This is a genomic window from Curtobacterium sp. LFS084 (assembly GCF_047977705.1).
Classification (GTDB): Bacteria; Actinomycetota; Actinomycetes; order Actinomycetales; family Microbacteriaceae; genus Curtobacterium.
In genome coordinates this window covers 111281-167474 of sequence record NZ_JBFPFM010000001.1, presented here as the reverse complement: position 1 = coordinate 167474, position 56194 = coordinate 111281, and the positions used below count along the sequence as shown (strand labels likewise).

Annotated in this window: 54 protein-coding genes and 3 tRNA genes (2 of these 57 cut by a window edge); 29 read left to right on the top strand and 28 right to left on the bottom strand. The window is 69.7% G+C overall.

The features are described from left to right. The 6 genes from ACNQOV_RS00835 to ACNQOV_RS00810 form a co-directional block, all read left to right on the top strand. A protein-coding gene (locus ACNQOV_RS00835) for a DUF6049 family protein (RefSeq protein WP_416392956.1) crosses the window boundary here: on the top strand, positions 1-1853 show its 3' portion. 2152 nt of this gene lie to the left of the window's left edge; the window shows 1853 of its 4005 coding nt (coding positions 2153-4005); its start codon lies off the left edge, out of view; it ends in the stop codon at positions 1851-1853. A 79-nt stretch (positions 1854-1932) separates the two neighbouring features. Beyond that, positions 1933-2931, top strand: coding sequence for a thioredoxin-disulfide reductase (gene trxB, locus ACNQOV_RS00830; RefSeq protein ID WP_416392955.1), 999 nt, complete (start codon positions 1933-1935; stop codon positions 2929-2931). 62 nt (positions 2932-2993) lie between these two features. Beyond that, a complete protein-coding gene (gene trxA / locus ACNQOV_RS00825; protein WP_017887828.1) occupies positions 2994-3320 on the top strand; it encodes a thioredoxin in 327 nt (108 codons plus the stop codon). A 171-nt stretch (positions 3321-3491) separates the two neighbouring features. Next, on the top strand, positions 3492-4796 hold the full coding sequence (locus tag ACNQOV_RS00820) for a PLP-dependent aminotransferase family protein (RefSeq protein WP_031262278.1): 1305 nt from the start codon (positions 3492-3494) through the stop codon (positions 4794-4796). 46 nt (positions 4797-4842) lie between these two features. Beyond that, complete coding sequence (locus ACNQOV_RS00815; protein WP_416392954.1) at positions 4843-5805, top strand: D-alanine--D-alanine ligase family protein; 963 nt, start codon at positions 4843-4845, stop codon at positions 5803-5805. Then, positions 5762-6451: an ElyC/SanA/YdcF family protein gene (locus ACNQOV_RS00810; RefSeq protein ID WP_416392953.1), complete on the top strand. Its 690-nt coding sequence runs from the start codon at positions 5762-5764 to the stop codon at positions 6449-6451. Before ACNQOV_RS00815 ends, ACNQOV_RS00810 begins: the two co-directional genes overlap by 44 nt. Positions 6452-7276: 825 nt before the next feature. Here ACNQOV_RS00810 and ACNQOV_RS00805 read toward each other — a convergent pair. The 8 genes from ACNQOV_RS00805 to rpmH form a co-directional block, all read right to left on the bottom strand. Further along, on the bottom strand, positions 7277-8257 hold the full coding sequence (locus ACNQOV_RS00805) for a ParB/RepB/Spo0J family partition protein (RefSeq protein WP_022907095.1): 981 nt from the start codon (positions 8255-8257) through the stop codon (positions 7277-7279). Continuing rightward, a complete protein-coding gene (locus tag ACNQOV_RS00800; protein ID WP_022907096.1) occupies positions 8257-9150 on the bottom strand; it encodes a ParA family protein in 894 nt (297 codons plus the stop codon). The genes ACNQOV_RS00805 and ACNQOV_RS00800 overlap by 1 nt, the downstream gene beginning before the upstream one ends. Positions 9151-9231: 81 nt before the next feature. Beyond that, positions 9232-9876 carry a 16S rRNA (guanine(527)-N(7))-methyltransferase RsmG gene (rsmG, locus tag ACNQOV_RS00795; protein WP_416392952.1) on the bottom strand — a complete coding sequence of 215 codons (645 nt, stop codon included), beginning with the start codon at positions 9874-9876 and terminating at the stop codon, positions 9232-9234. Continuing rightward, entirely contained in the window at positions 9873-10382 is a 510-nt protein-coding gene (locus ACNQOV_RS00790; protein ID WP_022907098.1) for a protein jag, read from the bottom strand. Before ACNQOV_RS00790 ends, rsmG begins: the two co-directional genes overlap by 4 nt. Next, the gene (gene yidC, locus ACNQOV_RS00785; protein WP_022907099.1) at positions 10383-11357 is read right to left on the bottom strand and encodes a membrane protein insertase YidC; all 975 of its coding nucleotides are present in this window, start codon (positions 11355-11357) and stop codon (positions 10383-10385) included. An 8-nt stretch (positions 11358-11365) separates the two neighbouring features. Then, complete coding sequence (yidD, locus tag ACNQOV_RS00780; protein WP_402266065.1) at positions 11366-11746, bottom strand: membrane protein insertion efficiency factor YidD; 381 nt, start codon at positions 11744-11746, stop codon at positions 11366-11368. After that, positions 11743-12105 (bottom strand): ribonuclease P protein component, encoded by a 363-nt coding sequence (gene rnpA, locus ACNQOV_RS00775; RefSeq protein WP_416392951.1) that lies wholly within the window; start codon positions 12103-12105, stop codon positions 11743-11745. Before rnpA ends, yidD begins: the two co-directional genes overlap by 4 nt. Positions 12106-12144: 39 nt before the next feature. Beyond that, on the bottom strand, positions 12145-12282 hold the full coding sequence (rpmH, locus tag ACNQOV_RS00770; RefSeq protein WP_019181680.1) for a 50S ribosomal protein L34: 138 nt from the start codon (positions 12280-12282) through the stop codon (positions 12145-12147). Between the two features lie 508 nt (positions 12283-12790). On the opposite strand from rpmH, the gene dnaA reads away from it, so the two are divergent. The 10 genes from dnaA (at position 12791) to ACNQOV_RS00720 (ending at position 24168) form a co-directional block, all read left to right on the top strand. Further along, positions 12791-14257 (top strand): chromosomal replication initiator protein DnaA, encoded by a 1467-nt coding sequence (dnaA, locus tag ACNQOV_RS00765; protein WP_402266061.1) that lies wholly within the window; start codon positions 12791-12793, stop codon positions 14255-14257. A 480-nt stretch (positions 14258-14737) separates the two neighbouring features. Further along, the gene (gene dnaN / locus ACNQOV_RS00760; RefSeq protein WP_022908035.1) at positions 14738-15883 is read left to right on the top strand and encodes a DNA polymerase III subunit beta; all 1146 of its coding nucleotides are present in this window, start codon (positions 14738-14740) and stop codon (positions 15881-15883) included. Positions 15884-15954: 71 nt separating this feature from the next. Continuing rightward, positions 15955-16842: a phosphogluconate dehydrogenase (NAD(+)-dependent, decarboxylating) gene (gene gnd, locus ACNQOV_RS00755; protein WP_022908034.1), complete on the top strand. Its 888-nt coding sequence runs from the start codon at positions 15955-15957 to the stop codon at positions 16840-16842. 33 nt (positions 16843-16875) lie between these two features. Then, entirely contained in the window at positions 16876-18111 is a 1236-nt protein-coding gene (gene recF, locus ACNQOV_RS00750) for a DNA replication/repair protein RecF (RefSeq protein ID WP_402266057.1), read from the top strand. Then, complete coding sequence (locus ACNQOV_RS00745; RefSeq protein WP_416392950.1) at positions 18111-18611, top strand: DUF721 domain-containing protein; 501 nt, start codon at positions 18111-18113, stop codon at positions 18609-18611. The genes recF and ACNQOV_RS00745 overlap by 1 nt, the downstream gene beginning before the upstream one ends. A gap of 132 nt (positions 18612-18743) precedes the next feature. Continuing rightward, a complete protein-coding gene (gene gyrB, locus ACNQOV_RS00740; RefSeq protein WP_402266054.1) occupies positions 18744-20747 on the top strand; it encodes a DNA topoisomerase (ATP-hydrolyzing) subunit B in 2004 nt (667 codons plus the stop codon). A 114-nt stretch (positions 20748-20861) separates the two neighbouring features. Beyond that, positions 20862-23510 carry a DNA gyrase subunit A gene (gene gyrA / locus ACNQOV_RS00735; protein WP_022907015.1) on the top strand — a complete coding sequence of 883 codons (2649 nt, stop codon included), beginning with the start codon at positions 20862-20864 and terminating at the stop codon, positions 23508-23510. Next, a complete protein-coding gene (locus tag ACNQOV_RS00730) occupies positions 23503-23910 on the top strand; it encodes a DUF3566 domain-containing protein (protein ID WP_022907014.1) in 408 nt (135 codons plus the stop codon). The genes gyrA and ACNQOV_RS00730 overlap by 8 nt, the downstream gene beginning before the upstream one ends. Before the next feature lie 76 nt (positions 23911-23986). Further along, a tRNA-Ile gene (locus tag ACNQOV_RS00725) sits at positions 23987-24063 on the top strand. 32 nt (positions 24064-24095) lie between these two features. After that, a tRNA-Ala gene (locus ACNQOV_RS00720) sits at positions 24096-24168 on the top strand. A 564-nt stretch (positions 24169-24732) separates the two neighbouring features. Here the strand turns inward: ACNQOV_RS00720 and ACNQOV_RS00715 are convergent. Continuing rightward, positions 24733-25305: a hypothetical protein gene (locus tag ACNQOV_RS00715; RefSeq protein WP_022907013.1), complete on the bottom strand. Its 573-nt coding sequence runs from the start codon at positions 25303-25305 to the stop codon at positions 24733-24735. Between the two features lie 117 nt (positions 25306-25422). Here ACNQOV_RS00715 and ACNQOV_RS00710 point away from each other — a divergent pair, with 117 nt between their 5' ends. Together ACNQOV_RS00710 and ACNQOV_RS00705 are read left to right on the top strand one after the other, a co-directional pair. Then, entirely contained in the window at positions 25423-25962 is a 540-nt protein-coding gene (locus ACNQOV_RS00710; protein ID WP_402266050.1) for a peptidylprolyl isomerase, read from the top strand. Between the two features lie 8 nt (positions 25963-25970). Next, positions 25971-26837, top strand: coding sequence for a rhomboid family intramembrane serine protease (locus ACNQOV_RS00705; RefSeq protein WP_402266047.1), 867 nt, complete (start codon positions 25971-25973; stop codon positions 26835-26837). 344 nt (positions 26838-27181) lie between these two features. Here ACNQOV_RS00705 and ACNQOV_RS00700 read toward each other — a convergent pair whose 3' ends face one another. Beyond that, positions 27182-27436, bottom strand: coding sequence for a cell division protein CrgA (locus ACNQOV_RS00700; RefSeq protein WP_022907010.1), 255 nt, complete (start codon positions 27434-27436; stop codon positions 27182-27184). Between the two features lie 81 nt (positions 27437-27517). Between ACNQOV_RS00700 and ACNQOV_RS00695 the strand changes: the two genes are divergently transcribed. Next, on the top strand, positions 27518-28162 hold the full coding sequence (locus ACNQOV_RS00695) for an anthranilate synthase component II (RefSeq protein ID WP_022907009.1): 645 nt from the start codon (positions 27518-27520) through the stop codon (positions 28160-28162). 178 nt (positions 28163-28340) lie between these two features. Here the strand turns inward: ACNQOV_RS00695 and pknB are convergent, their stop codons facing one another. The 7 genes from pknB to ACNQOV_RS00660 all read right to left on the bottom strand — a co-directional run bounded on the left by pknB (position 28341) and on the right by ACNQOV_RS00660 (position 37481). Continuing rightward, on the bottom strand, positions 28341-30137 hold the full coding sequence (pknB, locus tag ACNQOV_RS00690; RefSeq protein WP_416392949.1) for a Stk1 family PASTA domain-containing Ser/Thr kinase: 1797 nt from the start codon (positions 30135-30137) through the stop codon (positions 28341-28343). A 121-nt stretch (positions 30138-30258) separates the two neighbouring features. Next, complete coding sequence (locus tag ACNQOV_RS00685) at positions 30259-32010, bottom strand: protein kinase domain-containing protein (protein ID WP_416392948.1); 1752 nt, start codon at positions 32008-32010, stop codon at positions 30259-30261. Then, positions 32007-33464: a peptidoglycan D,D-transpeptidase FtsI family protein gene (locus ACNQOV_RS00680; protein WP_022906671.1), complete on the bottom strand. Its 1458-nt coding sequence runs from the start codon at positions 33462-33464 to the stop codon at positions 32007-32009. The genes ACNQOV_RS00685 and ACNQOV_RS00680 overlap by 4 nt, the downstream gene beginning before the upstream one ends. Next, positions 33461-34897: an FtsW/RodA/SpoVE family cell cycle protein gene (locus tag ACNQOV_RS00675; RefSeq protein WP_402266034.1), complete on the bottom strand. Its 1437-nt coding sequence runs from the start codon at positions 34895-34897 to the stop codon at positions 33461-33463. The genes ACNQOV_RS00680 and ACNQOV_RS00675 overlap by 4 nt, the downstream gene beginning before the upstream one ends. Then, positions 34894-36246, bottom strand: a complete 1353-nt coding sequence (locus tag ACNQOV_RS00670) for a Stp1/IreP family PP2C-type Ser/Thr phosphatase (RefSeq protein ID WP_022907893.1) — start codon at positions 36244-36246, stop codon at positions 34894-34896. Before ACNQOV_RS00670 ends, ACNQOV_RS00675 begins: the two co-directional genes overlap by 4 nt. A gap of 6 nt (positions 36247-36252) precedes the next feature. Further along, entirely contained in the window at positions 36253-36804 is a 552-nt protein-coding gene (locus ACNQOV_RS00665) for an FHA domain-containing protein FhaB/FipA (protein WP_022907894.1), read from the bottom strand. After that, positions 36801-37481 carry an FhaA domain-containing protein gene (locus tag ACNQOV_RS00660; protein WP_416392947.1) on the bottom strand — a complete coding sequence of 227 codons (681 nt, stop codon included), beginning with the start codon at positions 37479-37481 and terminating at the stop codon, positions 36801-36803. The genes ACNQOV_RS00665 and ACNQOV_RS00660 overlap by 4 nt, the downstream gene beginning before the upstream one ends. Positions 37482-37567: 86 nt before the next feature. Between ACNQOV_RS00660 and ACNQOV_RS00655 the strand changes: the two genes are divergently transcribed. Further along, positions 37568-37654 (top strand) — tRNA-Leu (locus ACNQOV_RS00655). A gap of 57 nt (positions 37655-37711) precedes the next feature. On the opposite strand, the gene ACNQOV_RS00650 is transcribed toward ACNQOV_RS00655, so the two are convergent. Next, positions 37712-38152: a hypothetical protein gene (locus ACNQOV_RS00650; RefSeq protein ID WP_402266029.1), complete on the bottom strand. Its 441-nt coding sequence runs from the start codon at positions 38150-38152 to the stop codon at positions 37712-37714. An 86-nt stretch (positions 38153-38238) separates the two neighbouring features. Here ACNQOV_RS00650 and ACNQOV_RS00645 point away from each other — a divergent pair, with 86 nt between their 5' ends. Then, positions 38239-38907: an NUDIX domain-containing protein gene (locus ACNQOV_RS00645; RefSeq protein WP_416392946.1), complete on the top strand. Its 669-nt coding sequence runs from the start codon at positions 38239-38241 to the stop codon at positions 38905-38907. On the opposite strand, the gene ACNQOV_RS00640 is transcribed toward ACNQOV_RS00645, so the two are convergent. Then, a complete protein-coding gene (locus ACNQOV_RS00640) occupies positions 38873-39514 on the bottom strand; it encodes a TetR family transcriptional regulator (RefSeq protein WP_416392945.1) in 642 nt (213 codons plus the stop codon). The genes ACNQOV_RS00645 and ACNQOV_RS00640 overlap by 35 nt on opposite strands. A 20-nt stretch (positions 39515-39534) precedes the next feature. Then, positions 39535-41067, bottom strand: a complete 1533-nt coding sequence (locus ACNQOV_RS00635; protein ID WP_416392944.1) for a PucR family transcriptional regulator — start codon at positions 41065-41067, stop codon at positions 39535-39537. Positions 41068-41159: 92 nt separating this feature from the next. On the opposite strand from ACNQOV_RS00635, the gene gabT reads away from it, so the two are divergent. From gabT to ACNQOV_RS00610, 5 genes are all read left to right on the top strand, one after another. Then, entirely contained in the window at positions 41160-42524 is a 1365-nt protein-coding gene (gene gabT, locus ACNQOV_RS00630; protein ID WP_416392943.1) for a 4-aminobutyrate--2-oxoglutarate transaminase, read from the top strand. Then, on the top strand, positions 42521-44065 hold the full coding sequence (locus tag ACNQOV_RS00625) for an NAD-dependent succinate-semialdehyde dehydrogenase (protein WP_416392942.1): 1545 nt from the start codon (positions 42521-42523) through the stop codon (positions 44063-44065). Before gabT ends, ACNQOV_RS00625 begins: the two co-directional genes overlap by 4 nt. Next, complete coding sequence (locus ACNQOV_RS00620) at positions 44062-45432, top strand: flavin monoamine oxidase family protein (protein ID WP_416392941.1); 1371 nt, start codon at positions 44062-44064, stop codon at positions 45430-45432. The genes ACNQOV_RS00625 and ACNQOV_RS00620 overlap by 4 nt, the downstream gene beginning before the upstream one ends. Positions 45433-45583: 151 nt before the next feature. After that, the gene (locus ACNQOV_RS00615; protein WP_416392940.1) at positions 45584-46132 is read left to right on the top strand and encodes a GNAT family N-acetyltransferase; all 549 of its coding nucleotides are present in this window, start codon (positions 45584-45586) and stop codon (positions 46130-46132) included. Further along, positions 46129-46281: a hypothetical protein gene (locus ACNQOV_RS00610; protein ID WP_416392939.1), complete on the top strand. Its 153-nt coding sequence runs from the start codon at positions 46129-46131 to the stop codon at positions 46279-46281. The genes ACNQOV_RS00615 and ACNQOV_RS00610 overlap by 4 nt, the downstream gene beginning before the upstream one ends. A 22-nt stretch (positions 46282-46303) precedes the next feature. On the opposite strand, the gene ACNQOV_RS00605 is transcribed toward ACNQOV_RS00610, so the two are convergent. Next, positions 46304-46756 carry a hypothetical protein gene (locus tag ACNQOV_RS00605; RefSeq protein ID WP_416392938.1) on the bottom strand — a complete coding sequence of 151 codons (453 nt, stop codon included), beginning with the start codon at positions 46754-46756 and terminating at the stop codon, positions 46304-46306. Between the two features lie 68 nt (positions 46757-46824). Further along, positions 46825-47403: a TetR/AcrR family transcriptional regulator gene (locus ACNQOV_RS00600; protein ID WP_416392937.1), complete on the bottom strand. Its 579-nt coding sequence runs from the start codon at positions 47401-47403 to the stop codon at positions 46825-46827. 77 nt (positions 47404-47480) lie between these two features. Between ACNQOV_RS00600 and ACNQOV_RS00595 the strand changes: the two genes are divergently transcribed. Further along, positions 47481-48215: an SDR family NAD(P)-dependent oxidoreductase gene (locus ACNQOV_RS00595; RefSeq protein WP_402266005.1), complete on the top strand. Its 735-nt coding sequence runs from the start codon at positions 47481-47483 to the stop codon at positions 48213-48215. Positions 48216-48363: 148 nt separating this feature from the next. Beyond that, complete coding sequence (glgX, locus tag ACNQOV_RS00590; protein ID WP_416392936.1) at positions 48364-50382, top strand: glycogen debranching protein GlgX; 2019 nt, start codon at positions 48364-48366, stop codon at positions 50380-50382. Positions 50383-50527: 145 nt separating this feature from the next. On the opposite strand, the gene ACNQOV_RS00585 is transcribed toward glgX, so the two are convergent. From ACNQOV_RS00585 to ACNQOV_RS00570, 4 genes are all read right to left on the bottom strand, one after another. Then, on the bottom strand, positions 50528-50932 hold the full coding sequence (locus tag ACNQOV_RS00585; RefSeq protein ID WP_416392935.1) for a PIN domain-containing protein: 405 nt from the start codon (positions 50930-50932) through the stop codon (positions 50528-50530). After that, on the bottom strand, positions 50929-51159 hold the full coding sequence (locus ACNQOV_RS00580; protein ID WP_402265997.1) for a type II toxin-antitoxin system VapB family antitoxin: 231 nt from the start codon (positions 51157-51159) through the stop codon (positions 50929-50931). Before ACNQOV_RS00580 ends, ACNQOV_RS00585 begins: the two co-directional genes overlap by 4 nt. Before the next feature lie 103 nt (positions 51160-51262). Further along, positions 51263-52648, bottom strand: coding sequence for an NAD-dependent succinate-semialdehyde dehydrogenase (locus ACNQOV_RS00575; protein ID WP_416392934.1), 1386 nt, complete (start codon positions 52646-52648; stop codon positions 51263-51265). A gap of 34 nt (positions 52649-52682) precedes the next feature. Next, positions 52683-54095: an APC family permease gene (locus ACNQOV_RS00570; protein ID WP_416392933.1), complete on the bottom strand. Its 1413-nt coding sequence runs from the start codon at positions 54093-54095 to the stop codon at positions 52683-52685. Positions 54096-54425: 330 nt separating this feature from the next. Here ACNQOV_RS00570 and ACNQOV_RS00565 point away from each other — a divergent pair, with 330 nt between their 5' ends. After that, complete coding sequence (locus tag ACNQOV_RS00565) at positions 54426-55556, top strand: alpha/beta hydrolase (RefSeq protein WP_416392932.1); 1131 nt, start codon at positions 54426-54428, stop codon at positions 55554-55556. 21 nt (positions 55557-55577) lie between these two features. Here the strand turns inward: ACNQOV_RS00565 and ACNQOV_RS00560 are convergent, their stop codons facing one another. Further along, entirely contained in the window at positions 55578-55895 is a 318-nt protein-coding gene (locus ACNQOV_RS00560) for a helix-turn-helix domain-containing protein (protein WP_022908430.1), read from the bottom strand. 48 nt (positions 55896-55943) lie between these two features. Further along, a protein-coding gene (locus ACNQOV_RS00555; protein WP_416392931.1) for an agmatine deiminase family protein crosses the window boundary here: on the bottom strand, positions 55944-56194 show its end. It continues 769 nt past the right edge of the window; only the last 251 of its 1020 coding nucleotides appear in the window; the start codon falls outside the window, past its right edge; the stop codon is at positions 55944-55946.

Sequence of the window (56194 nt, the reverse complement as noted above, 5' to 3'; positions counted from 1 at the left end):
GCCGGAACGGCGACGTGGACGCTGACGACGACGAGGACCCGAACCGTCCGCTCGAGGTCCAGCCGGTGGTCGGTGGCGAGGCCCTGCCGGCCGCGTCGTCGCGAGACGGACGTGCACCGTTCCTCCAGTCCGACACCGCGGTGCGCGACGCACCGTCAGCCGACCCCGAGGAGCCGATCATCAGCACCACCCAGCCCCAGCCCGCGGTCCACGCCGAGCCGGTGGCCGAGCGCAGTCTCGGCCGCGCGAGCGCGATGCTCGCGGCTGGAACCATGCTGTCGCGCGTCCTCGGCTTCGCGAAGACCTTCGTCCTCGCCTTCGCGATCGGCAACACCGGTTCCGACGCGGCGAACGCCTTCGGCATCTCGAACCAGCTGCCGAACAACATCTACGCGCTCATCGCGGGCGGCCTGCTGTCGGCCGTCCTGATCCCGCAGATCGTCCGATCGATGAAGCAGCACACGGACGGCGGGGTGGCCTACGTCAACAAGATCGTGACGCTCGGCGGGTCGGTGTTCGTCGTGATCACGATCGTCGCGACGCTCCTCGCACCGTTCCTCGTGTGGGTCTACAGCCAGCAGGCGTCGGGCGACAGCAAGGGCTTCACGCCCGCGCAGACGGACCTCGCCGTCGCCTTCGCGTTCTGGTGCCTGCCGCAGATCCTCTTCTACGCGATGTACTCGCTCCTCGGCGAGGTCCTGAACGCCAAGCAGGTGTTCGGACCCTTCACCTGGGCGCCGCTCATCAACAACGTCATCGCGATCGCGGGCCTGATCGTCTTCATCGCGCTGTTCGGCGGCCGCGACGTCAACTCCTCGACCGAGGGATGGACGGCCGTCAAGATCGCCGTCCTCGCCGGCAGCGCGTCGCTCGGCGTGTTCGCGCAGGCCGCGTTCCTGCCGTTCTTCTGGCGGCGTGCCGGACTGACCTTCCGACCGGACTTCCGCTGGCGCGGGGTGGGGCTCCGCTCCACCGGGACGGCCGCCGGGTGGCTCTTCGCGATGATCCTCGTGACGCAGCTCGCCGGCATCGTGCAGTCGCGCGTGGCATCGCTCGCCGGTGGTGCCGGCATCGCCACCCTCGGCACGACGTGGCTGCTGTTCATGCTCCCGCACTCGATCATCGCGGTCTCGATCGCGACGGCGTACTTCACGCGCATGAGCCACGACGCCGAGCGCGGCGACCTGGCAGCGGTGCGCCGGAACCTCTCGCTCTCGCTCCGGATCGTCGGGCTGTTCACCGTGTTCGCGAGCGTCGCGCTCATCGTCCTCGCGATGCCGTTCGCCCGGATCTGGGAGAACCGGTTCGACCACACGCAGGCGATGGCCGAGGTCCTGTGGGCCTACATGCCGGGTCTCGTGCTGTTCAGCATGCTCTTCATCATCCAGCGGGTGTTCTGGGCCCTGCACGACCACCGAACGCCGTTCCTGATGCAGTGCGTGCAGTCCGTGCTGTTCGTCATCGGGGCCCTCGCCGTCGCGACCTTCCCGGGCAACGTGATCGGTGTCTCGATCGCGGTGTGCACGACCGTCGCCGGGACCGTGCAGACGATCATCGCGCTCGTGCTCGTCCGGAAGCGCCTGGACGGCATCGAGGGGCCGATCGTGACCCGGTCGCACGTCCAGTTCGTCATCGCCGCCCTCATCGCCGGTGTCGTGGGGCTCGTCGTCGTGAACTTCTTCGGCGGCTTCTCGGCCGACGGGTTCGCGATGTCCGACGTCTCCGGCGCACTCATCACGATCGCCCTCACCGGCGCCGTGATGATGGCCGTGTACTTCGGCGGGCTCGTCGTCGCGAAGAACGGCGAGATCCGCGGCGCGGTCGACATCCTGCGCAAGCGCCTCGGTCGCTGACGTCTTCCCGGGTGGCACGGAATGCCACGCCGGTAGCATTGGTTGACCCGGTCAGACAACTACGGAAGGGCAGCGAGGCATGCGCCAGCTCATCATCATCGGTTCCGGCCCGGCCGGGTTCACCGCCGGCATCTACGCTGCACGCGCGGAGCTCAAGCCCCTGATCGTCGCCTCGAGCGTCGAGACCGGCGGCGAGCTCACGAAGACGACCGAGGTCGAGAACTTCCCGGGCTTCCCCGAGGGGATCCAGGGCCCGGACCTCATGATCAAGATGCAGGAACAGGCCGAGAAGTTCGGCGCCGAGGTCCTGTACGACGACGCCGTGTCGGTCGACCTCACGGGCGACGTGAAGAAGGTCACCGTCGGCTCCGGGACGACGTACGAGGCCCTCGCGGTCATCTACGCGACCGGTTCGGCGTACCGCCACCTCGGCCTCGCCGACGAAGAGCGCCTGTCCGGTCACGGCGTCAGCTGGTGCGCGACCTGCGACGGCTTCTTCTTCCGCCAGAAGAACATCGCCGTCGTCGGCGGAGGCGACTCCGCGATGGAAGAGGCGACGTTCCTCACCCGCTTCGCCGACAAGGTCACGGTCATCCACCGCAAGGACACCCTGCGCGCGTCGAAGATCATGCAGGACCGCGCGATGAACGACCCGAAGATCGAGTTCGCCTGGAACAAGGAGGTCATCGGCATCACGGGTGACTCCGCGGTGACCGGCGTCACGCTGCGCGACACGGTGGACGGTACCGAGAGCGAACTGGCCCTCGACGGCCTCTTCATCGCGATCGGCAACGACCCGCGCACGCACCTCATCCACGGCCAGATCGACATCGCCCCCGAGGGCACGATCGCGGTCCAGGGTCGCTCGTCGAAGACGAACCTGCCCGGTGTGTTCGCGGCCGGCGACGTCATCGACCCCACCTACCGCCAGGCCATCACCGCGGCTGGTTCGGGCACGGTCGCCGCGCTCGACGCCGAGAAGTACCTCGCCGAGCTCGACGACGCCCTGACCGACCCGGCCGAGGGCGTCACCCCGGAGTCGCCCGTCACGGTCGACGTCGAGGCCGCACGCGCCTGACCCCGGAATACCGCAGCGCCTCGGGCGTTGCACCCACTGATCGACTTCTCGAAGGAGCACACATGTCCAACGCCAAGGCAGTCACCGACGCCACCTTCTCGGACGAGGTCCTCAAGTCCGACAAGACGATCCTCGTCGACTTCTGGGCCGAGTGGTGCGGCCCGTGTCGCGCGGTCTCGCCGATCCTCGACCAGATCGCCGAGGAGCACGCCGGCAAGATCGAGATCGTGAAGCTCAACGTGGACGACAACCCCCAGTCGGCCATGAACTACCAGATCACCTCGATCCCCGCGATGAAGGTCTTCAAGGGCGGCGAGGTCGTCAAGACCGTCATCGGCGCGAAGCCGAAGCCGGCGCTCGAGGCCGACCTCGCGGAGTTCCTCGCGTAGTCGTCTGACCCACCGCGAACGGCCCTGCACCCCACCGGGTGCGGGGCCGTTCTGGCGTTCCGGGCCACTGCTTCAGGATCGGCCCCGTCGCGGGGCCCGGGTTCCCGGGGTCGATGTCGTAGTGTGGCGGGAATGTGAGTGGCGGGCTCGTCCCGCTGGAACGGAGCCAAGATGACGAACGGCAACAGCCTCGACCCCTGGTACGACTCCTACGCCCAGCGCACCGCCGGGCTGAGTGCCTCCGAGGTCCGAGCCCTGTTCGCCGTCGCCTCCCGCCCCGAGGTGGTCTCGCTGGCCGGCGGCATGCCGTACGTCTCCGCGCTGCCGAGAGAGCTCGTCACGGGCTCCCTGGACCGTGTGATGGCCGAGGACGCCGCCATGGCGCTGCAGTACGGCGGCGGGCAGGGGCTGCGGTCGCTGCGCGAGCACATCGTCGACGTGATGAGCCTCGAAGGCATCCGTGCCAGCGCCGAGGACGTCGTCGTGACCACGGGCTCGCAGCACGCGCTGGACCTCGTCACGCGGCTGTTCATCGACCCGGGTGACGTCGTGCTCGCCGAATCGCCGTCCTACGTCGGTGCGATCGGCGTCTTCCGCTCGTACCAGGCCGAGACGGTGCACGTCACCACCGACGAGAACGGCCTCGTGCCCGAGGCGCTGCGCGAGGCGATCGCGAACCTCCGCACCCAGGGCAAGCGGATCAAGTTCCTCTACACGATCCCGAACTTCCACAACCCGGCCGGCGTGACCCTCAGCCGCGAGCGTCGCATCGAGATCCTCGACATCTGCCGGTCGAACAACATCCTCGTGCTCGAGGACAACCCGTACGGGCTCCTCTGGTTCGACGAGCCGGCCCCGCAGGCGATCCGCTCGATCGACGAAGAGGGCGTGGTGTACCTCGGCTCCTTCTCGAAGACCCTCGCACCGGGCTTCCGCGTCGGGTGGGCCCTCGCTCCGCACGCGATCCGCGAGAAGCTCGTCCTCGCCAACGAGTCGGCCGTCCTCGCCCCGAACTCCTTCGGGCAGTACGTGGTCAACGCCTACCTCGACGCCGCCGACTGGAAGGGCCAGGTGGACACGTTCCGCGGGCTCTACGCCGAACGTCGTGACGCGATGCTGTCGGCCCTGGGGGAGTTCCTGCCGGACCTCTCGTGGACGAAGCCGAACGGCGGGTTCTTCGTCTGGCTCACCCTGCCGGAGTCGCTCGACTCGAAGGGCATGCTGCCGCGCGCGGTGAAAGAGCTCGTCGCCTACACCCCGGGGACCGCCTTCTACGCCGACGGCCGCGGCGGCGGACACATCCGTCTGTCGTTCTGCTACCCGACGCCGGAGCAGATCCGCGTCGGTGTGAAGCGCCTCGCCAACGTGGTGAACGACGAGCTGGAACTGATCGAGACCTTCGGGCCCGCGACGCGGCCGACCAGTGTCGTCCGGCCGACCTCCTCGGTGAGCGCTCCGCCGCCGAACATCTCCTGATCAGCACTTTTCCACGTTCCACCCGCAGTACCGGAGGTCCATCCGCATGGCCGAGCTCACCCGCCGTCACGTCGTCGTCGTCGCGGGAGGGATCTCGCACGAGCGTGACGTGTCCCTGCGCTCCGGCCGCCGCGTCGCGGATTCCCTCACCGGGTACGGCTGGCAGGTCGATCTGCGCGACGCCGATGCGTCGCTCCTCCCCACGTTGCGGGAGACCCGCCCGGACGTCGTCTGGCCGGCTCTGCACGGCGCTTCGGGTGAAGACGGTGCTCTGCGGGGCATCCTGGAGGCGCTCGACATCCCCTTCGTCGGCTCACGTTCGACGTCGGCCCGCCTGGCATGGGACAAGCCGACTGCGTCGGCACTGGTCGCCCGCGCGGGTGTCCGCACGCCGCGGTCCGTCACGCTGTCCCACGACGTCTTCCGGGAACTCGGTGCCGTCGGGGTGCTCGAGAGCATCGCCGGCGAGCATCCGGTGCCGCTCGCGGTAAAGCCCGCTCGGGGTGGCAGCGCGCAGGGCGTCACGCTCGTCGACGACGTCAACGACCTCCCGCGGGCCATGGTGACCGCGTACACCTACTGCGATGACGTCGTGGTCGAGCAGCTCATCCGGGGGACCGAGGTCGCGGTCGGCATCATCGACACCGGCGACGGCCCCGTGGCACTCTCCGCCGTCGAGATCGTCCCGCGTAGTGGCATCTACGGATTCGAGGCTCGCTACAACGCCGGCGAGACGACGTTCTACACCCCGGCTCGACTGTCCGATGAGTACGCCGCCGCAGTCTCGTCCGCAGCGATCGCCGCCCACGAGGCCCTTGGCCTCCGCCACATCTCGCGTGTCGACCTGATCATCGACGCGGCCGGGACCCCGTGGTTCCTCGAGGCCAACGTGCTCCCGGGTCTCACCGAGACGTCCCTGGTCCCGCAGGCCCTGTCGGCATCCGGCTTCGATCTGGGATGGACCTATGCCGAGCTGGCCGAGCAGGCGATCCGCGATCACCGGCCGTAGGCGTCTGTCGCACCGAAGAATCAATGTTCCACGTGGAACATCCGCGGTGGTGCTCGCTGCAGCGGTCGGACTCTCGGTCATCGCCGGCGGAGAGGTCGTCCATGCTCGCGCTGCCCGTCGAGCGGCGAAGCTCCCGCTGCCAGCACCGGGGTCGCGCCTCGTGGTGGTCGTCCTGGGGTTCGGGAACCGCGGGACCCGCATCAACATGGTCAACCGGTGGCGGGCCCGGATCGCCGTCCGAACGGCTGGTCGCGCTCGCGCGGCGGGGGCGTCCGCGAGCATCCTCTGCAGCGGGGGAGCGGTCCGAGGCCCCATCGCGGAGGCCACGCTCCTCCGGGATCACATCACCGCTGCCCTCGGGTGGGATGGCGATGTGTCGGTCGAGGCCGACAGTACGTCCACCTGGGAGAACGTGCCGAACGCCGGGCCATGGATCGATGCTGCGGATCAGGTCGCATTCGCCTCGAACGGGTTGCACGCCGAGAAGGCACGCACGTACTTCCGGCGCCAGTATCCGGACCGTGCTGCGGCGTTGGTGTCCGCCGAGGACCATCGGTTCGGGGAGATGGCCCTCGTGAAGCCGATCTTCGCGGCCGTCGGGTTGTGGAAGCTCCGCGCAGTGTTCCACGTGGAACACCGCCGCTAGGGCCTTGCGAGGAGCGTGCGTCTCGGCTTCCTTGCCACGCCATCAACGCAGCGGGCACAGTCCGAACCTCGACTGATGCGCCGACTCAGAGCAGACCTGTACTGCGCCCGGTCCAGACTGAACGTCCAGACCACGGCGCCAGCCCAGCATGGTCCTTCCAGGACCAAGCCAGCACATGCACTGTCGGCATCGGCCTACGACATCGCGCGCAGAGAACCTCCGGAGACGGAAGGAAGCACGACGTCCCACGCTACGGGCATCCAAGGATCACCGTGTCAGTCGGGGCGGTCCACTCGGTGCCCGAAACCGAGGGCGAACGTCGTTTGGTCGCGGTCGCACAGTCCATCTCGGTCCGCTCCACCCGCGCCGTCCAGCGATCAGCCGCCACGTGCGCATCCAGCGATCCACTTCCGGGCAACATGGTCGAAACTCTGTCTCGGTTCAGCCGCCCGGATCTGGGTCTACCGATGTGCGCCGCCCGCGATGACCCTCGGTTCGAGGCAGCCGCACCCGTACTCGCTTGCGCCAGCCACGAGCCCTCGCCGGCCATCCCGCCTTGCCAGTGACGCGTGACCCGACGACCGTCGTCGATGTTCCACGTGAAACGTCGGCGCTCACGCGCACGGCGCGCTGACAGCAGAGGTGCTCCAGTCTTCCCGTTCCGCGCCGCTGCAGCCCCGGAGCGGAGCCACACGCAGCCGTCTCCGCGAGGAACAGCACCCCACCTAGGCCCGGCACCGCGAGTGCCGCAGACTCCCGTTAAACAGCCGCACACGGCTTCCCAGAGTGAGTCAGCTCACCACCCGTGCCGTTGAGGGTGCGGGATCAGCCTGCGACGTCCTCGATGCCGAGCTCGGCCAGGATCCGGTTCAGATCCTCACCGTTCGCGAAGTCGATCGTCACCGAGCTCTTGCGCGCGCCCACGGCGATCTTCACCCGGGTGTTCAGCCGGTCGCCCAGGCGATCCGCCAAGTCGTTGAAGTGCAGCTGCCGCTTGGAAGGCTCGGCCTTCGGCTTCACCGGTGTCTTCGCAGACAGCTGCTGGGCGATCGACTCCGCCGCTCGCACCGACAGGTCCTCGTTCACGATCTTCTCGGCGAGGTACTCCATCGCCTCGGCATCGGGCGCTGCGAGGATGGCCCGCGCGTGGCCGGCCGAGAGGACACCGGCCGCCACACGGCGCTGCACGGGGGAGGGGAGCCGCAGCAGACGGATGGTGTTGGTGATCTGCGGCCGCGAGCGACCGATCCGCTGCGCGAGCTGCTCCTGGGTGATGCCGAAGTCCGCGAGGAGCTGTTGGTACGCCGATGCCTCCTCGAGCGGGTTGAGGTTTGCGCGGTGCAAATTCTCCAGCAGCGCGTCACGGAGCATCGCGTCATCCGGAGTGTCCTTGACGATCGCGGGGATCGTGCTGAGCCCGAGCTCCTTGGTGGCCCGCAGTCGGCGCTCACCCATGATCAGCTCGTACTGCGGCTCCGTACCGGTCGCGCCGGCGATCGGACGCACGACGATGGGCTGCAGGACACCGATCTCACGGATCGAGTGCACCAGCTCCTGGAGCTCCTCCTCGCGGAACTCCTTACGCGGCTGGTGCGCGTTCGGCACAACGTCGAGCGGGTTCAGGTTGGCGAGACGCGCTCCGGGGACGGCGACGAGCTCCTCGGCGGTGGCCCCGTCCACGACCGGCGCGGACGCCGGAGACCCACCCGTCGGGAAGAAGACGTCGACGGGCCGGTCCTGCTGCTCGGACGTCGTGGGGATGAGGGCTCCGATACCCCGCCCGAGTCCAGTTCGCTTCGGTGCCATCAGTGCTGTGCTCCTCGTGCTGCGATCTCGGCTGCTGCTTCCAGGTAGGAGAGCGACCCGGTGGAGTTGACGTCGTACGCGACCACGCTCTGCCCGTAGCTCGGTGCCTCGCTCACGCGGACCGACCGGGGAATGACCGCCTGCAGCACTTGCTGCCCGAAGTGTTCCCGGACATCCGCCGCGACCTGGTTCGACAGGTTCGTGCGGCTGTCGTACATCGTCAGGAGGATCGTCGACACCGCGAGCTTCGGGTTGAGGTGCCGTTCGATGAGCTCGATGTTCCGCAGCAGCTGGCTCAGGCCCTCGAGTGCGTAGTACTCGCACTGGATCGGGATGAGCACCTCGCGCGCGGCGACGAAGGCATTGATCGTGAGCAGCCCGAGGGACGGCGGGCAGTCGATGAACACGTAGTGGTACGGCTCGTCGAGGGACTCGAGGTACTGGTCCAGCGCGGTGCGCAGGCGCTGCTCGCGAGCGACCAGCGAGACGAGTTCGATCTCGGCGCCGGCCAGGTGGATGGTCGCCGGCACGCACCAGAGCGTGTCCGACTCGGGGGAGCGCTGCACCGTGTCGGCGATCGGTGCCTCGTCGACGATCACGTCGTAGATGCTCGGGACCTCGGCCTGGTGGTTCACCCCGAGCGCCGTGGACGCGTTCCCCTGCGGATCGAGGTCGATCACGAGGACGCGGGCCCCTCCATGCGCCAGCGCGGCAGCGAGGTTGACCGTCGTCGTGGTCTTCCCGACGCCGCCCTTCTGGTTCGACACCGTGAACACCCGCGTCGTCGCCGGCAGCGGGAACTGCTGCTTCGCGATCGCCCGACGGCGACGGTTCAGGTCGGCGATCTCGCGAGCGAGCGGTGTCGACGCGTCGTAATCGGTCGATGAACTCAACGAGTGCCTCTTCCCCGGTTCAGTGTTTCACGTGGAACGCGGAGCCACTGGCGGCCGGTGGAACCGGCCCGAGCCGCAGCGTCAGTCAACTGTAGCCCGGAAGACGCGTGTGGTCTCCTCGACCACACCGACTCCGAGCTCGAGCACCTCGACATCGGTCAGACGCTTCCGGAGGATGACCTTGCGGGCCTTCTCCATCTCGTCCTCGACGCGGGCACCCTTCATGAGGATGAGCTGACCACCCGACCGGACGAGCGGGACCGTCAGTGGAATGAGCTTGGACAGTGCACTCACCGCGCGCGCGGTGACCTGGTCGACGACGATCTCGTCCGCGACGTCCTCGGCGCGAGCACGGACGACCTCCACGTTGTCGAGCCCGAGGCGTCCGGCTTCCGTCGTGAGCCAGTCCACCCGGCGCTCCATCGGCTCGATGAGCGTGAGGTGCACGTCCGGGCGAGCGATCGCCACTACCAGGCCGGGGAGTCCCGCGCCGGAGCCGACGTCCGCAACCCGGCCCCGTTCCTCCAGGAGCGGCGCGAGGACCGCAGAATTGAGGATGTGTCGAGTCCAGAGGCGGGGTAGCTCGAGCGGGCCGATGAGGCCGAGCTCTTCGCCGCGTCGAGCGAGCTCACCGGTGAACGACCGGGCGAGGTCGATGCGGTCACCGAACAGGGTCGCCGCAGCCGCCGGCTCCGCCTCGAGCACGGGCGGTGCGGTGTCCGTCATCGGGTGACGACCGTGTGGCGGTCCCGACCCTCACCCTCGGACTCCGAGTGGAAGCCCTTCTCGGCGACGAGGTCGTGGACCAGCTTGCGCTCGTACGACGACATCGCGGGGAGCGCGGCCGAGCTCGACCCCGCCTCGATGCGCTCGATGGCGGTGTCGACGAGCCGCTGCAGCTCCGACGCACGAGCGTCACGCGAGCCTCCGACGTCCAGGATCAGACGGCTGAACTCACCGGTCTCGGCCTGCACCGCGATCCGGGTCAGCTCCTGCAGCGCCGACACCGTGTCCGGCTTCGACAGCACGCGGAGCGCGTCGCCCTCGTCCGTGACCGAGAGGTACACACGACCCGCGCGCTCCTCGATCTCGATGTCGCCGTCGAGGTCGCAGATGTCGAGGAGTTCCTCGATGTAGTCCGCCGCGATGTCGGCCTCGTCGCGGGCGTCGTCATCGACGGTCGCGGTGTCGACGGTGGTGTCCACGGCGGCCGCGGTGTCCTGCTCGGTCACTTACTTCTTCCCGTTCTTCTTGGCACGGTTCTTCCCGACCGGCTGCTGGCGCTGGGTCGTCACGCGGACGGCCTCGATCTCGGCGGCACCGGCACCCGCGCCGGCCTCGGCGAGGACGGGCGTGGCCGCACCGCGGCGCTGCGCCTTCTTCGCGAGGCGGGCCTCACGGGCGAGTGCTGCCTCGGAGCCGGGCGTCGGCATGCTGCGGATGACGAAGTACTGCTGCGCCATCGTCCAGACGTTCGAGGCGAGCCAGTAGAACATGACGCCGAGGGGGAACGACAGACCGGAGATGACGAACACCAGCGGGAGGATGTACAGCATCATCTTCTGCTGGCGGTACATCGGAGACTCCTTGGTCTCCGGGGACATGTTCTTCGCGACGAGCTGCAGCTGGGTGATGAACTGCGACGCGGTCATCACGACGATCATGAAGCCGGCGATGACCCGGACCTCCCAGCCGGAGGCGTTCGTGAACGTCTCGTGCAGGGGGGCACCGAAGAGCGATGCGTTGCCGAACGACGCGGCGAGGTCGTTCGTCAGCAGGCCGATGCCGGTCTTGTTGATCTGCGCCTCGTGCAGCACCGAGTACAGCGAGAAGAAGATCGGCATCTGGATCAGCAGCGGGAGGCAGGAGCTCAGCGGGTTCGTCCCGGTCTCCTTGTAGAGGGCCATGGTCTCGCGGCTCATTGCCTCACGCGAGAACTGGTCCTTCTTGCCCTTGTACTTCTCCTGGATCTTCTTCAGCTGCGGCGCCACCTCGAGCATGCGTCGCTGCGACTTGATCTGCCGCACGAAGATCGGGATGAGCGCGGCACGCACCACGAAGGTCAGGAAGATGATGGAGAGCACCCAGGTGATGCCCGCTCCGGGGTCCATGCCGATGCTCTCGAAGATCCAGTGGAAGCCCACGAGGATGGCCGAGACCACCCACTTGAGCGGCCAGAGGATCGTTCCGATGAATCCGAGGTCCATGGGGACTGTCACGCCTTTCGAGTGCGCTGGGAGAGCAGGACCGGGCGGGTGGGACCACCCGTGGGCTGCGGCTGCGGCTGGGTCGGTGCGAGCACGAACCCGAACCGGTTGACGTCGTAGGGGCGACGTCGTGCCCGGACGTCGTCGATGCCCCCGGCTGCCCAGGGGTTGCAGCGTGCGATGCGCCATGCGCCCATGGCGGATCCGCGCACGACGCCGTACTGCTGGATCGCCTCGAGCGCGTACCGGGAGCACGAGGGGTGGTACCGACAGACGTTGCCGTAGAGCGGTGAGATCACGGCACGGTACGCGCGCAGCACGATGACGCACACGTTGCGCGGGAGCAACGCGACGGCCCAGGCGAGCCGGGTCCAGAGGTTGCGGTTCATGCTGCCTTCTCCACACCACGCGCACAGGAGCGCGAGACGTCTTCGAGCAGGGTAGGCCATCCGGCCTGCGCAGCGGCTGGCAGTGCGCGGACCACCACGTCGTACCCGTCGGGGATGTCGACGAGGAGTCCGTGCGCGATCGCCTTGAGGCGACGCCGGACCAGGTTCCGGGTCACGGCGTTGCCGACCGTCTTCGCGACGATGAACCCGAACCGCGTCGGACCGGCACCGCTCGATGAGTCGTCCGACGGACGACGGACCACCGATACGACGGCGTGCGCCGTGGCGCTTCTGCGACCACGACGCACGACGGACCGGTAGTCGTCACCACGGACGATCCGGTTGGCACGGGCCAACACGAGTCGGGACCGGAGGACGAGATCAGGCGGGGAGCCTGATCAGGCGCTGAGCTCGGTGCGGCCCTTGGAGCGACGGGCGGCCAGGATGGCGCGGCCGGCGCGAGTGCGCATGCGGGCACGGAAGCCGTGCTTCTTGGCGCGGCGACGGTTGTTCGGCTGGAAGGTGCGCTTGCTCATGATGATCTCCACACGGCTGCTCGCGGCGAGCCGTCACGTATGTGTCGTCGCTCGGTGCCGAACGACGCAGATGGGCGCGACCGGACGGCCGCAGTCAACTGGTTAACGGTACGTGACAGGGGCGAGCAGGTCAAACGGGCGCCGCGGCGCGGCAGCGGGCACCCAGCGCACGTTCATTATCCACATTGGGGAAAACGTGCGTTCGGTACGACGCGCTCCGGTCCTTTACAGTGGGGTGATCGACCGGCCAGCGGCCCGGTACGACGGGGGAGTCTCTTCGCCGTGCGGCTCGCGGCGGTCGTGGACAAGACTGTGGACAACCCTGTGGACCACCATGCGGGACGACACGCGTCCGGGCCGTCGAAGCAGCCGTCCGGGCACACGACGACCCGCCAGGACCGATCCGACGGTCGACGCCGCCCGGGCACGTCCCGGGAACGGACCACCCACCCCCGGTGCGACGAGCACCGACGACGAGCACGACACGAGACCAGGAGACGAGCGCGACATGACGATGCCGGCCGACCCCGTCGAGGACCTCTGGTCATCGGTCCTCGGACTCCTCTCGGAGGACGACCGCATCACCCCGCAGCTGCACGGCTTCCTCAACCTCGTCGAACCGAAGGGCGTCCTCGCCGGCACGCTCTACCTCGAGGTGCCGAACGACCTCACCCGCGGCATGCTCGAGCAGCGGATCCGGATCCCGATCACCGAGGCCGTCTCGCGGATCGGCGACGACGCCGTCGCGAACTTCGCCATCACGGTGAACCCCGACATGGCGTCCGAACCCCGGGTGGACGCCCCGGTCGCGACCAACGTGCCCGAGTACGCCGAGCCCGTCCAGGGAGCGGTCGAGCAGAGCGCGGCGCCACGGCAGTACATCGAGGCACCGTTCGTCCCCAGTCAGATCGACTCCCCGGGCACCAGCGGTCGCCCCGAGTCCCGGCTCAACCCCAAGTACAACTTCGACAACTTCGTCATCGGCTCGTCGAACCGGTTCGCCCACGCCGCTGCGGTCGCGGTCGCCGAGGCGCCGGCCAAGGCCTACAACCCGCTGTTCATCTACGGCGACTCCGGCCTCGGCAAGACCCACCTCCTGCACGCGATCGGCCACTACGCCGAGAGCCTCTACCCGGGCATCCGGGTGCGGTACGTGTCGAGCGAGGAGTTCACCAACGACTTCATCAACTCGATCGCGAACAACCGGTCGAACCAGTTCCAGCAGCGGTACCGCGACATCGACATCCTGCTGATCGACGACATCCAGTTCCTGCAGGGCAAGGACTCCACGCAGGAGGCGTTCTTCCACACGTTCAACACCCTGCACGACCACAACAAGCAGGTGGTCATCACCTCCGACGTCGCGCCGAAGCACCTGACCGGCTTCGAGGACCGGATGCGCTCCCGCTTCGAGTGGGGCCTCATCACGGACGTGCAGGCGCCTGACCTCGAGACGCGCATCGCGATCCTCCGCAAGAAGGCGCAGTCCGACCACCTGCAGGTGCCGGACGACATCCTCGAGTTCATGGCCTCGAAGGTGTCGAGCAACATCCGGGAGCTCGAGGGGACGCTCATCCGCGTCACCGCGTTCGCGAGCCTCAACCGGACGGCCGTCGACATGGCGCTCGTGCAGACCGTGCTCAAGGACCTGATCACGCTCGACGACGACAACGTGATCGCGCCGACGGACATCATCAACCACACCGCGGAGTACTTCAAGCTCTCGGTCGACGACCTCTACGGGTCCTCCCGCTCGCAGGCGATCGCGACCGCCCGCCAGATCGCGATGTACCTCTGCCGTGAGATGACGAGCCTGTCGCTGCCGAAGATCGGCCAGCTGTTCGGCAACCGCGACCACACGACGGTCATGTACGCGAACAAGAAGATCACGGAGCTCATGAAGGAGCGCCGCTCGATCTACAACCAGGTCACCGAGCTGACCAGCCGGATCAAGCAGGACCGCCGCTACCGCTGACGTGCCTCGACGCGCGCGTTGCGTCGCGCTCGGCACATCTGGTACGGGCCTGGAGGCGCGGCTGACGACCGTCAGATCGGCCTGTCTCCGCGCGCATCCACCATCTGAGACGGTTCCATGCGCCGGACTTCACACAGTGTGGAAAGCCTGTGGATAACTGTGGAGGACACGCCGGTCGGTTGTACACAGCGGAGGGGTCACCTGTGGAGACTGGGGATGGAAGTGGATAGATGAGATTCATTCATCCAGACGTCCCCCACACACCACTCACAACTCACACGTGTGTAGTTCCCTGTGGACAAGCGGTCTCAACAGAGTTGTCCACAGTGTGCACAGGCGTTAACACGATTACTCCTGGTTAACGATTGATCTCAGCGGGCCAACCTTGTGGACGGCGGGATGACAAGAAATCCGGGCCCGGTCGGGCTGTGCCACAATGGGGCGGCCGGACAGTCCAACCGATCGACAGGGGTTCCAGCTGTGAAGTTCGAGGTCAACCGGGACGTCTTCTCCGAAGCCGTCTCCTTCGCGGTGAAGCTCCTCCCACAGCGCACGACCCTCCCGATCCTCTCGGGCGTCCTGATCCACGCGGACGGCGATCGACTCACGCTCTCGTCGTTCGACTACGAGGTCTCGGCGCAGACGTCCATCGCGGCGCAGATCGACGAACCCGGCACCGTGCTCGTCTCCGGCCGGCTCCTGAACGACATCGCGAGCCGTCTGCCGAACGCCCCGGTCACCTTCACCACCGAGGACTCCAAGATCTCGGTGACCTGCGGCTCGGCGCACTTCACGCTGCTGTCCATGCCGGTCGAGGAGTACCCGACGCTCCCGGAGATCGGTGAGCAGACCGGCGTGATCCCCGGCGACGCGTTCTCCGAGGCCGTCTCGCAGGTCGCGGTCGCCGCCAGTCGCGACGACGTCACCCCGGTCATCACCGGCGTGCAGCTCGAGGTCGGGGACAACGACCTGTCCCTCATCGCGACGGACCGCTACCGCGTGGCCGTCCGCACCATCGCCTGGGACTCGGGCCGCGTCGGGTCGGACCCGCTGCACGCACTCGTCCCCGCCCGCACCCTGCAGGAGGTGGGCCGCACCTTCGGCTCGGCCTCCACGGTGTCGGTGTCGATCAGCGGCTCGTCCGACCGCGAGCTCATCGCGTTCCACGCGGACGACAAGACCGTCACGTCGCTGCTCATCAAGGGCAACTACCCGCCGGTCCGCCGGCTCTTCCCCGAGACCGTCCAGGACCACGCGGTGATCAACACCGCGGAACTGGTCGAGGCGGTCCGACGGGTCTCCCTCGTCCTGGAGCGCGAAGCAGCCCTCCGGTTCTCCTTCACGGTCGACGGGCTCACGCTCGAAGCGATCGGTTCCGAACAAGCGCAGGCGTCAGAGTCGATCAGTGCGTTGCTGACCGGTGAGGAAACGGTGGTCTCGCTGAAGCCCGCCTTCCTCCTGGACGGGTTGAACGCGGTGCACTCCGAGTTCGTCCGGATCTCCTTCACCAAGACGGAGAACCCCAACAAGCCGGGACCGGTGCTCATCACCGGCCAGACCTCGCAGGAGGCCCCGGCGGCGGACGGATACCGGTACCTGCTGCAGCCCAATCTCCTGCTGCGGTAAGCGCAACAGCCGAACACTGCGCTGACGCGCTCCCAGCAGCATCAGCGCGACGACGAACAGAAGAGGAAATCATGCACATCGGTCTTGTCGGCCTCGGTCGCATGGGCAACAACATGCGTGCCCGTCTCCGCAACGCAGGCATCGAGGTCACCGGCTACGACGCGAACCCCGCCGTGTCCGACGTCGCCGACCTCGGCGCGCTCGCCGCCGCACTGCCCGAGGGCAAGAAGCTCGTGTGGGTCATGGTCCCGCACGGCAAGATCACCGACGACGTGATCACCGACCTGTCGAACGTCCTGAGCGCGGGTGACCTCGTGATCGACGGTGGCAACTCGAAGTGGCTCGACGACGAGGTGCACGCCAAGCAGCTCGACGCCAAGGGCATCCGCTACATGGACGCCGGCGTCTCGGGCGGCGTCTGGGGCAAGGAGAACGGCTACGGCCTCATGGTGGGCGGCGCCCCCGAGGACGTCGAGTTCGCCATGCCCGTCTTCGACGCGCTCCGTCCCGAGGGCCCGCGCGAAGAGGGCTTCTCGCACGCCGGCGGCGTCGGCGCGGGCCACTACGCGAAGATGGTCCACAACGGCATCGAGTACGCGATCATGCAGGCGTACGGCGAGGGCTACGAGCTCCTCGAGGCGAAGGACATCGTCCACGACGTCCCGGCGGTCTTCGCCGGCTGGCAGCGTGGCACGGTCGTCCGTTCCTGGCTCCTCGACCTCCTCGTCCTCGCGATCAACGAGGACCCGAAGCTCGACGAGCTCGAGGGCTACGTCGACGACTCGGGCGAGGGGCGCTGGACCCTCGAAGAGGCGATCGAGCTCGCGGTCCCGATGCCCGCGCTCTCGGCAGCCATGTTCGCCCGCTTCGTCTCGCGTCAGGGCAGCGATTCCCCGACGATGAAGGCCGTCGCGGCGCTCCGCAACCAGTTCGGCGGCCACGCCGTCAAGAAGGCGTAGCTCAGGTAACCACCTGAGCTCGTCTCGGCCCGCGTGCACGTCGACCACCTGCAACTCACGGACTTCCGGAACTACCGGGAGGCCGAGGTCGACCTCGCACGCGGGCCGAACCTGTTCGTCGGCCGGAACGGACAGGGCAAGACGAACCTCGTCGAGGCGATCGGCTACCTCTCCACCCTCGGGTCGCACCGCGTCCCGACCGATGCCGCGCTCGTGCGCCAGGGCTGTGACGCCGCGGTCGTCCGCGCCCGGCTCGCGCACGAGGACCGCAGCATCCTCGCCGAGGTCCAGATCAACCGCACCGGATCGAACCGTGCGCAGGTCAACCGGTCGGCGATCAAGCCGCGGGAACTCCCGCGGTACTGCACGAGCGTGCTGTTCGCGCCCGAGGACCTCGCGCTCGTCCGCGGTGAACCGGCCGGCCGGCGCCGGATGCTCGACGAGCTGCTCGGTCAGATCGCCCCACGCATGCAGGGTGTCCTCGCCGACTACGACCGGACGCTCCGGCAGCGCAACACCCTGTTGAAGTCCGCGCGTGCGACCGGCGCCAAGTCCGGGTCGCTCGCGACGCTCGACGTCTGGGACGAGCGGCTCGTGGCGTTCGGTGCCGAGATCATCGCCGCACGTGACCACCTCACCCGTCGCCTCGCCCCCTTCGTCGCCGAGGCGTACGCGACCGTCGCCGGTGAACGGCACGAGGCGTCGATCACCGGTGTCCTCAGCGTCCGGGGCGGCGACCCGGAGGACGCGGCCGCGACGGACCCGGTCCTCGGGACACCCGACGAGCCGGTCACCGTGGCCGCCGCCGGCGAGGCCTTCCGCGCGGCGCTCGACCGTCGGCGACGGGACGAGCTCGACCGCGGTCTGACGCTCGTCGGCCCGCACCGGGACGACGTGCTCTTCCAGCTCAACGGGTTACCTGCCCGTGGGTACGCCAGTCACGGCGAATCCTGGTCGTTCGCGCTCGCGGTCCAGCTCGCGAGTGCCTCGATCCTGCGCGCCGAGTCGAGCCTCGGCGACCCGATCATCATCCTCGACGACGTGTTCGCCGAGCTCGACGAGTCGCGCCGCGAACGGCTGGCCGCCGCGGTCGCCGACTACGAGCAGGTGCTCATCACGGCGGCGGTCTTCGGCGACGTCCCCGCGCAGCTCGCGGCGCACACCGTCCGGATCGAGGCCGGCACGATCGTGCGCGACGAGGCGGAGCCGAGCCGCGCCTCCAGTCCGACCGTGGAGACGGACGACCACGCGACGGAGGCCGGCGTCTGATGCCGAAGCCGTCGCGACCCACCGAACCCTCGCGGGTGTACCGACACCTGCGCGCGGTCTTCGGCGACCCCTCGAAGCGTGGCGTCGACGCGCGTCGGCGCCGGATGAAGGGACTCGACCCCGATTCCGTGCCGTACGGCCGCGGCCGAGAGCCCGCCGGGCTCGGTGACGTGGTCGGCTCGCTCGCCGCCGAGCTCGGCTGGACCGAGCCCCTCGCCCGCTCGGAGCTCTTCGTGGACTGGCCCGCGGTCGTCGGCGAGGAGCTCGCGAAGCACTCCCGGCCGATGACCATCGACGACGGCGCCCTCGTGATCCGGTGCGACTCGACGGCCTGGGCGACGCAGCTCCGGTTGATGCGGAGCACCATCACGACGACCATCGCCGAACGGCACCCGGAAGCCGGCGTCCAGTCGATCCGGGTTTCGGGCCCCGACGCCCCCACCTGGAAACGCGGTCCCAGGACGGTCCAGGGGCGCGGCCCTCGCGACACTTACGGGTGAGCCGACGAAATCGTCCGGGAGGACGAAAAAAGGCCGTCCACGGCCCGATTCCGCCCTCGGAGGAGGGGGTCCTGCGGTAGACTGGGGGGTGCAGTGCGCGGGTGTTCCGCGCGCAGGCAGGAGCACCTTCGAATGACATCCGGATCTGACGACGACCGAGAGAACTCGTCCGGCGAGGCGACCCCGCAGAGCGAACCCCAGTACGGCGCAGACCAGATCCAGGTGCTCGAGGGACTCGAAGCCGTCCGGAAGCGTCCGGGCATGTACATCGGGTCCACCGGTCCCCGCGGTCTGCACCACCTCGTGCAGGAGATCGTCGACAACTCCGTCGACGAGGCGCTCGCGGGCTACTGCGACACGATCAACGTCACGATCCGCGAAGACGGCGGCGTCCGCGTGGTCGACAACGGCCGTGGCATCCCCGTCGGGATCCACGCTGCCGAGGGCGTCTCGACCGTCCAGGTCGTGCTCACCGTCCTGCACGCCGGCGGCAAGTTCGGCGGCGGCGCGTACGCGGTGTCCGGTGGTCTACACGGCGTCGGGTCGTCGGTCGTCAACGCGCTGAGCTCCGAGCTCGACGTCGAGGTCCGCCAGCAGGGCCACGTGTGGCGCCAGAGCTACACCGACGGCGTCCCGGTCGCGCCCCTGTCGAAGGACGAGGAAGACGACGGGCACGGCACCACGATCACGTTCTGGCCGAACGCCGAGATCTTCGAGACGGTCGTCTTCGACTACGAGACCCTGCGCACGCGGTTCCAGCAGATGGCCTTCCTCAACAAGGGCCTGCGCATCACCCTGACGGACGAGCGCACCCCGGCCGACGGTGAAGAGTCCCGCCACGACTCCTTCCTGTACGAGCGCGGGCTCGCCGACTACGTCGAGTACCTCAACGCACAGAAGAAGGCCGACCTCGTGCACCCGGACGTCATCGGCTTCGAGGCCGAGGACCCGGAGCGCAAGATCGCGCTCGAGGTCGCGATGCAGTGGAACACCTCCTACCAGGAGAGCGTCCACACCTTCGCGAACACGATCAACACGCACGAGGGCGGCACCCACGAAGAGGGCTTCCGCGCGGCGCTGACGTACCTGGTCAACAAGTACGCGCGCGAGGCGAAGATCATCAAGGAGAAGGACGACAACCTCACGGGTGACGACATCCGCGAAGGGCTGACGGCCGTCATCTCCGTGAAGCTCGGCGAGCCGCAGTTCGAGGGGCAGACGAAGACCAAGCTCGGCAACACCGAGGCGAAGGGCTTCGTCCAGCGCGTCGTCGGCACCGAGCTCACGCACTGGTTCGAGAGCAACCCGACGCAGGCCCGGGACGTCGTGCGCAAGGCGATCCAGGCCTCGCAGGCCCGTCTCGCCGCACGCAAGGCACGCGAGACCACCCGTCGCAAGGGGCTCCTCGAGTCGGGCGGCATGCCCGGCAAGCTGAAGGACTGCCAGTCGAAGGACCCGACGGTCTCCGAGATCTTCATGGTCGAGGGTGACTCCGCCGGCGGTTCCGCCGTGCAGGGTCGCAACCCGATGACGCAGGCCATCCTGCCGCTGCGCGGCAAGATCCTGAACGTCGAGAAGGCCCGTCTCGACCGTGCCCTGGCCAACCAGGAGATCCAGTCGATGATCACGGCGTTCGGCGCCGGCATCGGTGAGGACTTCGACCCGGACAAGGCCCGGTACCACAAGATCGTGCTGATGGCCGATGCCGACGTGGACGGCCAGCACATCACGACGCTGCTGCTCACCCTGCTGTTCCGCTACATGCGTCCGCTCATCGAGCGCGGGTACGTGTACCTCGCGCAGCCGCCGCTGTACCGCCTGAAGTGGTCGAACTCGGCGCACGAGTACGTGTTCAGCGACCGTGAGCGCGACGCCCTGATGCAGTCCGGCCTCGCCGCCGGCAAGCGCATCCCGAAGGACAACGGGATCCAGCGCTACAAGGGCCTCGGCGAGATGGACTACAAGGAGCTGTGGGACACCACGATGAACCCGGACACCCGGACGCTCCTGCAGGTCACGCTCGAGGACGCCGCCGCGGTGGACAGCGTCTTCGCGACGCTGATGGGCGAGGACGTCGAGTCCCGTCGCCAGTTCATCCAGCAGAACGCGAAGGACGTCCGGTTCCTCGACATCTGAGGGCCGGGAGGCGCGGTGTGAGCCGCGTCGACCAGTCCCGACCACCTGTGGTCGCGCCCGGCGCGGCCGACGGAACCACAGCCTCCGGGCTGTCCAGAAAGGGAACGAAGCCACATGGCTGACGACAACGAGAACGGCGCCGACGAGCAGCCCGAGATCGTCCACGGCGACAGCGGGGACATCGTCGTCTCCGGTGACCGCATCTCGCAGGTCGACCTGCAGCTCGAGATGCAGCGGTCGTACCTCGACTACGCGATGTCCGTCATCGTCGGCCGTGCGCTGCCCGAGGTCCGTGACGGACTGAAGCCCGTGCACCGCCGCGTGATCTACGCGATGTTCGACGGCGGCTACCGCCCCGACCGGGCCTTCTCGAAGTGCTCCCGTGTCGTCGGCGACGTGATGGGACAGTTCCACCCGCACGGTGACAGCGCGATCTACGACGCCCTCGTCCGCCTCGTGCAGCCGTGGTCGCTCCGCTACCCGCTCGCGCTCGGCCAGGGCAACTTCGGGTCCCCGGGCAACGACGGCGCCGCCGCCCCGCGGTACACCGAGACCAAGATGGCGCCGCTCGCCATGGAGATGGTCCGGGACATCGACGAGGACACCGTCGACTTCCAGGACAACTACGACGGTCGGACGCAGGAACCCGCCATCCTGCCGGCGCGGTTCCCGAACCTGCTCGTCAACGGTTCCGTCGGCATCGCGGTCGGCATGGCCACGAACATCCCGCCGCACAACCTGCGCGAGGTCGCCGCCGGCGCGAAGTGGGCGCTCGAGCACCCCGACGCCACCCGTGAAGAGCTGCTCGGTGCGCTCATGCAGCGCATCAAGGGCCCGGACTTCCCGACCGGAGCGCAGATCCTCGGGACGAAGGGCATCCAGGACGCCTACCGCACCGGTCGTGGCTCGATCACGATGCGTGCGGTCGTCAACGTCGAGGAGATCCAGGGTCGCACCTGCCTCGTCGTCACCGAGCTCCCCTACCAGGTGAACCCCGACAACCTCGCGATCCGCATCGCCGAGGGCGTGAAGGACGGCAAGCTCGCCGGCATCGCGGACATCCGCGACGAGACCTCGGGTCGCACCGGCCAGCGCCTCGTCATCGTGCTCAAGCGCGACGCCGTCGCCAAGGTCGTCCTCAACAACCTGTACAAGCACACGCAGCTGCAGGAGAACTTCGGCGCGAACATGCTCGCGATCGTCGACGGCGTGCCCCGCACCCTCGCGCTCGACGGGTTCATCTCGGCGTGGGTCGACCACCAGATCGACGTCATCGTCCGCCGCACGCAGTTCCGGCTGCGCGAGGCAGAGAAGCGCGCCCACATCCTCCGTGGCTACCTGGCCGCGCTCGACGCGCTCGACGAGGTCATCGCGCTCATCCGCCGGTCGCCCGACGTCGAAGAGGCCCGCACCGGTCTGATGGACCTGCTGTCCGTCGACGAGATCCAGGCGCGCGCCATCCTCGAGCTGCAGCTCCGTCGTCTCGCAGCCCTCGAGCGGCAGAAGATCCACGACGAGGCCGAGGAGCTCGAGCGCAAGATCGCCGACTTCCAGGACATCCTGGCGTCGGAGACCCGTCAGCGCTCGATCATCGGTGACGAGCTCGAGGAGATCGTCGAGCGGTTCGGCGACGACCGCCGCAGCGAGATCCTGCTCGGCTTCGACGGCGACATGTCGATCGAGGACCTCATCCCCGAGGAGGAGATGGTCGTCACCATCACCCGCGGCGGGTACGTCAAGCGCACGCGGAGCGACAACTACCGGTCGCAGCACCGCGGTGGCCGCGGGGTCAAGGGTGCGCAGCTGCGCGCCGACGACGTCGTCGAGCACTTCTTCGTGACGACGACGCACCACTGGCTGCTGTTCCTGACGGACAAGGGCCGCGTCTACCGCGCCAAGGCGTACGAGCTGCAGGAAGCCAGCCGTGACGCCAAGGGTCAGCACGTCGCGAACCTGCTCGCCATGCAGCCGGACGAGCAGATCCAGCAGGTCCTCGACATCCGCGACTACGAGGCGGCGCAGTACCTCGTGCTCGCCACGGCGCACGGTCTCGTCAAGAAGACCGCGCTCACCGAGTACGACACGAACCGCACCGGCGGCATCATCGCGATCAACCTGCGCGACGGCGACACCCTGGTGCAGGCGCTCCTCGTCGACGAGCACGACGACCTCCTGCTCGTCTCGAAGCACGGCATGTCGCTGCGGTTCACCGCGACGAACGACACGCTGCGCCCGATGGGTCGCTCGACCTCCGGCGTGAAGGGCATGTCCTTCCGCGACGACGACTCGCTGCTCGCGGCCCGGGTCGTCTCGGACGACGGCTACGTGTGGGTCATGACCGAGGGTGGCTACGCCAAGCGCACCTCCGTCGACCAGTACCGCGTGCAGGGCCGTGGCGGTCTCGGCATCAAGGTCGCCAAGCTGGCCGCCGATCGAGGGGACCTTGTGGGTGCTCTCATCGTCGGTGAGGACGACGAGGTCCTCGTCGTGCTCCAATCGGGCAAGGTGGTAAGGTCTGCCGTGGCCGAGGTGCCCGCCAAGGGTCGCGACACGATGGGTGTGGTCTTCGCGAGGTTCGCGGAGAACGACCGGATCATCGCGGTGGCCCGGAACACAGAGCGGAACCTGGACGACCAGGACGACGCCGAGATCGAGCCTGCGGGCCCGGTGGAGACGGTCAGCCCGGACGAAGCGGCCGCCGACCCCGCCGACACAGTGCCCACGGACACCGTGGCCGGAGAGGACCAGTCAAGCAATGAGTAGTGTCGCCGAGAAGCTCCAGAAGAAGGCGAAGCGGCCCGTCGGCACCCGTCAGGTGCGACTGCGGCTCGTGTACGTCGACTTCTGGTCGATGGTGAAGCTCAGCTTCCTCATCGCCCTGGCCGGCTCGATCGTGATCGTCGTCGCCACCGCCCTGGTGTGGGTCATCCTCAACCAGACCGGTGTCTTCACCCAGATCGACGCTCTGCTGAAGGACGTCACCGGACAGAACAACTACTCGATCATGGACCAGTTCTCGCTGGGCCAGGTGCTCGGGTTCTCCGTCGTCGTGGGCATCCTCAACGTGGTGGTCGGCACCGTGCTCGGCGCGATCGTGAGTGTCCTCTACAACCTCAGTGTCCGGATCACCGGCGGCCTGCTCGTCGGCTTCACGAACAACTGATACACCCGGCTCGGATGGGCCGACCGCCTCGATTTCGTTCTGCGGCATCGGTACGGTAGGCTTTCATCCGGTCTGAGGGGCTATAGCTCAGGCGGTTAGAGCGCTTCGCTGATAACGAAGAGGTCCAAGGTTCAAGTCCTTGTAGCCCCACCACTTCCTCCGACATTCCGTACCATGGGTGTCACGGGGCCTTAGCTCAGTTGGTAGAGCGCCTGCTTTGCAAGCAGGATGTCGGGAGTTCGATTCTCCCAGGCTCCACTCCCTCGGCGTGAGCCTTGCTCCGCTCGTTCCTCTCTTCGCCTCGCTCGGTCGTCGTGCTCGTCTGCGCCTGCGGCGCTCCGCTCCGCGATGGCCGCTCCGCGAGGCCAGCTTGCGCCCGACGATCGGTCGGCCCCGGCTCGAGGTCTCGGGATCGTCGGGTCTCGCCCAGGGGCGACGGCCGTCCGTGGGACCTCGGCGGATGTGAGCGGCGGGTCGCGCGACCACGGACGGCCGGTCGTGCGGTCACGTGTGCGCGCTGGTGATCGGACGCACCGCGTGGCGGACGGGAGGCGCGGGACCAGGTCGCTCCGCGCCTCCAGTCCGGTGCGGGGCAGCGGAGGCGACCGGCGGGCGCCGAGTGCGCGGGATGCGCGGCTGGTCGCGTGCCGAGCGGGCGGAACACGCCGTGGTCGTGCGGCGAGCGGGCGGAATCCCTCTGCATGACTGCCCGAGGGGGACGTCCTTCGCCCGCTCGATGCTCCGCCCAGGCCGGCGAGCCCCGAGCCCGGGGACGACGAAGGGCCCCGGCGTGTGCCGGGGCCCTTCGTACGAACCGGGAGGTCAGGCTGCGGGCTTGCCCGCAGTGTCAGCGTCGTCCGCGACCCAGAGGTCGTCGTCCGCGCGGAGCGTCTGGTACGCGGCGTAGGCGGCACCGGCCACGGCCACGACACCCACCACGATCAGCGCGACGCCGCCGAAGCCGATGCCCTTCTTCTGGTGCGGCACGTACTTCTCCGCAGCCTTCTTGGCCTTCTTGCCCTTCTTCTGGGCGTTCTTCACGATCTTCTTGACCCGGGGGTCCTTCGCGAGGTCGCCCACGCTGAGGACCGAGCCCGCGGTCGCGACCAGGCCGGGGACGACCTCGGACTGGAATCGGTGTGAAGCGTTCTGCGCTGCGCTCGTGGCAGCGTGCACCCCCGTGGCGACAGCCGGGCGGATGCCGTTGTCGATCGCGTTCTGCACTCGCGGCGCGATGTCCTTGCGAGCAGCGTCCGCGGCGTGGGACCGGGCCTCTGCAAGGATCGCGTTCGCGTGCTCGAGGACCTTGCGCTGCTCGCCGAGGAGCGAGGCGGTCTGGCCCTTGAGCTTCTTGATCTGCTTCCGGCGCTTGCGCGGGATCTCGATCGTCGTCATCTGGTACCTCCATCGGAACGGCGTGACCACCATCCTGCCACCGCAGTGCCTGACAGGTCACGGAGCCTCACCTGTGTGATCCGTCTGACCGTCAGCAGTACATGCGAGAATCGGAACATGTCTCTGCACACCGCTGTCGCAACGATCCACACGAACAAGGGCGACATCCGCGTCAACCTGTTCGGCAACCACGCTCCCAAGACCGTCAAGAACTTCGTCGACCTCGCGACGGGCAAGCAGGAGTGGACGCACCCCGGCACCGGCAAGGTCTCGACCGACAAGCTCTACGACGGGGTCGTCTTCCACCGCATCATCAAGGACTTCATGATCCAGGGCGGCGACCCGCTCGGTCAGGGCATCGGCGGTCCGGGTTACCGCTTCGACGACGAGATCCACCCGGAGCTCACCTTCCAGAACCCGTACATCTTCGCCATGGCGAACGCCGGCATCCAGGGCGGCCGTGGCACGAACGGCTCGCAGTTCTTCATCACCACGGTGGCGACGCCGTGGCTGCAGGGCAAGCACACCATCTTCGGCGAGGTCGCGGACGACGAGTCCCGTGCGGTCGTCGACGCGATCGAGGGCGTGCCGACCGACGGCCGTGACAAGCCGCTCGAGGACGTCGTCATCCAGAGCATCGACGTCGAGGACGTCTGAGCCACCACGTGACCGACCAGGCGTACAACCCGAACAACACCTGCTACCGGCATCCGGACCGGCAGAGCTTCGTGCTCTGCCAGCGCTGCGGGCGGACGATCTGCCCGGAGTGCCAGACGCCGGCCGCGGTCGGGGTGCACTGCCCTGAGTGCGTGCGCGAGCAGCGTGCGCAGTTCCAGGCGAACCGTCGGGCGTCCGGAGGCCCCAGCGGGCTGACGGTCGCCCGGCGGCGCTTCGCCATGCTCGACCAGAAGGCGACGGTCGTGATCGTCGTCGTGTCCGCCGTGCTCTGGTTGCTCAACCAGGTGACCGGCGGGTACGTCAACGCCTGGCTGAGCTATTTCACGCCCGCGATCGGCTCGCAGCCGTGGCGGCTCGTGACCGGGCTGTTCGTCCACTCCTCCTTCTTCCACATCCTGTTCAACATGTGGGCGGTGTGGATCTTCGGGCGGATGCTCGAGAACATCCTCGGCACGTGGCGGTTCGTCGCGCTGTACTTCCTGGCTGGCCTCGGTGGTGACCTCGCCGTCTCGTTGCTGAGCCCCGCGACGCCGGTGGTCGGTGCCTCCGGCGCGATCTTCGGGTTGTTCGCGGCGTTCTTCGTGATCCAGCGGAGCCTCGGTTACAACGCCGTGCAGCTCCTGGTCATCATGGGGCTCAACCTCGTGGTCGGCTTCCTGCCCGGTACCGCGATCTCGTGGCAGGCGCACGTGGGCGGAATCGTCCTCGGGTTCATCACCGGGTTCGTCTTCGCGCGCACCCGGAACATCCGGCAGCGTCGTCTGCAGATCGGACTCCTGGTCGCCGAGGCCGTCGTGCTCGTCGGGCTGATCTACGCCGCGTACGCGGGCCTGTCGATCGGTGTCGGCATCTGAAACGTCTCGGCGACCATCGCCACCCGAACGCCCCGTTGCGCTTGCAACGGGGCGTTCGTCGTTTCCACAGGCCGGCCCGGAGTTGTCCACAGCTGTGGAGAACACGGTGAGTTACACGCGTGTGATTATCCCCACTGTGGACTCAGCTGTGGATAACTCCGGGAGGGGGATGTGGATGAGTGTGTGGAGAGTGTGGAGAACTGTGGAGAACAGGCGTTCTGGGGAACGGTCGACGGCTAGCAGCCCGTCAGCGTTGTGGAGAACGCCCTGGAGTGCCCGCGAACACGAGAACGCCCGCCGCACCAGCAGGTGCGACGGGCGTCGGAGTGTGTGTGGCCGGGCTGCTACCGCCAGCGCGTGGTCATGAGGAAGCCGATGAACATGATGCCGAAGCCGATCAGGATGTTCCACGACCCGAGCGACGGCACTGGCAGCGTCGTGTTCGAGATGTAGAAGACGATCACCCAGGCGAGCCCGATGAGCATGAAGCCGAACATGACCGGCTTGAACCACACGGGGTTCGGCTGGTCCCCCGCGGTGTCGACCGAGTCGGCTCGGGTCCTCCGGGCGGGCTTGGTGCGGTCCTTGTCCTTGGCCATGGCCGGTATCCTACCGTGACCACGGGTGTGGGAAGACTCTCAGCCCGCTGCACACATCCCCCACGAGTACGGTGAACCGCCATGACCAAGATCCTCGTCGTCGACAACTACGACAGCTTCGTCTACACGCTGAACGGCTACGTCCAGCAGCTCGGGGCGGAGACCGACGTGGTCCGCAACGACGCCTTCCCGGCGTCCGAGATCGCCGACCGCATCGCGGACTACGACGGCGTGCTGCTGTCCCCCGGACCCGGCACCCCCGCGGACGCCGGTGTCTCCGTCGAGACCGTGCACGCAGCGATCGCTGCGGACAAGCCCCTGCTCGGTGTGTGCCTCGGGCACCAGGCCATCGCCGAGGCGCTCGGCGCGACGGTCACCCACGCCGAGGAGCTCATGCACGGCAAGACCTCGCAGGTCGACCATGACGACAGCCCGCTGTTCGCCGGCGTCCCGCACCCCTTCACGGCCACGCGCTACCACTCGCTCGCGATCGTCGACGGCACGGTCCCCGACGAGCTGACGGTCACCGCGCGGACGGGCGGTGGCGTGATCATGGGCGTGCAGCACCGCGAGCACCCCGTGTACGGCGTGCAGTTCCACCCGGAGTCGGTCCTCACGGAGGGCGGCTACCGGATGGTCGGCAACTGGCTGGAAACGACCGGTCTCGAGGGCGCTGCGGAGCGCGCGGCCGGCCTGAACCCGCTCATCGCGGCGCACCGCGCCTGACGACGGCGCCGCGCACACCGAGCGGCCCGTCGCGTGGGACGACCCCACGCCGGATCCGGCGTGGACGTGGCAGAGATGAGCCGCGCCTCCAGGCTGACCTGACGGCCGTCGGATGGCTGCCACAGACGGGAGGCGCGGGTCACGCCCGCCCCGGACCGTCCGTCAGGACGCGGTCAGGTCACTGACCGTCGCCACCGCCGTCGTTCCCGCCGTCCGCCGGTGCCTGCGTCGCCGGCGGCTGGGAGGGCTGGACCGTGCCGGCGCAGTACGTGAGCACGACCGTGCTGCCCTGCGCGATGTCCCCAGCCGGTGCGCTCTGCTGCGTGACCAGACCGCTCGTGCAGGACATGATCGCGTTCGGCGTCACCTTGAGGCCGAGCCCGGTGAGGGTGTCGCTCGCGTTCTGGAACGGCTGCTGCGTCACGTTCGGCAGCTCGACCTTGCCGTTCGAGACGGTGAGGTTCACCACCGTCCCCTTGGTGTGCTTCGACGAGGCCTCGGGGTCGGTGCTCATGACCGTCCCCTCGGGCACCGTCGGCGAGTAGTCGGAGCTGACCGCGCCGACGGCGAAGCCCGCCTGCTCGAGCGCCTTCTGCGCGGCGTCCTGCGTCTGCCCCGCGAGGTCGGGGACGGCGAGCTGTTCGGGGCCGAGCGAGACGATGACGCGGATGTTCTGCTTGCGCGCGACGTTCGTGCCGGACCCGGGTTCGGTGCGGATGACCGATCCCCGATCGACGTCGTCGGAGTTCTCCTCGACCTTGACCGGGACGAGGTCCTTCTTGTCGAGTGCGGCGGCCGCCGAGTCGTAGGTGGCACCGGCGACGTTCGGCACGCTCACCGAGGACGTCACCGGCGGCTTGCCCGGACCGAGGTTCGCGACGAAGAACACGACCGCGACGATGACTGCTGCGGTCAGGATGATGCCGACCCAGATCCACGCCACCGGCGGACGGTTCTGCGTGCGCTGGGGGCGGTGCTCGGCGGTGTCGTCGTCGAGCTCGCGGAAGGCCACCGCCGGGTTCGAGGTCGTGCGGGGGTTGACGCCGAACAGCACCGTGGACGCGTCGTGCGCGGCCTGCTGCTGGAGCTTGCGGGTCGACGCGGGCACCTTGCCCGCTGCGGCCTGCTGGAGTTCGGAGCGGAACTCGGCGGCGTTCTGGTACCGGCGCGTGCGGTCCTTCACCAGGGCGTGCAGCGTGACCGCGTCGAGCGCCGGCGAGACCTCGGGCGTGAGGGACGACGGCGCGACGGGCTGCTCGCTGACGTGCTGGTAGGCGACGGCCACCGGGGTGTCCCCGAGGAACGGCGGGCGCCCGGTGAGCAGCTCGAAGAGCACGACACCGGTGGAGTAGACGTCGGTGCGGGCGTCCACGGTCTCGCCGCGTGCCTGTTCCGGGGAGAAGTACGACGCGGTGCCGAGGATCGACGTGGTCTGGGCGACGGTCGCGGACGTGTCCGTGATGGCCCGGGCGATGCCGAAGTCCATCACCTTGACCTGGCCGGCGTGCGTCACCATGACGTTGGCCGGCTTGATGTCGCGGTGCACGACACCCGCTCGGTGCGAGTACTCGAGCGCGGTCAGGATGCCCTCGGTGATCCGCACGGCCTCGTCCGGGGCGACCGGGCCCTCGCCGATGATGTCGGAGAGCGGTCGGCCCTCGACGTACTCCATGACGATGAAGGGCACCTGCACCTCGGCGCCGGAGGTCTCGGTGACGGTCTCCTCGCCGGCGTCGTAGACGCGGACGATCGTCGGGTGCGCCATGCGGGCGGCCGCCTGCGCTTCCTGGCGGAAACGGGTGCGGAACGCCGGGTCGTTGGCGAGGCTGGGCTTCAGCAGCTTGACGGCCACCTTGCGTCCGAGCCGGGTGTCGTTGCCCAGATGCACAGTGGCCATGCCGCCCCGACCGATGACTTCACCGATCTCGTAGCGGTTGGCGAGGAGGGTGATCCCCGCGGTCACACCTTCTGGCACGTACTCCTCCGAATGTCCGTCCGGGCAAGTGTACGGCAGGGTTCGCTGGTGAGACGCTGGTGACCGGGGGCCCGCACGAACCGTTACGCAACGGTGTCGCGAGCCCCCGTCCGGGGGTCGGTCAGTTGCCGTCCTGCGGGCCCTGGCTCGGGTTGTTGCCGTCCGTCGGGTCGACCGTCGGCTCGTCGGTCGCCTGCCAGGTGTCGCTGGACGCGGCCTCGGACGCAGCCGACGCAGCGAGGTTGCCGCACGTCACGGTGTAGCTCAGCGAGGCCGAGGTGTCGACCGCGTCGATCTGCACGGTGACCGATCGGTGGTCGGCGTCGAGCGTGCCCGAGGTCTGGCTCGAGGAGTCCTTGCCGCCGGTGATCGTGTACGCGTACGACGACACGGTGTACCCGGTCGGGCACGTGGCCGCCGCCCAGCTGAAGGTGACCTGGCCGTCGGCGGACACCGCTCCGGGCGACGCCGAGTTCGGCTGGTTGACCGTCGGCTGCGCCGTGTACTGCTGGAGCACGACGAGCGAGCCGACCGCCAGGCTGCCCGTGGGGCTGATCGACTGGACCGTGTTTGCCTGCTCGGCCTTCGGTGCGGGGTCGCCGTCCTCGACGCGCGAGGTCAGCCCGAGACCCTCGAGCTTCGCCTGGGCGTCGGCGACCGACAGCCCGACGAAGTCCGCCGAGTCCACGGTCACCCGGCTCACGGTCGGGGTGTCGCTCGGGGTCGGCGTCTGGGACGGCGTCGACCGGGCCGAGGACTTCGTCGGGGTCGGCTCCGGCTGGCTGTCGCCGGTCAGTGCGACCGCTGCGATCACCCCGCCGATGACGAGGACCGCGAGGACCCCCACGAGCCACCAGATCCACGCGCGCTTCTTCTTCGGCTCCTCGTCCTCGCCGTCGACCGGCGAGCCCGGGGTGCGCGGACCACCGGCGACGGCACCGGCCTGCGTGCCGATGAGGGCGGTCGCCGCGTCGTTGCCCTGCGCCTGGGGCGGGTTGAACGCGACGGTGCCGCCGGCGGCGATGGCCGGGACGGCGACGGTGGCGGCCGCGACGTCGCCACGGCGGAGCGCCTGTGCCGCACGGGCCAGGTTCGCCGCGGTCGCGGGACGGTCGGCGGGCTTCTTCGCGATGCAGGACATCACGAGGGCCGACACCGGCTCCGGGATGTCCCCCGGGAGCGCCGGCGGCTGCTCGTTGATGTGCGCCATCGCGATGGCGACCTGCGACTCGCCCGTGAACGGTCGGCGTCCGGCCAGGCACTCGTACGCGACGATGCCGAGCGAGTAGATGTCGGTCGACGGCGATGCCGGGTGCCCGCTCGCCTGCTCCGGCGAGAGGTACTGCACGGTGCCCATGACCTGACCGGTCGCGGTGAGCGGCACCTGGTCGGCGATGCGGGCGATGCCGAAGTCGGTGATCTTGACGCGGCCGTCCGGCGTGATGAGCAGGTTGCCCGGCTTGATGTCGCGGTGCACGAGCCCGACGGCGTGTGCGGCCTGCAGGGCGTTCGCGGTCTGCGCGACGATGTCGAGGACCTTGTCGACCGGCAGCGTGTGCTCCCGCTCGATCATGGTCGAGAGCGCCTCGCCGGGGACGAGCTCCATCACGAGGTAGGCGCTGCCGTCCTCCTCGCCGTAGTCGAAGACGTTGGCGATGCCCTCGTGGTTGACGAGCGCGGCGTGGCGGGCCTCGGCGCGGAAGCGCTCGAGGAAGCCCGGGTCGCCGAGGTACTCGTCCTTGAGGATCTTGAGTGCCACGGTCCGGCCGATGACGAGGTCGGTGGCCTGCCACACCTCTCCCATGCCGCCGATGGCGACGCGGGACGAGAGTTGGTACCGCCCACCGAAGGTGAGTCCGCTGGTGGGTCTCATTTGTTCAGCACCGCCTCCATGACTTTCTTCGCGACCGGGGCCGCGACCGTGTTGCCGACTCCGGACTGCCCGAGCCCGCCGCCGTTCCCGACGACGACCGCGACGGCCACCTCGGGGTCCTTCGCCGGGGCGAAGCCCGTGAACCAGAGTGTGTACGGATCGCCCGTGCCGTTCTCGGCCGTGCCCGTCTTCCCTGCGACGTCGACACCGTTGATCTTGGCATTGGTGCCGGTCCCGGAGCTGACGACGCTCTGCATGGCCTCGGTGAGGTCACTCGCCTCGGAGGACGAGAGCGGGTCGCTGTACTGCTTCGGGGAGAACGACTCGACGGTCTTCAGGTCGCTCGTGGTGATCGAGTCGACGAGCGAGGGCTGCATGACCTTGCCGCCGTTTGCGATCCCGGCGGAGACCATCGCCATCTGCAGGGGCGACACCCGGACGCTGGCCTGCCCGAACGAGCTCAGCATCAGCTGCGCGGTGTCGTCGCTGACGTCCGGGTACTGGCTGGCGGTGGCGCGCATCGGCACCTCGATCGCGTCGCCGAACCCGTACTTGTCGGCCATGCTCTTGATCGCGTCGTAGCCGAGCTTCTGCCCGAGCTCCGCGAACGGGATGTTGCACGAGTACTGGATCGCCGTGCGCAGCTTGACCTTGTCGCCGCCGCCGCACGAGCCGCCCTCGGCGTTGTTGATGTAGGTGCTCGTACCGGGCAGCTGCAGGCGCGAGGGGTTCGGGAACTCGGAGTCGAGGGTGTACTTCCCGCCCTCGAGCGCGGCCGACGCCACGACGAGCTTGAAGACGGACCCGGGCGTGTAGAGGTCGCCGCCGATGGCCCGGTTCTGCAGGGGCTTCGCCGCGTTCGTCTCGAGCGCCTTGTACTGGTCGATGACGTTCTGCGTGTCGTGCGACGTCAGCGTGTTCGGGTCGTAGCTCTGCTTCGACACCATCGCGAGGATCTTGCCGGTCTTCGGCTGGATCGCCACGACCGCGCCGGTGTTGTCGCCGAGCGCGTCGTACGCCGCCTGCTGGACGTCGGGGTCGATTGTCAGGTTGACGTTGTCGCCCTGGACGTCCTGCCCGGTCAGGATCGCGTTGAGGTTCTGGAAGAACGAGGCGTCGGAGTTGCCGGAGAGCACGGTGTTCTCGGCGCTCTCGATGCCGGCGTTCCCCTGCCCGATCGTGAAGTACCCGGTGACGGCGGAGTAGAGGTCGCCGTTCGTGTACTTCCGCTGGTACTGGTACTGGTCGTCCACCGGGGTCGACTCGGCGATCGGACTGCCGTTGACGAGGATCGCGCCGCGCTTCGTCGAGTAGCTGGCGAGGATGGTCCTCGAGTTCCGGGAGTCCGCGCGGAGCGAGTCCGCCGAGAAGAACTGGATGGACGTCGTCGACACGAAGAGTGCGACGAACATGAGCACGATGACGGTCGAGACACCGCGGAGCTGTCGGTTCACCGGCTGCGCTCCTTCCTGGTCGCCCCGCGGCCACGGGCAGCCGGGATCGCACCCTGCTGCACGCGCTGTTCGGCGGGGATTGCATCGGTCAGGCGCAGCAACATCGCGGCGATGATCCAGTTGGCGACGAGGGACGAACCACCCGCGGCCATGAACGGCGTCGTCAGGCCGGTGACCGGGATCACGCGGGTGATGCCGCCGACGACGACGAACACCTGCAGGGCGATGATGAAGCCGAAGCCCACGCCGAGCAGCTTGCCGAAGTCGTCCTGCGCCATGAACCCGACCCGCAGGCCTCGTGACGCCAGGATGATGAAGAGGGCGAGGATCGCGAAGACGCCGATGAGCCCGAGCTCCTCGCCGAGCGACGCGATGATGTAGTCCGCGTTTGCGACCGGCGTGATGTACGGCCGACCCTGGCCGAGCCCGGTGCCGGTGATCCCGCCGTTCGCGAAGCCGAACAGGCCCTGGACGAGCTGGTAGCTGCCCTGCGTCTGCCGGGTGAAGATCTCCTGGTTGAACGGGTCGAGCCACTGCTCGAACCGGCCGTGCACGTAGACCAGGACGGACTGGGCGACGAGCGCACCGCCGACGAACAGCGCGAGGCCGATGACGACCCAGCTCAGTCGCGCCGTCGCGACGTAGATCATCACGAGGAACAGGCCGAAGTAGAGCAGCGCGGTGCCGAGGTCGCGCTGGAACACCAGGACGCCCATCGCCGCGGCCCACATCACGAGGATCGGGCCGAGGTCGCGGGCACGCGGGAACGTCATGCCGAGGAACTTCCGGCCGACGATCGACAGCGAGTCCCGCGCGGTCACGAGGTAGCCGGCGAAGAACAGCGCCATCGTGATCTTGGCGAGCTCGCCCGGCTGGAAGGTGAACGATCCGACCTTGATCCAGACCCGCGCGCCGTTCACGTTGAGCCCGATGCCGGGCAGCATCGGCAGCAGCAGCAGCGCGATGGTCAGGAACATGAAGATGTACCGGTACCGCTGCAGGAACCGGTGGTTCCGGACGACCGAGACCGTGATGATCGCCAGCACCATGGCGAGCATGGTCCAGACGATCTGCTTCACGCCGATCGCACCCCAGCCGGTCAGGCCGTTGTGCACGTCGATGCGGTAGATCTCGGCGATCCCGATGCCGTTCAGCACGAGGGCGACCGGCAGGATGAACGGGTCGGCGTTCTTCGCGACGACCCGCAGCACGACGTGCATGACCAGCGCGAGGCCGAGGATGCCCGCGCCGGTCCACAGCACCGAGGTGTCGAAGAGCCTGCCCTTCGTGCCGAGCTGCACGAGCACCATGGCGCCGGCGCAGATGCCGCACGCGATCACGAGCAGCACGAGCTCGAGGTTGCGGGCGCGCGCGGGCTCCCGCAGCTTGATCGTGATCGCCTGCGTGAAGGACTGGGCGGTGGCGCTGCTCATCGCTTCGCCCCGGGAGACGGTGACGGCGATCCGGTCGAGGACGACGAGGGCGTCGGCGACGGCGAACTGCCGTCACCGCCGGTGCCGGCCTGGTCCTGTCCGGTCGCCGCGGCCTTGCGCAGGCGCTCGACGATCTCGCGCGCGTCGTCGAGCGACTGCGCGTTGATGGTGGAGCGGACGTTCTCGCGGGTGTAGTCCGGCAGTCCGGACACCGAGATGTCGGTGTCCTCGTACACGTCGGACAGGGCGATCGGACCGATCGACTGCTGGACGCCCTTGTAGATCGCGACCGAGCCGCGGTCGGTCCCGACGTAGTAGTGGTCCTGGATGATCCGCCAGCCGAGGAACACGGCACCGACGAGGACGGCGACCGCCACGACGAGCGCGATCGTCCACGAGACCCGGCGACGGATGCGCCGACGGCGGTCCTCGGCGATGAGTTCGGCGAAGAACTGGTCGGACTCCGGTTCGAAGTGCGAGTCCTCGGGGGCCGTCGTGACCTTGAGGGGGTGGAGCAGGATCGTGGGGAGGCGGATCGGCTTGCGTCCGGTCGACGCCTCGAAGGTGAGCGGGGCCGCGGCGGAGCCCACGGTCGTGGCCGCGTCGTCGTCGTCCTCGGGCTCGGTGTCCGTGACGTCCATGACGACGACGGTGACGTTGTCGGGCGCGCCGTGGTCGAGCGTCTCCTTCACGAGGCGCTGCGTGACCTGGTTCGCGTCCATGTTCGACGCGAGCGCGTGCCGGATGCGCTCTTCCGCGAGGTACGACGACAGCCCGTCGGAGCAGAGCAGCCAGCGGTCGCCCGGCTGGATGTCCATGATCGCGGTGTCGACCTCCGGTGCGGCGTCGACGTCGCCGAGCACGCGCATGAGGACGGAGCGACGGGGGTGGACCGCGGCTTCCTCCGGGGTGATCCGGCCGCTGTCCACGAGACGCTGCACGAAGGTGTGGTCGGAGGTGATCTGCTGCAGCTCGCCGTCGCGGTGCCGGTAGATGCGCGAGTCGCCGATGTGCGCGATGGCGACCTGTTCGCCGACGCGGATCATCGCGGACACCGTCGTGCCCATGCCCGTGAGCTCCTGGTGCTCGAACACCGTCTCGGTGATGAGCTGGTTCGCGGCGATGAGCGCCGACTGCAGCGCGAACTCGGCGTCGTGCGCCGACGGGAACTCGCGGTCGACCTCCCTGATGCGCCGGATCGCGATCGCCGAGGCGACGTCGCCCCCGGCGTGCCCGCCCATGCCGTCGGCCACCGCGAACAGGTGCTGCCCGGCGTAGCCGGAGTCCTGGTTGTTCGCGCGGATGCGTCCGACGTGGGACACAGCGGCGCTCAGCGTGCGAGCGGTCATCCCGGGTTACCGCCGCAGCTCGAACGTCGTCGTCCCGATCGTGATCGGCGTCCGCTCGGCCACGGTCACGGGAGCGGTCACCTTCTGACCGTTGACGAACGTGCCGTTCGTGGACTCGAGGTCGGTGAGCACCCAGCCGTCGGCCCGGAGGTCGAGGCGGGCGTGGTTGGTGGACGTGTAGTCGTCCCGGATGACGACGTTTGACTCGCTCGAGCGGCCGATCGTGATCGGTCCGCCGCCGAGCGGCATCTCCATGCCCTCGCGCGATCCCTCGGTGATCACGAGGCGGGTCGCAGCCGGCGTGGCGGGCTGCTGCGCGCCTCCTGGCTGACCGATGAGGTCGGTGAAGGCCCCTGCGGACGCGGCGGCCGGAGCCGCTGCCGCGGGGACGACCGGGGTCGTCGGACCGGACGCACCGGCCTTCGGATCGGTGGGGATCGTGCGCACGCGCTGGCCGAACAGATCGCTCCGCAGGGCGAAGACGATCACGAACACGAACAGCCAGAGCACCGCGAGGAACGCGAAGCGCAGGACGAGCAGGGTCAGCCCTGTGGTCACCTGGCACCTCCGTCGTTCTCGGGTATCACCCGGAACACCATACGGGTACGACCGATCTCGATCGTGGAATCCGGCTCCACGATCGCCTGCTGGAAGCGCTCGCCGTTCAGCTTCGACCCGTTCGTCGACCCGAGGTCGTTGGCCTGGGCGTGCTTGCCGTCCCAGATGACCTCGACGTGCTTCCGGCTCGTCCCGGTGTCGGCGACGGTGATGTCGGCGTCCGTCCCGCGGCCGATCACGGTGCGCCCGCGCTGCAGCTTGTGCCGCTGTGAACCGATGTCGAGCACCGCGACCCACGCGACGTCGCGCTGCACGGTCGTCGAGTCGATCTGCAGGATCCCGGTGGAGAGCGTGCCGTCCTGGCGCAGGCGGATCGTGACCGGTCCGGAGAAGGAGTAGTTCTGCGCGACGGCGTGCTGCTGCACCATCTGCGAGAGCTCGTCGACGAGCGGTCGGCCGATGTCGTTCATCCGCGTGTAGTCCGGCGGCGCGAGGCGCACGGTGAACTCGTTCGGCACGAGGATGCGTTCGCGTGAGACGACGGCAGCCTTGGTGTCGAGCTCGCGGCGGAGTGCGCTCGAGATCTCGACGGGCTGCACGCCGGAGCGGAAGGTCTTCGCGAACGCGCCGTTCACGGCGCGCTCCAGCCCTCGCTCGAAGCTGTCCAACAGGCCCATGGGTCTCCAGTGTTCTCGGTCGTCGACCTCTGCATGGTAGTGGTTGGCGTCTGGCAGCGTCTGTGCGTGGTAGTGTTCTCGGGCTGGCGCGAGTGGCGGAATTGGTAGACGCGCACGGTTCAGGTCCGTGTGCTGGAAACGGCGTGGGGGTTCAAGTCCCCCCTCGCGCACCAGGCAACGGAGAAGGCCCCCGGAGTGATCCGGGGGCCTTCTCGCGTTCCGTGGCGGCGTCAGTCCCGCGGGTGGTCGGGATCCGCCGGCCTGGAGGCGCGGCTCGGCTCGGCACCGTCGGCGCGCCGGAAGAAGGGGCGCGCGCTGGGCAGGAACAGCAGCACCGCGGCGACGACCGAGAGCAGGATCAGCGCGGTGGAGAGGCCGCCGTCGCTGATGCTCAGGACCGCGCGGAGCGCGGCGATCGCGACGAGGACGATGCGGGCGACGGCCGATCCGCGGAGGACCAGGAACGTCGCGGCGGCCACCAGGGCCCAGACGACGAACGACAGCACGATCGCGAGGGCGCCGCCGAACCCGGTCAGTCCCGCCCCGGACACCGAGACGACGACGGTGGAGACGACGCCGACGACCAGCCACACGGCCCAGAGGACGACCGCCGTCCGGACGACCGGGGGTGGGGTCCGGCGCGATCGCCTGAGGTCGTTCGTCGTCGTCATGGTCGCCCCGTCCCCGCCGCTCCCTGGTGCGGCGTGACGATCGTACCGGCGGCCTCGGCGCCAGGGCGGGACGCTAGCGTGGCGGCGTGGACGACGCGCGCACGACCGACCCCCGACCCGGCACCTCCGTCCCGGACGCCCGCGGCCGCACCGGCCTCGACGCCGTCGGACGTGGTCTCGACCGCAACCCGGACGTGGTCGTCCGCGACGTCGAGGTCGTGTCCGACGGCTGGCACGTGCTCCGCCGCACCACGCTCGACGTCCGGCGCCGTGACGGTCGCTGGGACCGGCAGCAGCGCGAGACGTACGACAGGGGCAACGGTGCCGCCGTGCTGCCGCACGACCCCGAGCGCGACACCGTGCTGCTCACCCGGCAGTTCCGCTGGCCCGCCTACGTCAACGGCCATCCGGACGGGATGCTCGTCGAGGCGGCGGCGGGGCTCCTCGACGAGGACGACCCGGAGACGGCCGTGCGGCGCGAGGCGGAGGAGGAGCTCGGGATCCGGCTCGGCACCGTCACGAAGGTGTTCGATGCGTTCATGAGCCCCGGGTCCGTGACCGAGCGCGTGCACGGGTACGTCGGTGCCTACACGCCCGCCGACCTCGTGGCGGCCGGCGGCGGGCTGGAGGACGAGGGCGAGGACATCGAGGTGCTCGAGCTCCCGTTGGACGAAGCCCTGGCGATGGTCGCGGACGGGCGCATCGCCGACGGGAAGACGATCATGCTCCTGCAGTGGGTGGCGCTGCGGCGCTGAGGGCTGCGTCGTCGAGCCCGACGGCGCGGGCGGTCGTCGTGCGGACCAGCCCCTCTCGGACGGGTCGGTCGAGGTAGTCCACCAGGGCGTACCCGTTCGTGGCGTCCACGAGCGCGAACAGCAGGCGTCCGACCGCGTCCGGGTCGTCGGTGCGCATGACCCCGGCGCGCACGCCGTCGCGGACCACGCCGGTGGCGAGGGCCTGCCAGTCGTCCATGACCTCGCGGGCGGCGGTCGCGAGCGCCGCGTTCGTCCGGCCGAGGCTCCACGCGTCCGCCCACAGTGCGGCGACGTCGTCGCGGGCCGGGTCGGCGATGCACGCGAGCAGGGTCGCCAGCCGTCCGACCGGGTCGGCCCCCTCGCGCACGATCCGGGCGACCTCGGCCACCTCGGTGCTCGCGACGGTGCGGAAGGTGTCGCCGACGAGGTCCTCCATCGCCGGGCGGTAGTGCGCCACGAGGGACGGCGCCACACCGATGGCCGCGGCGACCCCGCGCAGGGTCACGGCAGCGAGGCCCTCGGCACGGGCGACGGCGACGGCCGCCTCGGCGATCTGGGTGTCCCGCTCGGCCGGGCTCAGGCGCCGGCGGGTCGGAGTGGTCGGCACGACGCCAGCCTAGGCGCGGCTCACGCGCCCTCGACGACGAACGCCGCCCAGAGGTCGGCGCGGGTCGCGAACACCGACAGGTCCCGGTCGAGGAGCCGTCCGGCGTGCTCGACCCGGGCGCGTGCGGTGTGCCGGTGGATGCCGAGGGCCTGTGCGGTGCGGTCGTACTCGCAGTTCTGCTCGAGCCAGGCCCGCACGGTGCGGGTGAGCTCGGTCCCGGCCGTCCGGTCATGGTCGACGAGCGGTGCGAGGAACGCGCGGGCCACGGCACCGGCGTCGACGTCCACGTGGGCGAGGTGGGCGAGCACCCCCTCGCGGGCGAGGTCGCCGAACTCGGTGGTGCCCGGACGTCCCTGACGGCGTCGGTCGAGCGCCTGCACGGCCTCGGTCCGGGCGCGGCCGAAGTACCGGTAGGAGGCGCCGTCCGAGAGCCCGGCGTGCAGGTCGAAGCGGTCCACGAGCTCCTCGACGATCCCGGTGTCCTCGGCGCCGACGCACAGGAAGAGCTCGTCGTCCGTCGCGAAGAAGAGCTGCCCGGGGCGGTCCTGCACCCAGAGTTCGAGCAGGTCCACCACGGTGTCGAGGTCCTGGTCGGGGACGTCCACGGCGGCGATCCGGACGGGCTCCGGCGGCAACGGTCCCCACACCTCGCGCGAGGTCGAGTCCACCACGGCGGGGTCGCCCACCGACAGCATCGTCAGGAGTCCGGTGCGGAGGAGCCCTCGCGCACGGGCGAGCTCGCGGTTCTGCTGCAGTGCGAGACCGGCCAGCGCGATCACCGCGGTCACGACCTCGCGGCCGGCCCGGTCGAGCGTCCCGCCGTTCGCGATCGCGAGGACGCCGCTGAGGTGTCCGCCGCTGCCGAGCGTCTGCAGCGTGAACCCGGTGCGGTGCTCGGTCGTCACCGGCAGGCTCGCGCGCGCACCGGCACGGAGCAGCCGGAGCGATTCGGCCCGGAGCACCTCGAGGTCCTCGGTCGTGACGCCCGCTGCCGGGTGTCCACGGTCGAGCCGCCCGGAGAGGTCGAACAGTCCGACCCACCCGTCGAGCTGCCGGGACAGCTCGGCGATGGTCGCCCCGAGGCCGTCCGGACGCATGGCCGCGAGCGAGATGGCGCGCTGCGCGGCGAGGGCCCAGGCGTTCCGGGCGTTGGCGTCACGGGCGACGGCGTCCGCGTTCGCCTGCGCGACGGCGATGAACGAGGTCGCGTACGGCACCTCGAAGAGTGCGAGCCCCTGCTCGGTGCAGGCGTCGACCAGCTGTGGCGGGGTGCCGGTGCGCACGACCTCGTCGCCGAACCCGAGCGCGACCACGCCCCGGCGCACCAGTCGGGCGACGTAGGCGTCGGCGACCTCAGCCGTGACCTCGGTGTCCACGCCGAACTGGGTGCCCGTGGTGAGCAGTCCCTGCCCGTCCGCGAGGAACGGCGTCGGGTCCTCGAGGTCCGAGCTGTGCAGCCAGGACAGTGGCGCGTCGAGGGCCGCGTCGGTCGCCGTGAGGAGCCGGAGCCGCAGGTCGGCGCGGTGCAGCAGGGAGCGCAGGGTCGCGGGCATGGGTGCACCCTATCCCTCGCGTCGATCGGGGTGGCCGTCGGTGTACACGATGGACAGCCCCGCCGTGGGCGGGTGGCTCCTACGATCGCCGCATGTCCTCCACCGCTGCACCCTCGACCAGCGCCGCCACGGGTGGCCCCTCGCTGCCGCAGGAACGGCGGCTCGTCACCGAGGTGCCGGGTCCCCGCTCCCGGGCGCTCCTCGAACGGAAGGCCGCCGCCGTCGCGTCCGGTGTCGGGGTCGCGGTGCCGATCGCGGTCGTCGCGGCCGGTGGCGGCGTGGTCGTCGACGCGGACGGCAACTCGCTCGTGGACCTCGGCTCCGGGATCGCCGTCACGAGCGTCGGCAACGCGCACCCCGGCGTCGTCGCCGCCGTGCAGGAGCAGGTCCAGGCGTTCACCCACACGTGCTTCACCATCGCCGCCTACGACGGGTACGTCGAGGTCGCCGAGGCGCTCAACCGGCTCACCCCCGGTGACCACGCCAAGAAGACCGCCCTGTTCAACTCCGGCGCCGAGGCGGTCGAGAACGCGGTGAAGATCGCCCGCAAGCACACCGGTCGGCAGGCGATCGTGGTGTTCGACCACGCCTACCACGGCCGGACGAACCTGACGATGGCGCTCACCGCGAAGAACCAGCCCTACAAGAACGGCTTCGGTCCGTTCGCCTCCGAGGTCTACCGCGTCCCGATGTCGTACCCGTTCCGCGACGGCGGGCTGTCCGGCGTCGAGGCCGCGAAGCGCGCGATCACGCAGATCGAGAAGCAGGTCGGCGCCGAGAACACCGCCGCGGTGCTCGTCGAGCCGATCCAGGGCGAGGGCGGCTTCGTCGTGCCGGCCCCCGGCTTCCTCGCCGCGCTGTCGGAGTGGACCACCGCGAACGGCGTCGTGTTCATCGCCGACGAGGTGCAGACCGGCTTCGCCCGCACCGGCGCGATGTTCGCGAGCGAGCACGAGGGCATCGTCCCCGACGTCGTGACGACCGCGAAGGGCATGGCCGGCGGCATGCCGCTGTCCGCCGTCACCGGGCGTGCGGAGATCATGGACTCCGCCCACGTCGGCGGGCTCGGCGGCACCTACGGCGGCAACCCGGTCGCGTGCGCCGCAGCGCTCGCCGCGATCCACGCCTTCGAGCACGACGGGCTGGTCGAGCGCGCGGCGGCGATCGGCGACGTGCTGCTCGGACAGCTCCGCGCCGCGCAGTCGACCGACCCCCGCATCGGCGACGTCCGTGGCCGCGGTGCCATGGTCGCGATCGAGCTCGTCGACCCGGCCACCGGCGAACCCGACGCCGCGCTCACCGGCCGTGTGGTCAAGTACGCGTACGAGCACGGCGTGATCGTGCTCACCGCGGGGACGTACGGCAACGTCCTCCGCTTCCTCCCCCCGCTCGCGATCGACGACGCCCTCCTCGGCGAAGGCCTGGACGTCGTCCTGGAAGGACTCGCCGCAGCATGACCGACACCCAGACCGACCACAGCACCCACACCGACCGCAGCGCGGCCGTCCGCACCGATGCCGAACGCGAGCTCCTCGCGACGGTCCCCACGGGCCTCCTGATCGACGGCACCTGGCGAGCGGCGTCCGACGGTGCGACGTTCCCGGTGGTCGACCCGTCGACCGGCGAGACGCTCCTCGAGATCGCCGATGCAACCCCCGAGGACGGTGTCGCCGCCCTGGACGCCGCCGAAGCGGCCAAGCGCGGCTGGGCGACGACCCCGCCGCGCCAGCGTGCCGAGGTCCTCCGCCGCGCCTTCGACCTGCTCCAGGAACGTCGTGCCGACTTCGCCCTCCTCATGACCCTCGAGATGGGCAAGCCCCTCGCCGAGGCGAACGGCGAGGTCACCTACGGCGGCGAGTTCCTCCGCTGGTTCTCCGAGGAGGCCGTCCGCATCGGTGGCTCCTACGGGACGAACCCCGAGGGCACCGGCCGCGCGATCGTCAGCCACAAGCCGGTCGGTCCGGCCTTCCTCATCACCCCCTGGAACTTCCCGCTCGCGATGGCCACCCGCAAGGTCGCCCCGGCGCTCGCCGCCGGGTGCACGGTCGTCGTGAAGCCCGCCGAGCTCACCCCGCTCACCACCCTGCTGTTCGCCGACCTGCTGCTCGAGGCCGGTGTGCCGGCCGGGGTCGTCAACGTCGTGCCGACCACCCACGCCGGTGCGCTCTCCGAGCCGATCATCGCCGACCCCAGACTCCGGAAGCTGTCCTTCACCGGGTCGACGCCGGTCGGCCGGACCCTCCTCGCGCAGGCGGCGCAGAACGTGCTCCGGACGAGCATGGAGCTCGGCGGCAACGCCCCGTTCCTCGTGTTCGCCGACGCGGACCTCGACCTCGCCGTCGACGGTGCGCTCGCCGCGAAGTTCCGGAACACCGGGCAGGCGTGCACCGCGGCCAACCGGTTCCTCGTGCACGAGGACGTCGCCGAGGAGTTCGCCCGGCGGCTCGCGGCACGCGTCGAGGCCATGGCCGTCGGTCGCGGCACCGAGGACGGCGTCGCCATCGGACCACTCATCGACCAGCGCGCCGTCGACAAGGCGCACCGGCTCGTCACCGACGCGCTCGACCGCGGCGCCAGCCTCCGGACCGGTGGCCACCCCGTCGACGGCCCCGGCACGTTCTACGCGCCGACCGTCGTCACCGACGTGCAGCCCGGCAGCGACCTGCTCCACGACGAGATCTTCGGACCCGTCCTCGCGATCCGCACGTTCTCGACCGAGGACGAGGCGATCGACGCGGCGAACGACACCGAGTACGGCCTCGTCGGCTACGCCTTCACCGAGGACCCGGCCCGCGGGCAGCGGCTCATGGAGCAGCTCGAGACCGGCATGCTGGGGCTCAACACCGGCGTCGTCTCGAACGCGTCGGCGCCGTTCGGCGGGGTCAAGCAGTCCGGCCTCGGCCGCGAGGGCGGCGGCGAGGGCATCGCCGAGTACCTCGAGACCATGTACACGCTGACGCCCGACCCGTTCGGGCGCACGAAGGGAGCGCAGCGATGACCATCGAGAAGGACGTCGTCGTCATCGGCGCCGGGGTCACCGGCCTCATCGCCGCGAACCGGCTCGTCGCCGAGGGGAAGACCGTGGCGGTGCTCGAGGCCCGCGACCGCGTCGGCGGCCGCACGTGGACGAACGACATCGAGGGCGTCACCCTCGAGATCGGCGGCCAGTGGGTGTCCCCGGACCAGACCGCGCTCCTCGAGACCCTCGACGAGCTCGGACTCGACACCTACGACCGCTTCCGCGAGGGCTCCAGCGTCTACGTCGACGAGCACGGCACCCGCACCGAGTACACCGGCGACATCTTCCCGCTGCCCGAGGCCACCGCCGTCGAGATCGAGCGGCTCGTGGCCGTCGTCGACGAGTACGTCGCGAAGGTCGATCCCGACCGTCCGTGGGAGACCCCGGACGCCGCGGCGCTCGACGAGGTCTCCTTCCGCGAGTGGCTCCGCCGGCTGAGCGACGACCGGGTCGCGACCGAGAACGTCGAGCTGTTCATCGCCGGCGCCATGCTGACGAAGCCCGCCCACACCTTCTCGGCGCTGCAGGCGCTGCTCATGGCGGCCTCCGCGGGGAGCTTCTCGAACCTCGTCGACGCCGACTTCATCCTCGACAAGCGCGTCGTCGGCGGGATGCAGCAGGTCGCCGAGCGGCTCGCCGAGCGGCTCGGCGCCGACGTCCACCTGAACGCCCCGGTCCGCACGCTGCGCTGGGACGACGAGGGGGTCGTCGCGCTCGCCGACGGCGGCATCGAGGTCCGTGCCCGCCAGGCGCTCGTGGCCGTCCCACCGCCCCTGTACTCGCGCATCTCCTACGAGCCGCCGCTGCCCCGACGGCAGCACCAGCTCCACCAGCACCTGTCGATGGGCTTCGTCATCAAGGTGCACGCCGTCTACGACCGGCCGTTCTGGCGGGGCGCCGGGCTGTCCGGGACCGCGTTCAGCCCGTACGAGCTCGTGCACGAGGCGTACGACAACTCCATGCACGGCTCGGAGCAGGGAACGCTCGTCGGGTTCGTCTCCGACCAGCACGCCGACGACGTCTTCGCGCTGTCGACGGCGGACCGCAAGGCCCGGGTGCTCGACTCCCTCGCGCACTACTACGGCGACGAGGCACGTCGTCCGGTCGTCTACTACGAGAGCGACTGGGGCACCGAGGAGTGGACCCGTGGCGCGTACGCGGCGAGCTTCGACCTCGGTGGACTCGTCCGCTACGGCGCCGACCAGCGCGCGGCGGTCGGACCGATCCGCTTCGCGTCGAGCGACCTCGCCGGACACGGGTACCAGCACGTGGACGGGGCGGTGCGGATGGGCCGCGAAGCGGCCGTCGAGATCCTCGCGGCCCTGCCGCAGCCGGCGGTGCAGTAGACCCACGGCGAGACGGACGGGAGGCGCGGTGCCAGCCCGCATCGTCCCTCCCGTCACGGCGGTCGTGCCGCTGGCGCGTCACGACGGAACCGGCGGGTGGGGCCCTCCTCCCGTCCGTCATCGGTGTGGGTCCGCTCGGTACGGTCGTCCCATGGGAGACCAGCACGACGAGGCCGTGGCGATCCGCCCGGCGACCGCCGCCGACGCCGAGGGGATCGCGCGCGTGCACACCACGTCGTGGCGCGAGACCTACGGCCGGTTCGTGGACGATCCGGACAGCAACCCCTGGTTCGACCTGGGACGGCGACTCGAGATGTGGCGCGGGAACCTCGCCCAGGGGGCGTTCGACGCCGTCGTCGCCGAGGACGCCACGGGGATCGTCGGCTTCGCCGCGGTCCAGCCGACGTCGGAACCCGACGCCGTGCGGCCGGAGGAGCTCACCATGCTCTACGTGCTCGAGCGTGCCCCCGGGACGGCAGCGGTCAAGCGCTCCTCGACGCCGTGCTCGGTGCGCGTCCGGCATCGCTGTGGGTCGCCGAGGACAACCCGCGGGCGCACGCCTTCTACCGACGGAACGGCTTCGTCGCCGACGGCGCGACGTCGAGCTTCGGCCCGATCGACACGACGGTGCGGCTCGTCCGCTGAGCGCCCCGCCGCTGGACGGACACCGGACGCAGCGCGCGTACGGTCCGGGACATGACGGACACCAGCGGAACCAGCGACCCCACCGACGCCGAGCGGCAGTACACCGAGGACCTGCCGGACGGCTCGCCCTCGGGCGATGCCACGATGGACCCGGAGCAGGACAGCGACCACGACTCCGGAGGCGAGCCCGCAGACCCCGAGTAGCGCGGTCTGGTCCGCGCCCTCGTCAATCGGCGGCGCGGATGGGTTCGCCGGTGTCAGGATCCCAACCGACGACCCGGGGCTGCGCGACCTTCGGTGCACGGCGTGGTCGCGGCGGGAAGTACCCGCGAGCAGCGGGCAGGTACGGCACGAGCGCGGCGACGGCGCCCAGTGCGCCGTTCACGGTGGCGAGTCCGTACGGCGGCAGGAGCGCGCCGATGGCTCCGACCACACCGAGCACGGCCATCCAGAACCGCGCGCGTCCGGAGCCACGACCGACGCGGAGTGCACCGAACACGAACCAGGCGAGGAGCGCCAGCCCGACGACGAACGGCACCAGGGTCCAGGGGCCACCGGACGACACCGTCCCGGGCAGGTCCACGAGCCGTGCGACCAGGTCGCACGCGAACAGCACGAGCCAGAGCACGACGGCAGCGGTCACGAGGACGGGGCGGGAAGTCGGGGAACCGGTGGTCACGTGGTGATCCTAGAGCTGGAGTTGCGCTGCGCACCACGGAGTGAGTCCGCTGGTCGGGCGGCCGGACCTCAGACTCCGACGAGCCGCTCGGCCGCCGCACGCGCGGCCGCCGCCCAGGGCTTGGACGGGTCGGCCTGCGCGCTCGCCATCGCGCCGTCGTAGAGCAGGCAGAGCTGCAGCGCCGTGCCGTCGGGGTCCGCCGTGCCGGCATCGGCGAGCAGCGACGTGAAGAGAGTCCGGACCCACGCGCGGTGCTCGAGTGTCACGTCGTGTGTCGGATGCCCGGCGCCGTACTCCGCCTCGACGTTGATGAACGGGCAGCCGCGGTACCCCGGCGCTTCGAACCACTCCCCGAGCAGGTCGAACACCGCCAGGACGCGGTCGCGCGGCGTGCTGCCACGCTCGGGGAGCTCGACCGCGACGTGCTCCTGCCACGACCGGCTCCGACCCTGGAGGTAGCCGAGCACCAGGTCGTCCTTCGTCCGGAAGTGCGTGTAGAGGCTCGCCTTCGAGATGTCCGCCTCGGCAGCGACCTGGTCCACCCCGACCGCGTGGATCCCCTGCTCGTAGAAGAGCCGGTCGGCGGTGGCGACCGCACGCTCGTACGCGGGGCGGCGGCGCGTGCGGCCGGTCGTGGTGTCGGACATGGTTTGACTTTACTGCACTGATCTGTACAGTTACCAGCACCGTAACCAAACCGATCTGTTCAGTTAGGACATCGACCATGACCACCACCGCCCTCGTCACCGGATCCACCAGCGGCATCGGCCGCGCCACCGCCGAACGCCTCGCCGCCCAGGGGATGCACGTCGTCGTCTCCGGCCGGAACGCCGAGCGGGGTGACGAGGTCGTGCGGGGGATCCGGGCTGCCGGCGGCGCGGCCGACTTCGTCCGAGCGGACCTGCGCGACGCCACCAGCGCGAAGGAGCTCGCCGAGGCGGCCCTCGCGATCGGTGACGGGCGGGTCGACGTGCTCGTCAACAGCGCGGGCATCTTCCCCTTCGGTGCCACGGCTGACACCACCTCGGACGGTTTCGACGAGGTGTACGACATCAACGTGAAGGCGCCCTACTTCCTGGTCGCCGCCCTGGCGCCGGGGATGGCCGAGCGCGGCGCGGGCGCGATCGTGAACGTCACGACGATGGTCGCGGAGTTCGGTGCGGCGGGCATGGGCCTGTACGGCTCGACGAAGGCCGCGCTCGTCCTGCTGACGAAGTCGTGGGCGGCCGAGTTCGGCCCCGCCGGTGTCCGCGTGAACGCCGTGAGCCCCGGCCCGACCCGGACCGAGGGCACGGCTGCGATGGGGGAGAGCCTCGATCAGCTCGCCGCGGCCGGTCCCGCCGGCCGTCCGGGCACCGCCGGCGAGATCGCCGAGGCGATCGTGTTCCTCGCGACGGATGCAGCGTCCTTCGTGCACGGCGCGGTCCTGCCGGTGGACGGTGGCCGGATCGCGGTCTGACGCGACCCGCTGACGGACGGGAGGCGCGGTTCCAGCTGGTACCGCGCCTCCCGTCCTGCACGCAGCCGCGTCACGGATCGCCCGCGGCCCGCCCGTCGGGGTACGTCGGGACGCCGGGGTCACAGTGGCCGTTCTGTAGAAGGACGACATGACCACTTCCTCCCGCACGCCGCTCGGCGTGACGCTCGTCGACGGCGGCGCGAACGTCGCGCTCTTCTCCAGCAGCGCCGAGCGCGTCGAGTTCTGCCGGTTCGACGAGGACGGCACCGAGCACCGCACCGAACTCCGTCACCGCACGGGCTACACCTTCCACGACGTCGTCCCGGACGTCACCGTCGGCACCCGTTACGGCTTCCGCGTGCACGGCGCCTGGGACCCGGCGAAGGGCCTCCGCCACAACCCGGCGAAGCTCCTGCTCGACCCCTACGCCACCGCCGTCGACGGCACCTACGAGTGGGGCCAGGCGCTCTTCGGTCACGACATGGACGACCCGGAGCGGATCGACGAGACCGACTCGGCCCCCGCGATGCCGAAGTCCGTGGTCGCCGACCGCGACTTCGACTGGGGCGACGACACGCGACCCGGCACGACGCTGGCCGACACGGTCTTCTACGAGGTCCACGTCAAGGGCTTCACGAAGCAGCACCCGGACGTGCCCGAGGAGATCCGCGGCACCTACGCCGGACTCGCGCACCCGGCGGCGATCCAGCACCTGACGGACCTCGGCATCACCGCGGTCGAGCTCCTCCCGACGCACCAGTTCGTGCAGGACTCCACGCTCGAGGACAAGGGGCTGCGGAACTACTGGGGCTACAACAGCATCGGGTTCTTCGCGCCGCACGACGAGTACTCGTCCTCGGGCACCGCGGGGCAGCAGGTCGCCGAGTTCAAGGCGATGGTCAAGGCCCTGCACGCCGCGGGCCTCGAGGTCATCATGGACGTCGTCTACAACCACACCGCCGAGGGCAACCACATGGGCCCGACGCTGTCGTTCAAGGGCATCGACAACGAGTCGTACTACCGGCTGGTCGAGGGTGACGAGGCGAACTACTTCGACACGACCGGCACCGGCAACAGCCTGAACGTGTCGCACCCGGCGGCGCTCGGGCTCATCACCGACTCGCTCCGCTACTGGGTCGAGGAGATGCACGTCGACGGCTTCCGCTTCGACCTCGCCACGACGCTGACCCGCCAGGACGGCGAGGCGGAGAAGCACTCGGCGTTCCTCGACATCATCCACCAGGACCCGGTGCTCCGCGAGGTGAAGATGATCGCCGAGCCGTGGGACACCGCGGGCTACCAGGTCGGTGGCTTCCCGGCCGACTGGTCGGAGTGGAACGGCAAGTACCGCGACGACCTGCGCGCGTTCTGGCGCGGCGACGCGGGCACCCTGGGCGACGCCGTCCAGCGGGTCCTCGGCAGCCCGGACGTCTACGAGGGCTCCCGGCGATCCCCGCTGTGCTCGGTCGACTTCGTGACCGCCCACGACGGTTTCACCCTCGCCGACCTCACGATGTACGCCGAGAAGCACAACGAGGCCAACGGCGAGGACAACAACGACGGGGAGAGCGACAACACGTCGTTCAACGGCGGCGTCGAGGGACCGACCGACGACGGCGTGGTGAACGACTACCGCGACCGGCAGCGTCGGAACTTCCTCGGCACGCTGCTGCTCTCGGCCGGCGTGCCGATGATCCTCGGTGGCGACGAGATCGCCCGGTCGCAGGGCGGCAACAACAACGCCTACTGCCAGGACGACGAGATCTCGTGGTTCGACTGGGCGGCGGCCGACCGGGACCTGCTCGCCTTCACGACGGCGGCGATCGCGTTCCGACGCGACCACCCGTCGCTCCGTCCCGAGTGGTACCGCACGGCACCGGGTGACTCCGACTCGACGGTCGACGTCCTCCGCGCCGACGCGCGGGGGTTCGAGGACGCCGACTGGGCGGACGGCGGCAACCGCGCGGTCATGCTCGTGCTGCGGCACGGTGAGGACACTGTGGCGGTGTTGCTGAACGCGTCGGAGACCACCGTCGAGTTCACCCTGCCGGAGAAGCCGGGCGGTGGGCGCTGGTCCCTCGGGCTGTCGAGTGACCCGGACCAGGCGGTCGGCGACGACGCCACGACGGTGGTGCTCCGCGACGCGTCGTTCACGGCGTTGGTCTGATCGCTCGCGCGACCATCTGACGGACGGGAGCGCGCCCCGCTCAGCGGCAACGCGAAGCGTTGCGCGGGGCGCGCCGACCGAGCCTGCGAGGGAGGAGTGCCGGCCCGCACCGCGCCTCCCGTCCACCGTCGGCTCGAGGCCGGTGTCACTGCTCCGGCAGGTACTCGTGCCGGAGATCGGGCACCACTTCCGCGATGTGGTCGTAGTCGTGGTCCGCAGTCAGCACGATGGCGTCGTTCGCGATCGCGTAGGCGGCGATCAGCACATCCACTGCTCCTGCACCTCGGACGTACCCTCCGTTCCACAGCGCAGCCTGGAGGTCGAGCACGTCGACCTCGCTCGGATGTTCCTCAGCAGGGAAGAACACCTCCATGTCGCGCCGGAACGCTGCATGCTCGTCGGCATCGCGCGCGGAGAAGCAGTACTCGAGCACCTGTGGTGGGCAGGTGAGGATGAGGTCCTGCGTCGACACCACGCGGAGTCGCGCCGCGATGGCCGGTCTGCGTGCGGCCTTCCACCACACAGAGTTGTCGACGATGTAGGCGCTCACGCCTCGTCCGAGGGGACTCCCGGCGCGGCGTAGTGCACGACGGGAGCTTCCGTCTGCTCCTCTGTGAAGGTCCGGCCGATGATCCGCTCGACAGCGGCAGGCTGTCGTCGCACAGCGATGAGCGTCTGGAGTGCGCGGTTCACGACATCGCGGTTCGTGCGCGCACCCGTGAGTTCCTTGGCGGTGTCGAGCACTGCCTGGTCGAGATCGATCGTGGTGACGGTCATCGTGTCCTCCGCTCTTCGTCCCTGGAGATGTGACTATACACCCGCTTATATAAGAGCGGCCACAGCGGACCTGTTCGCCGCCCCCGGCGCTCCCGGGTCGTCGTCAGCCGCCGATGCGGATCAGCTTCTTGTTGACGAACTCGTCGGCCCCGAGCGGGCCGAGCTCGCGACCGAAACCGCTCGCCTTGACCCCGCCGAAGGGGAGCTCCGGGCTGTCCGCGCCGACGATGTTCACGTAGACCATCCCCGCCTCGATGCGATCGGCCACGCGCAGCGCCTGCTCCGCATCGGTGGTGAACAGGTACGAGCCGAGGCCGTACGGGGTGTCGTTCGCGATCGTGATGGCGGCGTCCTCGTCCTCGACCCGGTACACGGCGGCGACGGGGCCGAAGAACTCCTCGCGGTAGGCGTCGTTGTCCGGCGTGACCCCGGTGAGCACGGTGGGGGTGAAGGCGTTGCCCTGTCGCTCACCACCGGTCACCACCGTCGCGCCCTGCTCGCGCGCGCTGTCGAGCTGCGCGGCGAGGCGGTCGGCGGCTGCCGGCGAGGACAGCGGACCGAGCTCGGCGCCGGGCGTGGTCGGGTCGGTGGGGGCGACCGCGGCCATCGCGGCGGTGAACTTCGTCAGGAAGTCGTCGTACAGGTGGTCGGCGACCAGGAAGCGCTTCGCGGCGTTGCAGACCTGACCGTTGCCCTCGAGGCGGGTGGCGACGGCGGACTCGACCACGGCGTCGAGGTCGTCGGTCGAGAGCAGGATGAACGGGTCCGACCCACCGAGCTCCAGCACGACCTTGGTGAGGTTGCGGCCGGCGATCTCGGCGACCGCGGCTCCGGCGCGGGCGGATCCGGTCAGCGAGACGCCCTGCACGCGCGGGTCGGCGATGACGTCGGCGACCTGGTCGTTCGTCGCGAAGACGTTGGTGTACGCGCCGACGGGGAAGCCGGCGTCGTGGAAGATCGCCTCGATCGCCAGGGCGGACTCGGGACACTGCGGGGCGTGCTTCAGTAGCACGGTGTTGCCGATGACGAGGTTCGGGCCGGCGAACCGGGCGATCTGGTACGCGGGGAAGTTCCACGGCATGATGCCGAGCAGGACACCGATCGAGGACTTCCGGATGAACGCGCTGCCCTCGCTGCCGTCCGCCAGCACGATCGGCTGGTCGGCGAGGAACTCCTCGGCGTGGTCGGCGTAGTAGTCGTAGATGTCGGCGCAGAAGTCGACCTCGCCCACGGCCTGGTCGATCGGCTTCGCCATCTCGCGGACGATCGTCGCGGCGAGGTCGTCCCGACGCTCCCGGTACAGCTCGGCGACGCGGTGCAGCAGTGCGGCGCGGTCGGCGACGGTGCTCGTGCGGGACCACTCGGCGTGCGTCTGGTCGGCGGTGTCGACGGCCCGACGGAGTTCGTCGTCGGTGATGGTCGGGAACGTGGCGAGGGTGTCGCCGGTGGCCGGGTCGGTGACCGCGTAGACGGTGGCCGTGTCGTTCATCGTGTCTCCTGTGTGGTTCGGGCCGGGCGGTGGTTCAGACCTGGTCGGTCAGCTGCTTGTTGACGCCGGTGACGGGTTGGTTCTCGTCGAACCCCTTCGGCTGGATCCGGAACCCCTTCGTGATCACCAGTAGGTACACGAAGCCGATCGCGGCCCAGACGCCGCCGGCGATGAGGGCGTCGGCGTGCAGCTGAGACCAGAGAACACCGGTCAGCAGCATCGCGACGCCGGGCAGGACGATGAAGGAGAAGCGGTCGCGGGCGGTGCGACGCCGGCCCTGGCGCCAGGCGAAGTGCACGATCACCGTCAGGTTGACGAAGGTGAAGGCGATGAGCGCACCGAAGTTGATGTAGGCCGAGACGGTGTCGAGCGAGAACGTCATCGCCAGGAGCGTGACCGCTCCGACGATCACGACGTTCGGGATGGGCGTCCGGGTGCGCGGGCTGACGTAGCCGAAGACCTTCTTGGGCAGGACGTTGTTGCGGCCCATCACGAGCAGCATGCGGGCGACGCTCGCGTGGGACGCCAGTCCGGAGGCGAGCGCGGCGACGAAACCGGCGCTGACGAGGACGGCCTGGAACACCTTGCCGCCGACGAGCAGCCCGATCTGGGGCAGCGGGTCGTCGGTGAACTCGCCGAACGGGGCGTTGGTCGGGAAGCGGAGCTGGGCGAAGTACGCCGAGACGAGGAAGATCAGGCCGCCGATGAGGACGGTCAGCAGGATCGCCTTCGGCATGATCCGGATGCTCTTCGCCTCCTCCGTGTACATCGTCACCGCGTCGAAGCCGATGAACGAGAAGCACACGACCGTCGCCCCGGTGAGGAGGGCCGACATCGTCACGCCGTCGTGGACGAACGGCTCGGCGCTGACCACGGTGCCGGCTCCGGCGCCCTCGACGAGTTCGATCACGGCGAAGACGACGAAGGCGATCATCGCCAGGATCGCGCCGATGAGCAGCACCATGTTGAGGTTCGAGGTGCCCCGCATCGACAGGCAGATCACCGTCGTCACGAACAGCGTGTAGACGACGACGGTGACCCAGGCGGGCAGCGCGGGGAAGACCTGCTCGAGGTAGAGGCGGATGATCAGCGCGTTGACCATCGGCAGCAGCAGGTAGTCCAGCAGCGACGCCCAGCCGACCATGAAGCCCGCGTTCGGGTGGATCGACTCCCGCACGTAGGTGTACGCCGACCCCGCCGCCGGGTACACGCGGACCATCTTCCCGTAGCTGATCGCCGTCAGCAGCATGATCACGAGCGCGATGAGGTACGCGCTCGGCACGGCACCGTCCGTCTCGCCGGACACGATGCCGAAGGTGTCGAACACCACGGTCGGGGTCATGTACCCGAGCCCGAGGCCGACGATCGCCCACAGCCCGAGGCTCCGCTTCAGGGACCCGCCGCGCGCTGGCCGGGGCGGGGCGGAGACGATCGTGGGTGACGCCATGGGGGAGTTCCCTCCTGCTCGCGGCCGGAGCCGCGGGGGCCGGGGTCCGTGCGACGGTGCGCGGACCGGGTCGGGTGGACCGGTCCGCTGACGATACCGACGCGGTGCCCTGGGCCGGACCCGCCACCGAGTACACCCGTCACCACGCCGCTGTACGCGGTGTCGCTTGCCGTCGCGGGCGTCGGTTCCCTCGCGGCGCGCACCCTGGGACCGGCCGGGAAGACGCTCAGCCAGCAGCCCGGAACCGCCGGGTCCCTCCCGGCGCGACTCCCTACGATCGGCTCCGCGCGACCGGCACCGGGCCGGACGCGAGCCGGACGAGGACGACCGATGACACGGACACCAGGGACCCGCTCCCGCTCGACGGGACTGCTCGCCGCCGGCCTGGTGGTCGGCCTCGCGCTCGGCGCCGCCGGCGGCTGGGGAGCCGCGCACCAGGCCAGCGCCGCACCCGCCGGGCGAGCCGTCGCGGCGGAGCCGACCCGCGCCTCCACGGCCCACGCGACGAGCGTGCCGACCGCGCGTCCCGCCACGCTCGCACCGACCGCCGCGGCCACCGGCGGGATCCCCGCCGCCGAGGCACCGGGCACCACGCCGCAGCCGTCGAGCCTCGACCTCGCGACGACGTGGACCGCGCCCACCGACCTGCCCGCGACGGGGCGACTGCTCCGCGTGACAATCCCGGCCACGCGGTCGCACTTCGCCGCCCGGCAGGCACTGCTCTACCTGCCGCCGGCCGCACTCACGGCCGACCCACCGGCGCTCCCCGTCGACGTGCTGCTGTCCGGGCAGTCCCGCGGAGCCGGTCCCGACGACGTGCAGACCGGTGGGCAGATCGAGCGGACCATGGACGCCCTCGCGACGCTCGACCGCGGACTCGCACCCGTCGTCGTCGTCCCCGACCAGCTCGGCCCGCAGTCGGCGAACCCGATGTGCGTCGACGGGAAGCTCGGCAACAGTCGGACCTACCTCACCCAGGACGTGCCGGCGTGGGTGACGAGCCACCTCCGCGTGCAGACCGCCGCGTCGGCGTGGACCATCGGCGGGTTCTCGCAGGGCGGCACCTGCGCGATCCAGCTCGGCGCCGGCGACCCCGCGCGGTTCGGCAACCTCATCGACGTCTCGGGCGAGGACGGGCCGTCGCTCGGCAGCGTGACGAAGACGATCACCGAGGGCTTCGCCGGGAACCGGGCGGCGTGGGCGGCCGCGCAGCCGGCGGCGCTGCTGCGGGCCGGTGCGCCGTTCCGGGACTCGAACGCGTTCTTCGCCGCCGGGGCCCTCGACACCACCTACGGGCCGGTCATGCCGGTGATGGCCGAGCTTGCCCGGGCCGCGGGCATGCACGTCGCCACCTGGGTGGTGCCGGGTGGCCGGCACAGCTGGGTGACGGCACGGGCGGCGCTCGCCGCGGGGCTGGACTGGCTGCAGCCGCGGGTCGGGCTCGGGGGGCCTACGGCCTGACGTCTCCTGCGCCGCGGGCGCTCACCGGATCCGCTTCCTGAGCAGCATGTCCGCCCGCGCTCGTCCCAGGTCGGTCTGCAACGGGTCGAGCGCCTCGGTGAGCGTGTCGAGCACCCCCAGCGCACGTGCTGTCCGCAGAACGACGTGGAATCCGACCGACGGGTCGCCGTGTTCGAGCTTCCTGAGCGTGGCCCGCGTGATGTCGGCGCGATCGGCGACCTGCTCGGCCGTCAGGCCGAGGATCTTCCGCCACCCCGCGAGGTCCGATCCGATCGCTCGCGCGGAACGCGTGATGGCTGCCGGGAAGGGTTGTGCGAGTCGCGGATCCTGCTCACTCATGGTCACTACAGTACGCATTACGGCGCGTAATGGCTACTGAAGTGATCTTTACTGCACCGCCGGCTGCTGCTGCGTGATGCAGTGCAGCCCGCCGCCCCGGGCGAACACCTCGCGGGCATCGACCGCACGCACCTCGCGCCCCGGGTACACGTCCGCGAGGATCCCTCGCGCCCGGTCGTCCGCCACCGGGTCGCCGAACGCGCACGCGATCACGGCACCGTTCACCACGACGTGGTTGACGTAGTTCCAGTCGACCGGGCCGCCCGCGTCGGTGAGCGTGCTCGGCGCCGGCAGTTCGA

Excerpts from the sequence above, each read along its gene's own strand:
- gabT (WP_416392943.1), top strand. The coding sequence starts at position 41,160 with ATGTCCTCCACCGCTGCACCCTCGACCAGCGCCGCCACGGGTGGCCCC.
- ACNQOV_RS00700 (WP_022907010.1), bottom strand. The coding sequence starts at position 27,436 with ATGGCCAAGGACAAGGACCGCACCAAGCCCGCCCGGAGGACCCGAGCC.
- dnaA (WP_402266061.1), top strand. The coding sequence starts at position 12,791 with ATGACGATGCCGGCCGACCCCGTCGAGGACCTCTGGTCATCGGTCCTC.
- gnd (WP_022908034.1), top strand. The coding sequence starts at position 15,955 with ATGCACATCGGTCTTGTCGGCCTCGGTCGCATGGGCAACAACATGCGT.
- ACNQOV_RS00730 (WP_022907014.1), top strand. The coding sequence starts at position 23,503 with ATGAGTAGTGTCGCCGAGAAGCTCCAGAAGAAGGCGAAGCGGCCCGTC.
- ACNQOV_RS00675 (WP_402266034.1), bottom strand. The coding sequence starts at position 34,897 with ATGAGCAGCGCCACCGCCCAGTCCTTCACGCAGGCGATCACGATCAAG.
- ACNQOV_RS00670 (WP_022907893.1), bottom strand. The coding sequence starts at position 36,246 with ATGACCGCTCGCACGCTGAGCGCCGCTGTGTCCCACGTCGGACGCATC.
- rpmH (WP_019181680.1), bottom strand. The coding sequence starts at position 12,282 with ATGAGCAAGCGCACCTTCCAGCCGAACAACCGTCGCCGCGCCAAGAAG.
- ACNQOV_RS00650 (WP_402266029.1), bottom strand. The coding sequence starts at position 38,152 with ATGACGACGACGAACGACCTCAGGCGATCGCGCCGGACCCCACCCCCG.
- trxA (WP_017887828.1), top strand. The coding sequence starts at position 2,994 with ATGTCCAACGCCAAGGCAGTCACCGACGCCACCTTCTCGGACGAGGTC.
- ACNQOV_RS00560 (WP_022908430.1), bottom strand. The coding sequence starts at position 55,895 with ATGAGTGAGCAGGATCCGCGACTCGCACAACCCTTCCCGGCAGCCATC.
- ACNQOV_RS00615 (WP_416392940.1), top strand. The coding sequence starts at position 45,584 with ATGGGAGACCAGCACGACGAGGCCGTGGCGATCCGCCCGGCGACCGCC.
- ACNQOV_RS00595 (WP_402266005.1), top strand. The coding sequence starts at position 47,481 with ATGACCACCACCGCCCTCGTCACCGGATCCACCAGCGGCATCGGCCGC.
- ACNQOV_RS00610 (WP_416392939.1), top strand. The coding sequence starts at position 46,129 with ATGACGGACACCAGCGGAACCAGCGACCCCACCGACGCCGAGCGGCAG.
- ACNQOV_RS00635 (WP_416392944.1), bottom strand. The coding sequence starts at position 41,067 with ATGCCCGCGACCCTGCGCTCCCTGCTGCACCGCGCCGACCTGCGGCTC.
- gyrB (WP_402266054.1), top strand. The coding sequence starts at position 18,744 with ATGACATCCGGATCTGACGACGACCGAGAGAACTCGTCCGGCGAGGCG.
- ACNQOV_RS00575 (WP_416392934.1), bottom strand. The coding sequence starts at position 52,648 with ATGAACGACACGGCCACCGTCTACGCGGTCACCGACCCGGCCACCGGC.
- glgX (WP_416392936.1), top strand. The coding sequence starts at position 48,364 with ATGACCACTTCCTCCCGCACGCCGCTCGGCGTGACGCTCGTCGACGGC.
- ACNQOV_RS00620 (WP_416392941.1), top strand. The coding sequence starts at position 44,062 with ATGACCATCGAGAAGGACGTCGTCGTCATCGGCGCCGGGGTCACCGGC.
- ACNQOV_RS00580 (WP_402265997.1), bottom strand. The coding sequence starts at position 51,159 with ATGACCGTCACCACGATCGATCTCGACCAGGCAGTGCTCGACACCGCC.
- ACNQOV_RS00815 (WP_416392954.1), top strand. The coding sequence starts at position 4,843 with ATGGCCGAGCTCACCCGCCGTCACGTCGTCGTCGTCGCGGGAGGGATC.
- ACNQOV_RS00805 (WP_022907095.1), bottom strand. The coding sequence starts at position 8,257 with ATGGCACCGAAGCGAACTGGACTCGGGCGGGGTATCGGAGCCCTCATC.
- gyrA (WP_022907015.1), top strand. The coding sequence starts at position 20,862 with ATGGCTGACGACAACGAGAACGGCGCCGACGAGCAGCCCGAGATCGTC.
- ACNQOV_RS00660 (WP_416392947.1), bottom strand. The coding sequence starts at position 37,481 with ATGGGCCTGTTGGACAGCTTCGAGCGAGGGCTGGAGCGCGCCGTGAAC.
- ACNQOV_RS00695 (WP_022907009.1), top strand. The coding sequence starts at position 27,518 with ATGACCAAGATCCTCGTCGTCGACAACTACGACAGCTTCGTCTACACG.
- ACNQOV_RS00710 (WP_402266050.1), top strand. The coding sequence starts at position 25,423 with ATGTCTCTGCACACCGCTGTCGCAACGATCCACACGAACAAGGGCGAC.
- ACNQOV_RS00715 (WP_022907013.1), bottom strand. The coding sequence starts at position 25,305 with ATGACGACGATCGAGATCCCGCGCAAGCGCCGGAAGCAGATCAAGAAG.
- ACNQOV_RS00810 (WP_416392953.1), top strand. The coding sequence starts at position 5,762 with ATGCCGAGCTGGCCGAGCAGGCGATCCGCGATCACCGGCCGTAGGCGT.
- rsmG (WP_416392952.1), bottom strand. The coding sequence starts at position 9,876 with ATGACGGACACCGCACCGCCCGTGCTCGAGGCGGAGCCGGCGGCTGCG.
- ACNQOV_RS00600 (WP_416392937.1), bottom strand. The coding sequence starts at position 47,403 with ATGTCCGACACCACGACCGGCCGCACGCGCCGCCGCCCCGCGTACGAG.
- ACNQOV_RS00565 (WP_416392932.1), top strand. The coding sequence starts at position 54,426 with ATGACACGGACACCAGGGACCCGCTCCCGCTCGACGGGACTGCTCGCC.
- ACNQOV_RS00685 (WP_416392948.1), bottom strand. The coding sequence starts at position 32,010 with ATGAGACCCACCAGCGGACTCACCTTCGGTGGGCGGTACCAACTCTCG.
- trxB (WP_416392955.1), top strand. The coding sequence starts at position 1,933 with ATGCGCCAGCTCATCATCATCGGTTCCGGCCCGGCCGGGTTCACCGCC.
- ACNQOV_RS00570 (WP_416392933.1), bottom strand. The coding sequence starts at position 54,095 with ATGGCGTCACCCACGATCGTCTCCGCCCCGCCCCGGCCAGCGCGCGGC.
- ACNQOV_RS00745 (WP_416392950.1), top strand. The coding sequence starts at position 18,111 with ATGCCGAAGCCGTCGCGACCCACCGAACCCTCGCGGGTGTACCGACAC.
- ACNQOV_RS00625 (WP_416392942.1), top strand. The coding sequence starts at position 42,521 with ATGACCGACACCCAGACCGACCACAGCACCCACACCGACCGCAGCGCG.
- yidD (WP_402266065.1), bottom strand. The coding sequence starts at position 11,746 with ATGAACCGCAACCTCTGGACCCGGCTCGCCTGGGCCGTCGCGTTGCTC.
- yidC (WP_022907099.1), bottom strand. The coding sequence starts at position 11,357 with ATGGACCTCGGATTCATCGGAACGATCCTCTGGCCGCTCAAGTGGGTG.
- ACNQOV_RS00820 (WP_031262278.1), top strand. The coding sequence starts at position 3,492 with ATGACGAACGGCAACAGCCTCGACCCCTGGTACGACTCCTACGCCCAG.